Raw genomic sequence first — 57671 nt, forward strand, 5'->3', positions numbered from 1 at the left:
AGCTTGGCCTCTTTTTCCACGATGGTGACATCGGCGCCGGTTTTGGCTGCGTCGATGGCCGCGTTGATACCGGTGATGCCGCCGCCGATAACCAGGATTTTGTTGCTCTGGTTCTCAAGCTTGAAGGGCTCGGGCTGCTCGATTTTTTCGAGACGTGCCAGGCTCATGCGCATGTAGTCGTTGGCGGCCAGCTGGATGTTGTCCACAAAGTAATCGTCGTCTTCGGGGCCTTTGGCCGGGTACTTCTCGCGGCTCATGCTCCAGACCACCTGCTCGCGGATGCTGGCGCGGTCCACCAGGCAGTCGTCCCACTTGAAGATGTCGTAGTTGACCCGGCGAGAGCAGGCGTTGATGGACAGTGCGTTGACGCCGTCTTTGACGTCGGCGTTGAGCATCTCAAGGCCCTCTTTGCCGCAGAGGCATTCGTGACGCTTGACGGTGTAGCCCTCGTCCTCAGCCACACCCGCCAGCTCGTCAATATTGAGGACATCGCCGATTCCACAACCTGTGCAGATATATACACCATATTTTTTTGCCATGGTTATTTACCTCCCTACTACGGTTTGAATCGCTTTCAGGGCCATACCTGTAGCATTCTGGTTGGAAGAGACAACGTCAGCGGGCTTGTTGGCACAGCCGCACCCGAACATGCCGCCCTTGTCATAATCGTTGATGATGAAGCCGTTGTCGTTGAAGGTGAGATCCGCCTGGGGCTTGTCTGTTGCAAGGCTGGGCTCCATGCCCGTGGCCAGGACAACCATGTCGGCCGTCTGGCGCACTTTTTTGCCGGTGACGGCGTTTTCAGCCACCACGGTGACGCAGCCGTTGTCGGCCTCAGCCACTTCGGCCACCTTGCCCTTGACGAAGAAGACCTTCTCGTCTTCCTTGAGCTTGTTGTAGAATTTTTCGTAGCGCTGGCCCGGTGCGCGGAGGTCGATGTAGTAGATGGTGACCTCGCAGTCGGGGTACTGCTCGCGCAGGTACGTGGCGTGCTTGAGGGAGGCCATGCAGCAGATGTAGGAGCAGTAGGGCAGGTGGTTCTCATCCCTGGAGCCTGCGCACTGCACGAAAACCACGGATTTCGGGGCTGCATCGTCCGAGGGACGAACGATCTTCCCTTCGGTGGGGCCGGTGGAGGAGGCCATGCGCTCCAGCATCATGTTGGTGATAATGTTCTGGTGGCGACCGAAGCCCAGGTTGTCGATGCGGGTGGCGTCGTAGGGCTTCCATCCGGTGGCCCAGACCACGGAGGCCACCTTCACGGTGGTGGTGGTCTCGGTCATGGAAAAATCAATGGCTCCGTACTTGCAGGCCTCTTCGCACTTCTTCTTGTCGTCGGCGCTGATGTACTCGCTGATGACGTACTTGGCGGGGAAGGCCATGGGGTGGGGCAGGTAGGCTGCCTTGGTGCGATCCATCCCAAAGTTGAGCTCGTTTTCGATTTCACCTTCACACGCTTCGGCGCAGGCGCCGCAGCCGGTGCAGTTGTCGTTGACGTAGCGGGGGCGGGTTTTCAGGGTCACCTCGTAGTTGCCGGGGGTCCCTTCGACCTTCACCACTTCGGTCATGGTCTGCACGTGAATGGCAGGGTTGTCCTTGATCCGGCGGAAGTTGATTTCAAGCCCGCAGGTGGGAGGACAGAGTTTGGGGAAGTACTGGTTCAACTGGAGAACACGCCCGCCGAGGTAGGCGTTTTTTTCAACCAGGATGACCTCGTGGCCGGTTTCAGCGGCTTCGAGGGTGGTGGTCAGTCCGCTGATCCCACCGCCAACGACCAAAATGCTTGCACTAGCAGGGGCTGCTTTGTCGATTGTCATGCTATCCCTCCATGCATAAATGTTTATAAACTGTCGAAACCATCGTATTCGCTACTCTTTTTTGTGAACTCCGGGGACAAGATGGTGCTGTTCACCTTCTCCTTGGTCACCTTGGTGTGCGTGTCCACATTCCGTCGGGCTCCGGCGTAAGGGCTGAAGCCCGCAAAAATCTGGACACAACATTTCGGCGAAGGAAAAAGTGTTTACAACAAAAAAATAAATTCAGTCCCATGAAAGAGCGCGGGGCATTAAAAAAAGCCTCCAGACATCGCAAGGGACATCTGGAGGCTTATTTAAGCTACTTCATCACAGCTTCCCTTAGAATTACTTCATGGGGATGATTCTGTGGTAAGGCTCTTTCTTCATGGTCCACTCGTCGGACTTCCTGTCGTAGGCAGAGTTAACGAAGCAGAACCACTCTTCATCATCCTGGCCGGGGAAGTCTGCCTGGTAGTAGAAACCGGGGTAACGGGTCTCTTTACGGAACTGGATGTGCCGTACGTGAGCTTCTACGGTGTAGAGACGGTGGAAGATTTCCCAGCAGCGCATCAGCTCGTGCAGGTCGCCGGCTGCGAGTTTTTCGCAGTCTTCGTGCATCATCTTGAGCAGGTCGTCGATGAGGATTTCGAGGGCCTTGGAGCTGGTCTGGTAGTAAGTGGCCGTACCACCGCCGTACTCGTTGGTGGCCTTCATGAGACGAAGGGCCATGCCGTCGGGCTTGCAGTAGTTGGGGTTCACGTTCTGCGCAGTGGTGAACTCGCTGTTGTCGAGGTAAGTACGGACGGGCTTCCATACGAGGTCGACGAGCTCTTCTTTGGTCTCGGCCAGTTCAGGCTTGAAGGGGTTGTCAGTGATGTACTGAACCATGCCCTTGGCAGCCACACGACCTTCGTAGTGAGAACCGGAAGAGAACTTGTGACCGGAGCAGCCAACGCCGTCGCCAGCGGTGAAGAGGCCGGGAACGGTGGTCATACGGTTGTAGACCTTGTCGCCGACGCCCCACTTGTATGAATCGGGTACCCAGTCCTCATCGGGACCGGAGCACCAGAGACCGCAGCAACCGGAGTGAGAACCGAGGAGGTACGGTTCGGTCGGCATGATCTCGGAGTCTTTCTTCTCGGGCTCGGTGTTGGTGGCGCACCAGAGGTTGGCCTGGCCGCAGGTCATGTCAAGGAAGTCTTCCCAAGCTTCGGACTCGAGGTGCTTGAGCTCTTTCTTGTCCATGGTCTCGCCGAGTTTCTGCAGGGCGTTGGTGGTCTTCATGATGATGGGACCACGACCGGCCTTCATCTCGAAGAGCATCAGGTGGTTACGCAGACAGGTCGGAGTGATGGCTGCGGTGCCGTAAGGGGCGTAGTTTGCCAGCTCTTCCTTGGAGCGGTCGGTGGCGGCGTAGTTTTCGCCGATACCGTTTTCAAGGTGAGCCTTGAAGAGGAGGAACCAAGCACCCACGGGGCCGTAACCGTCTTTGAAACGGGCGGGGGTGAAACGGTTTTCCATCATGGAGAGCTCAGCACCTGCACGGAGACACATGGTGTAGGTAGAACCTGCGTTCCATACGGGGTACCATGCACGACCTTTACCTTCACCAACGGAACGGGGCTGGTAGATGTTAACCGCGCCGCCGCAGGCACACATCATGGTCTGGCACTTGATGATGTAGACTTTGTTTTCTCGGGTGGAGAAACCAACGGCGCCGGCGATCTTCTTGGGATCGTTTTTGTCGTTGAGAAGCTCGACGATGAAAACACGCTCAAGGATGTTCTCTTCACCGAGGGCCTTTTTGGCTGCTTCGGCAACGATACGCTTGTAGGATTCACCGTTGATCATGATCTGCCACTTACCGGTACGAACAGGAGTGGCGCCATCTTTAAGGAGGCCCATCTTGAGGCCCTTTTTGCCGTCCATGCTCTTGCCGTCGGCAGACTTCTTCCACATGGGGAGGCCCCACTCTTCGAAGAGGTGAACGGAGTCGTCCACGTGGCGGCCTACGTCAAAGGAGAGGTCTTCACGGATGATACCCATGAGGTCGTTACGGACCATGCGGGTGTAATCGTCGGGGGTGTTCTCGCCGATGTAGGTGTTGATGGCGGAGAGGCCCTGAGCAACCGCACCGGAACGCTCCATGGCGGCCTTGTCAACGAGAAGGATCTTGGTGTCGTCGCTGGCCCACTTTTTGACCTCAAAGGCCGTACCGCAGGCAGCCATGCCGCCGCCAACAATCAGAATATCCACTTCCATTTCGACGACTTCAGGGTCGCGAACAGCTTTCAGTTCTCCCAAAGGCTTGTTAGGTAATGCCATTGTCATTTCCTCCTAAAAAGAAATTTTTTGAATCGTAATCAGAAACACCTTCGTGGTGACCAAAAAGACTTATGCAAGCTCAAGGGGCTGTGCAAGGGTCTTGCCGTCCGCTTCCTCAGTGGAGAGGAGGGCAGAGCTGAGGTCTTTGCCTTTGAGGCCTTCGTAGGCATTGGCGGAACCTTCGGCGGTGGTTCGGATGGGGAACTTGAAGCGTTTGACGACACCGTTACGGAACTTACAGGTCCACATGATGTCCTCGGTGCCCATCATGGGCATGATGCTGGAGCCCATGGGCACGAAGTCGGAGTAGCCGCGTACTTCAATGGCCTGTGAGGGGCAGATTTTAACGCAGGAAAAGCACTCCCAGCACTGATCGGGCTCCTGGTTGTAGGCCTTCATGGCAGTGGGGTCCAGAACCATCAAGTCGTTGGGGCAGATGTACATACATGCTGTCTTCTCCCCGCCTTTGCAACCGTCACATTTTTCAGCGATTACATAGCTTGGCATTTGCTATACCTCCCTGATAGGGCATTGATCACCTGTTCAATGCCTCGTTAACTTTTGGCGAAACTCCCAAAATGGAGGTATCGCCACTGACACTGTTGCCTGAGGTGTTACACCTCTTGGCTACGATAATAAAAAAAATTATGTATCCGCAGAGTTCGTCCTCTCCGCCGATATATAATGTTCTTCTCAAATTGCTTTATTCTAATAGGTGATAGTGTCTATCAATCCTACTTCCCATGATAATAATTAAGCTGCAAAGTATCACCGGGTCTGACCCTTGTCAACCATTTTTAGAGGCTGAAATTCCCAGAAAAAAGAGCTATCTACTGTGTTTTTCGTGGTATTTCCACATCTTCTATAATGAGTGGTAGTTCATACCAGATATAGGTATCTGTCGGATTTTAAATGGAAAGCGTTGCACGGGGATGAGGGGGGCGGAGCGTGAGGTAACATCTCTAAGATGCGGGGGTTTATGGTGCTTTTCAAGGAATAAATTTTGGGTTGTTAAAAGGAATTTATCATAAGTCGGCGTGAACGATGTTCTAGTAAATCAATAATTTTGAAGGTTTCCATCAGTGAATTGACGTTCAGTCCCGGGGCCACCCCTCAGGCGGTCTTGACATTGGTACCGGGCTGGGGGACCATGGTGCCTCCGGAGCGATGCCGCACCGGGGCCGGGAGGGGTTCTTTCCGGCACAAGGCTCAAGAAATACAGTCGGGATGCGGTGCCGCCATACCCAATGGGGCGGGGTCGGTCCCGGCACAATATGTTTTGGGGGGCATGGCCCCGGACGGAGGTGTTATGAGCGGTGAACCACAGTTTATTGGAATCGACGAATCCTTTACCTTTGCATGCGGCGCCCAAAAAGGGTGTTTCAACCAGTGCTGCTGCGATCTCAACCAGTTTCTCTACCCATACGACATCCTCCGGTTGAGCCGGGCCCTCAAGATGTCCACCCGCGAGTTCCTCGATACCTATACCTTTATATACACAGGGGATAGCACCGGCCTCCCCGTGGTCTCTTTTAAAACATCCACCAGGGAACACAACGCCTGTCCCTTTGTGACCGACAAAGGCTGCGCCGTGTATGACGACCGCCCGGCCTCCTGTCGCTTCTTTCCCCTGGCCCGTGCCCTGGCCCGCTCCCGGGAAGACGGCTCGATCACCGAATACTTTGCCGTCATCGAAGACCCCATCTGCGAGGGCTTCATCGGCGGGGAGGTGTGGACCCCGAGACGCTGGATGGAAAGCCAGGGCCTTGTGGCCTACAACGAGCACAACGACCGAATGATGGAGCTTATCAGCCTCAAGCAGCAGCACATGCCCGGCCGACTGGAAGGAGATGACCGCAAGGCCTTCGAACTCGCCTGCTACGATCTCGACGGTTTCCGAGGCCAGGTGGCCGACGGGACCATCTCCCTGGATGCGGACCGCAAACAAGCTGTTCTTGATGACGACGAAGCCCTCCTCGGTGAGGCCATGGGCTGGATCCGGGAGCGCCTCTTCGGCACCCGACGGGCGTCGTGATGTAAAGCTCGGAAATGGTCAATGTGTTAACGTGGGTGATACAAAGCATGCCTCCGGCGGCCAGGGGATGATCCCCTGGACCCCAGGTTGGGATGCTTTTCCCCTCGTTCCTCGGGGAAAAACATCCGCAGAGATGTTCATAAAGTCACCCCAAACCTGTTTGTCAAACTTTTCAAAAGTTTGGCCCCCGGCAGGGCCGCCGGAGGCGTTTTTCGTGTTTTGCCTATGTCTGGCTGTGGGCTGACTGAAAGGGGATTTGAAAGATGACTGACGAACGTGTGGCGTTGGTGTTGGGGGCGGTGAAGGGGATTGGCCGGGAGATCGGGCTCTCTTTGGCCCGCCGCGGGATTCGGACGGTGTTGACCTGGCACGACTGGGAGGAGAGCCTTCCGGCCATGGAGGCTGCCTTTGCCGAGGTGGGGTGCGACCATGAAATCGTTCGCGTGGACTTAACCGACACCGAGGCGGTGCCGGGGCTTATCAAGCGCGTAATTGACCGCTTCGGGCGACTGGACATCCTCATCAACAACATCGAGCGGGGCGGCATGCCCGTGGTCCACGGCACCTACACAAAGAATCAGTGGGAGCTGGAGGTGGCCACCACCCTCACGGCCAAGCGCTGGGTGTTTGAATCGGCCTTGCCGTATTTGAATCAGGCTCCGGACGGATGCGTGGTGAACCTTACGTCCATTGCGGGGATGGTGGGGCGAAGCGGTCCTGCCAGCTACCTGTTTAACGAGGGGTATTCCGCCCTGAATCGTGGCATCTCCCTGCTCACCGAAACCTGGGCCCGTCTTGGCGCACCCAATGTCCGGGTCAACGAGCTGATGCTGGGGGTTATGGACACCCGTCACGGCAAAGAGACTAGAGGCTGGGGCATGCACCCGGACAAGGTCAAAAAGGGTCTGGTGGACCATACCCTTCTGGGCCGCACCGGCACACCGGACGATGTGGTAAAGGCCGTGAACTTCCTCGCGTTTGATGCCCCTTTTATGACGGGTTCCGTCATTCGCCTCGACGGCGGGTATGTCCTGGGTGGAGATCGGGTGTGGGAGATGCCGGAAGGAGTGGAAAAGCTGTAATGCAAGCCTCCGGCGGCAAGGTGTGCCACCTTGAAAGCAGATGGCGGATGTGATTTGCCCCTCGTTCCTCGGGTCAAATCACATCCGCATTTATAACGGTATTCATGTAACTGTTGTTTGTGACCTATTTGTTGAACTTTTTAAAAGTTTAGCCCCCGGCAGGGCCGCCGGAGGCACCCGCTTTTATTTTATGTGGATCGTTTTTGACGGCATGCCCAGGAGGACGGCCCGGATCCATTCGAAACCGAACTTCATGACGGTCACGTCATCCCTTCTCAGTTTCATCTTAAGATCGTTTTTGATTTTGCAGCGCTTTAAAAACGAGCTTCCAAAGATAAATTCCCTGAAATCATCCGCGTTGTAGGCGGCCATGAAGGCCATTTTGGCGCGCTGGCCCTTGGGGCCTTCTGCGCCCCAGGGGTTGCCGGAGAGCAGGGTTTCCACCTCGCCCCAGAGTTCGTTCATGGCGTTGTGTTTTTCGGCGTTCTGGTCTTTTTGCCACGCCTCCGGAGTCAGCTCCTGCTCTTCGTCGATGCCACGACAAAAAGAGGGGGGGCGAAGGAAGAGGACACGCTCTCTTGTGCCCTCTGCGTTGTAGTAGACTCCGTGTTCGCAGGGGAAGGTGCGGCAGGTGTCCGGGCGGAATTCATAGGCTGTGCAGCCGGCCTCGGAGAGAAAGACGCAGGTGGCTTCGTCGTTGTCGTTCATGCGGAGCAGGAGCTCGGGGAGGGCCTTTCCTTCTCTGAGTACGGCATCGGTGTATTGGTCGATGAATTCTCCGGCCGTGATGTTCAGGCCCTGCTTGAGGCGCAGCACATCGTAGGGACTCAGGAAAAGATTGAGGTTGCGGCAGCAGCGGTTGAAGCATTCAAGGCCTGCGTGGCAGCGGAACCGGAAGGTTTCGCCCTCTTTGATGCGGCCTTCAAGGCCGTCCAGGGTGGGTGTATCAAGGTGTTTCATGGGCTTATGGTCTCCGGCGGATCGCCTTTTTTAATTAAAGCAGGATCATCTCGGCGATGGTGAGTCTCAGTCGGTCGGCAAAGCCTGTCTCTTCCCTCAGCTCCTTTTCAAGGATGGCCATCTCCCGGTAAAGGGGCGTGCGGTTCAGGGGCAGGCTTTGGGTGTCGGCCTGTTCGTATCGGGCGCATCCAGGGCCGTCGATGACGGTGCCGTCGGGCCGTTCAAGGATGTGGGCGACGCCGTGGAGCCGGCAGACCATGGGGCGATGCTCATAGAGGATGCACTGTCCCTCTTCCATGAGGGGGCAGGGGACCTTTTCATCCCGTTCGCCGTTGGCTCGCTGGTGGAGCAGGGGTGCGGCTTCCTGGGCCCGGAAAGTGACGGTGGCAAGGGTCTCTTCCGGCAGGGTGGCAAGGCCCTCTTTCAGGTAGAAGAGTTCCATGAGGGTGTGGTGATAAAACAGGGAGAGGCAGCAGTTGTCCTCGCAGCCTGCGCAGGTGAACCCGCTTGTCGATGCGGCCGCAGCATAGCTGCGATCCATTTTATCGAAAAGGTGCTTGATCCGGTGGGCCCATTCGGGGTTGTCGATTTTGATCAGGGGGCGGGTTCTGTTCATGGGTGTTTTTGCCTTGTGTCTCGTGTATGGGGCCTCGGTTGGTTGTGCGGGCCCATTGTGGTTTATACCAGCGACGACGGAAAAAAGTGGCGCTCGTAAAGTTCCAGGGCGTATCGGTCGGTAATGCTGGCGATGAAGTCGCAGACGGAGCGTTCTTTGGAGCGGATCGTGTTGTGGTTCGGCATTTCCAGGGCGGCCAGCTCGTGTGAGAAGATGGTCTCGTTGGTGTCCTGGAGAAAAAAGGTGTAGAGCTCCCTCAGGATCTTTTTGGATTTGACGAACTCGTTGTGGACCTGCGGAGACCGGTAGACGTTGTGGTAGAGGAAGTTGCGCAGCTCGTCCATGGCCCGGTGCACCTCGTCGGTGATCTGGAGCTTCAGCTCTCCGTTTTCCGGGTGGGAGGCGTAGATGAGGTCCCGGACCATGGTGGTGGCCCGCTCCGGGTGGTTGCTGCCGAGGACCCGGACACATCGTTCGGGGATCTGCTCTTTGCAGATGACCCCGCTTCGGATGGCGTCGTCCAGGTCGTGGTTCAGGTAGGCCATGATGTCGGCCACCCTTACCACCTGACCTTCTGCGGTGCAGGCCTTTTCCCGTTTGGACTCCGGGATGATGGTGCCGTATCCCTTGGAGTGCTTAAGGATGCCGTCGCGCACTTCCAAGGTGAGGTTGAGCCCCGCCCCGTTTTTTTCCAGGATGTCGATGACCCGAAGGCTCTGGATGGGATGGGAGAAGTTGCCGGAGTAGATCTCCTTCAGGACCGTCTCGCCGCTGTGGCCGAAGGGGGTGTGGCCGAGGTCGTGGCCCAGGGCGATGGCCTCGGTGAGGTCTTCGTTGAGACGCATGGCGCGGGCCACGGCCCGTGCAATCTGGGCCACTTCAAGGGTGTGGGTGAGGCGCGTGCGGTAGTGCTCCCCCAGCGGGGAGAGAAAGACCTGGGTTTTGTGTTTCAGGCGTCTGAAGGCGTTGCAGTAGACGATGCGCTCCCGGTCGCGTTGAAAGTCGCTCCGGATGGGGCAGGCCTCTTCCTCGCGTACCCGGCCCCTGGACTGCGAGCTGGGCAGCCCGTAGGGGGAGAGAAAGCTCTCCTCCCTTTTTTCGAACTCTTCACGTGATGTCATGATGGCCTTGTCCCTCTTTTCAGAACCATCTCGGGTGGCGTGCAATGCGCCGGAAACGAGCGGCTGGTCGGGGCTTGCATGTGGTGCCCCCTTTGCACTGGATGCGAGCGGCCATGGCGCACCATGGCAAAATAAAATAACCTTTATATAACAGGTTGAGGGGTAAATACAAGGTGAAGCCCTGAAAGCCGCAGTGTGGGCGCCTTTGGCAGGGCTTTTGTCCGAGGGGTGCCTCCGGCGGGTCGCTTTTTGAAAAAAGCTCCGCAAAAACGTTCCGGTAATTAAATAAAGAAGAGGGGCTATGTCTTGTAGGGACGCATCCTCAAAAAACAAAACCTGTTTGTCAAACGTTTCAGAAGTTTGGCCCCCGGCAGGGCCGCCGGAGGCAATGCCTGAATGTCTTTGCCCCGGGGGGAGGCGCGGCAATTCTTGTTTCGTCCTGCTGAATCGGTTAAGCTGAAAGATGGTCAAAGGGATTTGATGGTCGAGGAGGCGCATATGAGCGAAGGTCATCACCTGATTCTGGGGACGCTGACGGACTGCCTGACGGGCAAAACATTGACGGATACCCATGACGAGCGGTATCGCCAGAAAATTGCCCGGCATCTTATGGATGTGTGCGGGTTTGCCCCGGATGAGATCGATGCGTCCCGGGTTGTGGAGGTGGGGGCCGGGGAGAAGAAGGCCCGGTTTCCTGTGGATTTTATCGTTTCGTCGGGTGGGGTCGCGGCCATGGTGGTCCGCTACCGGCCAGGCTCCATTGTCACCCGCCACCGCTCGGGCCAGGCCCTGTGCCTGGTGCTGGCTCCCCATGAGATTCCTGTGGTGGTGGTGACCAACGGAGAGGACGCCGATGTGCTGGACGCCGTCACCGGGAAGGTGAAGGGGAGCGGATTCGATGCGATCCCCGGCAGGGGCGAGCTTGAGGCCCTGGTTTCGGAGGCGCCCATGGCGCCGGTGCCGGAGCGGCGCAGGGAGATGGCCCTTCGGCTTCTCCATGCCTGCGAGGTGGATGACAGCTGTCCCTGCGATACCACCATCTGCAGGCTGGAATGATGGTTTTTTGTGGTAACTATTCAGCTTATGCCTCCGGCGGGTCGCTTTTTTGAAAAAAGCTCCGCAAAAAACGTTGCGGTAAATGCCTTGATAAATGAAAAAATATGAGGGACTGTGACCAGTTAGGGCTCTCGCTTCAAAAAAACAAAACCTGTTTGACAAACGTTTTAAATGTTTGGCCCCTGGCAGGATCGCCGGAGGCAAAAAAATTAAATTGGGAGTGTGAGTGTGTCTGAAGACGATGTCCGTTGGATGGAGGTCGCCCTTGGTGAGGCCCGAAAGGCCCTTGAGGGAGGGGATTTTCCTGTAGGGTGCGTGGTTGTGTCAGGGGGGCGTGTGGTGGCCACGGGGCGACGAAGCGGCACGGCCGCAGGGCCCGGGAACGAGCTGGACCACGCCGAGGTGACGGCCCTGAGGAGCCTTCTGGAGTCCGGGGGGCTTGCCCAGGGGGCCAAGGCCACGCTGTATTGTACCATGGAGCCTTGCCTGATGTGCTTTGGGGCGATTCTGCTCAGCGGGGTCTCCCGTGTGGTGTGGGCCTATGAAGACGCCATGGGGGGCGGGGCGTCCTGTGACCTTTCCAGTGTTGGGCCCCTGTATGCCCAGTCCGGGGTCGAGGTCCGGGGGCGCGTCCTTCGGGAGGAGAGCCTGGCGCTGTTCAAGGCGTTTTTTGCCAACCCGGACAACGGGTACTGGAAGGACAGCTTCCTGGAGCGGTACACCTTAGAGGCCGTGTGATGTTCCGGGCCCTGTTGTTCCCTGTGGTTTCAGGGATTAACAACCCGGAAAAAGTAACTTTTTTCTTGCATTTGTGCCAAATCTTCTATAAATAGAACGTTTGTTGATGATACATTATCCGCAAAATAGACTGTGATTGCGGAATGATAGCTTGAAACAGTAGACCACGAGGAGGAGAACATAGCTAACCGCAGCAAAATCAACGTCAACAACAAGATCAGAGCAAGAGAAGTGCGCGTTATCGGTTCCGACGGAACCCAGCTTGGCGTGCTTCCCATTCAGAAGGCATTGAACACAGCCGCTGAAGGCGGACTCGATCTTGTTGAGGTGGCACCGAACTCGAATCCTCCTGTTTGCAAGATTATGGATTTTGGTCGTTTCAAGTACGAAGAGACCAAGAAGCGGCAGGAGGCCAAGAAGAAGCAGAGCTCCTTCCAGATGAAGGAGATCAAGGTCCGGCCCAAGACAGGTGACCATGACCTGCAGACCAAGGTCGGTCACATCAAAAAGTTTATCGGCAAGAAGAACAAGGTCAAGGTAACCTGCATGTTCCGCGGGCGTGAAATTACCCTCTCCGCCCTGGGACGCGAGTTGCTTGCCCGTGTCGCCGAAGAGACTGCAGACGTCGCGACGGTAGAGCAGATGCCCAAGTTTGAAGGGCGTACCATGTTCATCATCCTCGCTCCCAAGTAAGATGCCTTCGCAAAGCACAAAGGTCACCCTCCGTGGTCTTCCGGTATGCCGGAGACCTGGCCGGTGACTTGCGGCTTTTTGCGGGGTCATCATAATGCCTTCGACTCCGGGGTCCCCGTTTCCCGGTTCGGGGCGTCAACGTGATGACATTCGGCGCAGGCGGTACCGTACACGTTCGGTTCGCCTGTGGTTTTTCGGCCTTCGGGCGGCAGATGTCTGCGCCACCTTAAATGTGAAAGAGGTTTTACACCATGCCCAAGATCAAGACCAACAGAGCAGCTGCAAAGCGCTTCAAGAAGACCGGTTCCGGCAAATACAAGTTCAACAAGTCCAACTCAAGCCACATCCTTACCAAGAAGACCACCAAGCGCAAGCGGTCTCTGAGGCTTGCACAGGTTCTTGATGCAACCAACGTTAAAGCTGTCAGGAGAATGCTCCCCAACGGGTAGCTTTTCTTGAAGCAGAGGCGATTGTCCCCGCCTGGAACCCCAGCCCCTTAACGGCCGTGCCGTACGGGATCCGGAGGTCATCAGGTTCGAGCGGGCCGATCAACGGAATCGAAAATGAGATTTTGAACCGTTGCTGGACGTTTAAGGTTCAGTGCGGTCACCATCACCAGAAAAAAACGGCGGACATCACGGGCCACTGTAGGTAAACGGTCAGGCCGTGATGTAACGAAGGAGATAGAAAGACAATGAGAATTAAAAGAGGAACTAAAGCGAGGCAGCGTCGAAATAAGGTTCTTAAGCTGGCCAAAGGCTTTCGTGGCGGTCGCAGCAAACTGTTTCGCACCGCGGCCGACTCCGTAGACAAGGCGTTGATGTACGCCTACCGTGACCGCAAGCAGAAAAAACGCGAGTTCCGTAGACTCTGGATCGCCCGTATCAACGCCGGCGCGCGTATGAACGGTCTCTCCTACAGCAAGTTTATCCATGGCCTGAAGCTGGCCAACATCGATCTGGACCGTAAAGTCCTGGCTGAACTGGCCGTTTCCGACCCTGCAGCGTTTTCCGTGATTGCAGAGCGAGCGTCCCAGCAGCTTTAAGGAGATCGATTCCCTGCCACAGTCGGGTCGTGCATTGACGGCCTTGGTGCCACGCATGTCGACCCGCTCTTTCGGATGGGCCTTTTTCGGGGTAAGGCGGCCTCGCTTTCATCAAAGCACGCTGCCTTGCCTCGTTTTTTTAACAGGTCCCGACCCTCTTGAAGGTTGAGGCCATCCAAACTGGATACGTAGCGCGACCGTGGAAACTAATATCGAACAGATCTACAGTGAGGCCCTTTCCGACATTGAGGCGGCCTCCGATGAGAAAAGCGTGAAAACCCTTTCCACCCAGTATTTGGGTCGAAAGGGTTTTGTGACTCAGTACCTTAAAAATATCTCCGCCCTCCCTGCGGAGGAGCGTCCCCTGGCGGGCAAGCGGGCCAACGAGATGAAGCGCGGGCTCGAAAATGCCGTTGCAGAGCGCCTGAGCGTCCTTGTGGCCGAGGCCGAGGCGTCTGACCCGGGGATTGATGTCACCCTTCCCGGGCGCCGTGCCGAGGTCGGCTCCTTTCATCCCATCACCCGCATTGCCACGGAAATTTGTGAGATTTTTACCCGTCTCGGGTTTTCCGTGGTGGAGGGGCCCGAGGTCGAGAGCGACTACTACAACTTTGAAGCCCTCAACATTCCCAAGCACCATCCCGCCCGGGATATGCAGGATACCTTTTATATTTCGCCCGAAACCGTGCTCAGGACCCATACCTCTCCGACTCAGCCCCGCGTCATGGAAAAGAGCGAGCCTCCCGTCAGGATCATCGCTCCGGGCAAGGTGTACCGGTGTGACTCCGATTTGACCCATACGGCCATGTTCCACCAGGTGGAAGGCCTCTATGTGGACAAAGACGTCTCCTTCGGGGATTTGAAGGGCGTTCTTACCTCCTTTATCCATCAGATGTTCGATCCCGGCATCTCCCTTCGGTTCCGTCCCAGCTTTTTCCCCTTCACCGAGCCCAGCGCCGAGGTGGACATCAAGTGCGTGATCTGCCGGGGCAAGGGCTGCCGAGTCTGTTCCCATACCGGCTGGCTTGAGATTCTGGGCTCCGGCATGGTGCACCCCGCTGTTCTGGAGAACGTGGGCTACGACACCGACAAGGTGAGCGGCTTCGCCTTCGGTATGGGCATCGAGCGTATCACCATGCTCAAATACGGCGTGGATGATATTCGGAAGTATTTTGAAAACGACATCAGGTTCCTGAGGCAATTCTAAGATGAAATTCAGTCTAAGCTGGTTAAAAGAATACATACCCCTGGAGATGGGTCTCGAAGGCCTCACAGACGGGCTCACCATGGCCGGCCTGGAGGTGGACTCCGTAACCCCTCTGTATGACTCCCTTGACGGCGTGGTCGTGGCCCGGATTGTCGAGGCAAAACCCCATCCCAACGCCGATAAGCTCCGGCTCTGCCAGGTGGACGTGGGTGCCGACGAGCCCGTGGGCATCGTCTGCGGCGCGCCCAATGCAGCCGAAGGCCTTGTGGTGCCCTGCGCCCTTCCCGGCGCGGTTCTGCCCGGGGGGGTGAAGATCAAGAAGGGGAAAATCCGCGGTGAGAAGTCCGGCGGCATGCTCTGCAGCGCGCGGGAGCTTCAGCTGGACACCGATGCCTCCGGTCTCATGGAGCTCGGTACCGACCTTGTGCCCGGTACGCCCCTTAAAGAAGCCCTGGACCTGTTCGACTCCATGGTGGAGATCGACCTGACCCCCAACCGTCCCGATTGCCTCAGCGTGCTCGGTGTGGCCCGTGAAGCCGGTTCGCTTCAGGAGCCACCCGTGGCGCTTAATCGTCCGGCAGTGGCCCTTCCCGAGGCCGATGCGTCCCTGGGTACCATCGGTGATCACACCTCGGTGACCATCGAAGACGCGGATCTGTGCTGGCGGTATGCCGCCCGTCTGGTCTTTGATGTCAAGGTGGGGCCGTCTCCGGCCTGGCTCCAGCGGCGACTTCTCTCCGTGGGCCTGACACCCATCAACAACATCGTGGATATCACCAACTTCGTGATGATGGAGACCGGTCAACCCCTGCACGCCTTTGATTTTGACCGCCTTGCCGAGAACCGCATCGTGGTGAAGCGCGCAGCAGAAGGGGAGGCCTTTACCACCCTGGATGAAAAAGAGCACAAGCTCAACGCCGAGATGCTGATGATCTGCGACGGCGAGAAATCCGTTGCCATCGGCGGGGTCATGGGGGGCATGAACTCCGAGATCGAGGAGGGGACCACCCGCGTACTCCTGGAGAGCGCCTGCTTCAATCCCACCTCCGTCCGAAAGACCTCCAAGCTTACGGGGATCCATTCCGATGCGTCCCATCGTTTCGAGCGCGGCACCGACCCCGAGGGGGTTGTGTATGCCCTGGATCGGGCCACGGCCCTTATGGCAGAGCTCGGCAACGGGCGCCTGGTGGAAGGCCTCATTGACGAAAACCCCGTGCCCTATGCGCCCCGCACCATCACCGTGGACGTGGACGCCCTGAACAGGCGCCTGGGAACGTCCTTGTCGGCCGATGAGATGGCAGGATACCTTGCCCGCGTCGAATTTACCGTCACCGTTTCAGACGCCAACACCCTGGAGGTGGTTCCGCCCTCCTTCCGCGTGGACGTGGAACGGCCCGAGGATATCTCCGAGGAGATCGCCCGGCTTTGGGGGTACAACAACATCGAGACCTCCTACGCCAAGGTCGTGGCTGCCAAGGAGAGTTACCCTCCCGCTTTTGAGGCGCGTCAGGCTGTACGCGGCGCCTTTGTGGGGCTTGGCTTCAACGAAGCCGTCAACTACAGTTTTATCCGGGAAGACGCCGTGGACAGGCTGCGCCTTGCCGAGGCAGATCCCCGCAGGCGCCTGGTGACCATCCTCAACCCCATTTCCGAAGAGCAGAAGGTGATGCGAACCTCCCTTGTGCCCGGGCTTCTCTCCTCTGCCGCTCGAAACATCAGCGTCCAGGAGCGCAGCTTGCGGCTTTTCGAGGTGGGGGCTACCTTCATCGCAGGAGAAGGGGAAACCCTTCCCCAGGAGCCGGAAATGCTTGCCGGTCTTGTCACCGGTGACCGCCGGGCCGCCTCCTGGTTCGGCAAGGAAGAATCGTGCGACTTCTTCGATCTCAAGGGCGCCCTCGAAGGTTTCTTTGAGGCCCTGCATGTTTCCGGGGTTGCTTTCCGGCCCATGGCAGCGGATGATTGCAGCTATACCCGTCAGGGGTACACGGCTGAGATTCTGCTGGACGATGAGGTGATCGGTCTTGCCGGCAAGGTCCACGGCGATGTGCTGAAGAGCTTTGAGCTCAAACAGGATGTCTTTGTTTTTGAACTGGCCATGGCGCCTCTTGCGGAGCGTATCTCCGGAGATCGTCAGGCCACGGCCATTCCGAAGTTTCCCTCCGTGACGCGGGACGTGACCATCATCTGCGAGGCGTCCGTCCGCTCTGGTGATGCGGTGGCTTCCATCCTGGACGAGAAGCAGCCCCTCATTGAGCGTGCGTGGCTTCTGGATCGGTACGCCGGGGAGAACATTCCCGAAGGCAAGCAGAGCCTTACCTTCAGGGTGGTTTACCGATCTGCGGACAAGACCCTCAACGACAAGGCGGTCAATAAGATTCACACCCGGATCATGGAGATGCTGTTAAAGCGTTTCGATGCTGTCCTTCCCTGATTCCATTTAAGGCACCGACAACACAGGAACGCTGTGATCGGGCAGGAAAGGGGCGTCTTTGGCGCCCCTTTTTTTTGAGGCGCCCCGGCCTTGGGCTGGGGCGCGACGCAAACGTGGTTGCAGTGCCGAAAAGGAGGTTGGCGCGGGCTGGACGCGGTGACGGTCCGGTTACCAGGACACGCAAGGCGGGGAGGATAAAATGGGTATTGTTCCTCAGAAAAAGTATTTCAAAATCAGCGAAGTGAGCAGCCTGACGGGGCTGGAGTCCCATGTCCTGCGTTTTTGGGAGGGCGAGTTTTCCGCCATTCGTCCCAAGCGCACGGAGTCGGGGCAGCGTATGTACCGCAGGAAAGACATCGACACAATCCTTGAGATCAAGCGCCTGCTCCACGATGAGCGCTATACCATCGAAGGCGCCAAAAAAATGCTCGGGGGCAAGGGGAAGGAAAAAGACGCCGCCCCGACATCCACCCAGGATTTTCTCAAGGGGATTGTGGACGAATTGCGGCTGATTCGGGCCATGGTTTAGGCGGCACAAGGCCTCGGGCGCGGCCTCCCTGATTAATATATTGACAATACACTTTTTTTATCTTATTAGAATAGGCTGGAAATTTGAGGGAGCTGCGCGCAACGCTTGCTCCGGGGGGGTAAAACCCGCCGGTACCTGGCGTCGAAGGGTTTGGCCCTGTCGTATTTACCACCCGTGCGCCCCTTGAAATAGTCCCATTTTCGGGGCTTTTTGCTGGGTGAGCCCCGTTCCTTGAGGCCATTCGGCAGTGGTGTCTGCTCACTCGGGCGATGCCGTGACATGAAGGTCTGTTGCATTCGGGAACGGGCAAAACGCCCGTTTTTTGTTTTTTACTGCGCTGTGTTACAGTGGGTTGAACGGATAAACGGTATGGGTACCAGCTCCAAGAAACAGAAAAATCGAAAAAAAGAGGGCCGATCGCAATCGGCTATCACCGGACGGCACCTCGCCGAGGCGCGGCGCCTTGCCGATGACCTGTGCGAGGGCGAAGGGCTGGAGCTTGTTCACATGGAGACCGTGACCGAGTTCGGCCAGACGATTCTACGCCTTTATATAGATAAAGAGGGCGGGGTGAGCCTGGGCGACTGCACCAATGTGAGCCGCCAGCTGGGCGACCTCATGGACGTCTCCCTGGACATCCGCGGTGAATACCGTCTGGAGGTTTCCTCACCGGGCCTTGACCGACCCATTTCCAAACCAGCGGATTTCGATCGCTTCAAAGGGAGCATGGCTGTCATCACGACCCATTCCCCCATTGAAGGGAGAAGCCGTTTCAAAGGCACACTCCTCGGGCAGGCCCCGGGTGAGATGGTGTGCATGGACGTGGATGGAACAACGCACGAGATTGCCCTTGAGAACATCAAACGTGCCAGACTTGTCGGAAATATTGGAGAGAGCTGATGCAAATTTCAGAGATCAAACGAGTTGTTGAGCAGGTCAGCAAAGACAAGGGTATCGATTTTCATGTGCTGATCAAGACAATGGAAGAAGCCCTTGCGTCTGCAGCCCGGAAAAAACTGGGCAAAAATGCCGACATTGAGGTTCAATATAACGAAGAATCCGGTGAGATCGAGGTCTTCCAGTTCAAGGAAGTCGTCGATGAGGTGGTGGATCCCGACGTGGAGATCACCATCGAAGAGGGGCGAAAGCTGGATCGGGATTGCGAGATGGGGGACAGCCTCGGCCTGAAGGTCGACACCTCTACTTTCGGTCGCATTGCCGCCCAGTCTGCCAAGCAGGTCATCATCCAGAAGATGAAGGATGCCGAGCGCGAAGCCATCTATGAAAGCTTCATCGACCGCAAGGGAGAGATCATCAACGGCATTGTCCAGCGTGTGGACCGGGGAGACCTCATCGTCAACCTCGGCAACACCGAGGCCGTGCTTCCCGTGCGGGAGCAGATCCCCCGGGAGACCTTCCGCCGAGGCGATCGGGTCCGTGCCCTCATCAAAGATATTCTCCTGGAATCCCGTGGTCCCCAGGTCATCCTGACCCGCGCCAGCTCGGAGTTTCTCATTGCCCTGTTCAAGACCGAGGTCCCCGAAATCATGGAAGGGGTGGTCAAGATCAACGGCGCTGCCCGGGAGTCCGGCGTACGTGCCAAGATTGCCGTCAGCTCCATCGATTCGGACATCGATCCCGTGGGCGCCTGTGTGGGCATGCGGGGAAGCCGCGTCCAGAACGTGGTCCAGGAACTCAAAGGGGAGAAGATCGATATCATCCCCTGGCACCCAGATGCCGCCCGTTATGTTTGCAACGCCCTGGCACCTGCGGAGATCGCCAAGGTGATCATCGATGAAGACACCATGACCATGGAGGTCATCGTCCCTGTGGACTACCTCTCCGTGGCCATTGGAAAGAAAGGGCAGAACGTCCGGCTCGCATCCATCCTGACTGGATGGCAGCTGGATGTGGTCAGCGAAGAAGAGCACAGCCGGTCGCTCAAGGATGAGTTCAACAACCTGATGAGCATCCCCGGTGTCGGTGCAGCCCAGGCCGAGGCCCTTCATTCCAGCGGGTACTACACCGTCGATGATGTGGCGGAAGCCTCCATGAGCGATCTTCTCGACATCGACGGCTTTGACGAGGAGCGGGCAACCCTGGTCCTTGAATCAGCCCGAAACCCGGAGCCTGCGGCGACGGGAAGCGAAGAAGATGATGAGTCAGCGGCAGACGACGCCGCTGCGAGCGACATCCCCGAAGACGAGATGTCGGAGGAATCCGAGCTTGATACGCCGGTGGCCGAAGAGGCCGACGGTGCAGACGAGAGCGCGGAGCAGGAAGCAGAACCCGAGCCGGAACCCCTGGACGCCGATGAGGCCGACAAGGAGGGCGATAGCCCGGAGCAGGAATCAGACCCCGAGCCGAATCTCGACGCGTAAGCCTTAAAACCCGGGCGGGCGTCACACAAGGATTGGTTTTTCGGTAAGCCGTGTGAACAGGGAGTTGTTGCAGAATATATTGCAGAATATATTAGGGGGAGTGAATGGCAAAAATCAGAGTTTATGAACTTGCCAAAAGCCTGAATATGACCAACCGTGCGTTGCTCAACAAGATTGAGGCCATGGGCATTGAGGTTGGAAGTCATATGAGTTCTCTTGAGGATGATACCGTTGAGTTGATCCGAAAGAACCTCTTTGGCGATAAAGATCCGGAGACTCGGGACAAGCGCGTTCGAAAGACCGTCATCAGGCGACGCAAGCGCAGTAACGATGCAGAACACGCCGAGGCAGAAAGCGCCTCCGACGTGGAGCCCGCCGCCGTGGCGGAAAAAGAGGTGGTGCGCCCCGAGGTGAAGCCTCCTCAGCCGGAAACCGCTGACGAAGCCGCCTCCGAGACCACTCCCCCTGTTGAAGAGGTGGTAAAGGCGGAGACGCCTGTGGTCGAGGCAGAGGACGAAGCAGCCGAGGCCGAGGCCAAGGCGGCCACCGAGCCCGTGAAACCCAAGAAAGCCAAGAAAAGTGAGCCGGCCCGCATCATCAAGCGCCCCGAGGTTGAGACGCCTTCCCAGGAAGAGCCCGCAGCCCCCGAGGTCGCCCCTGAGCCCGCAAGCGTGACGCCAGCTCCCGTTGCCGAGACGCCGGAAGCACCCGTTGTCGAGGCCAAGAACGAAGAGGAGAGTGTCACAGAAATGAAAGCCGAACCCGCCCAAGAGGCGGCACCGGTGGCTGAAAAGGCCGCTGAAAAAGATGTGGCTCCGGCAGCTGAAGCCGGAGAAGGCGGTAAGACGGGACAACCTGATGAGGCGGATGCTTCTGCGGCTGATAAAGATGAGCCCAAGAAGAAACGCAAGAAAGTGAAGAAGTTCACGGCTGCCAAGATTATCAAACTCCCCGAGCCCGGGACCAAGCCCGCGTTCCTCCGGGACAAAGAGGCGTCAACCCATCGTGGTAACGGTTACTCCCGACCTTCGACGCCCCATAACAACACCCACGATCGCAACGAGCGAACCCATGAGCCCCAGATGCCCCCCACGGGTGGCGAGATGGCCGGTGATTCACGCGGCAAGAAGGGCCGTCGCGGGCGTGGTAACGAGACCGGCGGAGACGCCTTCGGCTCTCGCAAGAAGGGTCGTAAGAAGACCGTGGTAGAGGGCAACGCCCTGTACTCCGAAGGCCGGGGCCGCAAAGGCCGTAAGGGCGGCAGGCACAAGCAGCAGCCCGTGGGCCAGAAGACCCAGATTACCGTACCCAAGGCCATCAAGCGACGCATCAAGGTGGATGACACCATCGTGCTGGCCGAACTGGCCAAGCGCATGGGCATCAAGGCCAACGACATGATCATCAAGCTCATGGGCATGGGCGTCATGGCCACGGTGAACCAGACCATCGATTACGATACCGCAGAGCTCGTTGCCGTGGAATTCGGTTTTGAAGTGGAGCGCGCGGCCTTTGAAGAAGAGACCATCCTGAGCACCTCCTCCGTGGACGAGGATCCCTCGAAGCGTGTGACCCGATCCCCCGTGGTCACCATCATGGGCCACGTCGACCACGGCAAGACCTCTCTGCTTGACGTGATCCGTAAAAGCTCCGTCACCTCAGGGGAAGCCGGGGGCATCACCCAGCACATCGGTGCCTACCACGTGCAGACCGAAAACGGGGCCATCGCCTTTCTCGACACCCCCGGTCACGAGGCGTTTACCGCCATGCGTGCCCGCGGTGCCAAGGTCACCGACCTGGTTATCCTGGTGGTTGCCGCCGACGACGGCGTCATGCCCCAGACCGTTGAGGCCCTGAACCACGCCAAGGCGGCCGAGGTGCCCATCATCGTTGCGGTGAACAAGATCGACAAGCCCGATGCCGATCCGGATCGTGTGAAGCGAGAGCTCTCCGATCACGGAGTTCTGGCGGAAGACTGGGGCGGAGACACCATCTTCGTCAACGTCTCGGCCAAGAGCCACGAAGGTATCGGCGATCTGCTGGATATGGTCCTTCTCCAGGCAGAAGTTCTGGAGCTGGATGCCAACCCCGATCGTTTGGCCATCGGCCACGTGGTGGAGTCCAAGCTCGACATCGGTCGCGGCCCCCTGGCCACGGTCCTGATCCAGGAAGGTACCCTGAAGTCCGGGCAGTCCGTTGTCTGCGGCATGTACCACGGCAAGATCCGAGCCATGTTCAACGACAAGGGCGAGCAGGTCACCACGGCCGGTCCCTCCATGCCTGTTGAGATCATCGGCCTCACCGGTGTTCCCGAAGCCGGCGACGAGATGGTTGCGGTCAAAGACGACAAAGACGCCAAGCAGGTGAGTGCGCACCGCCTCCAGAAGGCCCGTGCCCGCGAGCTGGCCAAGAACAGCCGCGTGACCCTGGATCGTCTCTTCGAGCAGATGGAAGAGGGCGAGGTCAAGGATCTCAACCTGATCATCAAGGCCGACGTTCACGGCTCCATCGAGGCCCTGCGCGAGTCCCTCGGCAAGCTCTCCACCAGCGAGGTGAAGGTCAATGTGATCCACGCCGCCACCGGTACCGTCACCGAATCCGACGTCTCCCTGGCTGCGGTCTCCAACGCCATTATCCTCGGCTTTGCCGTCCGCCCCGCCACCAAGGTCCAGAACATGGCCAAGGAAGAGGGCGTGGATATGCGGTTCTACGACATCATCTACGATGCCATCAAGGACCTCAAAGACGCCATGGTCGGACTCATGGAGTCCACCTTCGAGGAGAAGATCCTCGGTCGTGCCGAAGTTCGCGACACCTTTGTGATTCCCAAGAAAGGGACCATTGCCGGGTGTTACGTTCTCGAAGGCAAGATTGTCCGTGGCAACAAGGTCCGCCTCCTGCGCGAGGGGGTTATCGTCTACGACGGCAACCTGGCCTCCCTCAGGCGGTTCAAGGACGATGCCAAAGAAGTGGCCCAGGGCTACGAATGCGGTATCGGCATCGAGAACTACAACGATGTCAAGCTCGGTGACACCATCGACTGCTACTACCTGGAAGAGATCAAACCTTCCCTCGATTAGCGCATCCTGCCGGCCTTCGGGCCGGCATTCTATTCTGGTATTTCTGAAAAGACTTCCACGCTGCAATGCCTCGCCATACGCCTTACCGGTTTTTCATGACGGGGCATTTCAGCGTTTGACACCATAAGGATACATACCCAGTATGAAGCCGTTTTCTCGTGCTGAACGGGTCAGCGTTAAAATTCAGTCCACCCTTTCGGAACTGCTGCACAAAAAGGTGAGCGATCCCCGCCTTGATATGGCCACCGTGACAGGCGTCAAGCTCACCGACGACCTGCGCCATGCCCAGGTTTTTTTCTGCGTGTCCGGTGGAAAAAAAGCCAAGTACGACGCCCTGGCCGGGTTCAAAAGTGCCTCGGGGTTTCTGCGCAAATCCCTGGCCGGCAAGCTCGGGCTGAAGTTCATGCCGTCGCTGACCTTTGTGTATGACGAATCCTTTGACTACGGTTCGCATATCAACGAGGTCCTCAAAACTCTCTCGGTCAATGGTGACTCCGAATCAGAAGGCGAGTCGGAGTCGTAACCCGGTAACTTCAGCGACGACGTCACGCGTTGGTGCGCAGGGTGCCGTGGTTTTTCCTGTGACCTTATACAGACGGATCGTTCAGAGCTATGCGAGGCCATCAGGATGATGATTCTGGAATCCCTGAAACAGAGCAGGAGCCTGCTCCTAGTGACCCATATCCGACCCGACGGTGATGCCATCGGGTCGCTGTTGGCCCTGGGACGTGCCCTGTCGTTGATGGGGAAAAACGTGCGGCTTTATAATGAGAGCCCCATTCCCGCCATTTTTCGTTTTCTTCCCGGCATCGAGCGAATCATGTCTGATCCCGGCAACCTCTCGTCCTACGACACCGCCGTGGCCCTGGACTGCAGCGATCTGTCCCGGGTGGGGTCCCATGCCGACGAAGTGGGCCGGATACCCACCGTTCTTAACATCGACCACCACGTGACCAACACCGGCTTCGGCCTCCACCAGATGGTGGATCCGGCCGCCTCGTCCACCGGAGAACTCGTCTACCGCCTGGTGACGGATCTGAATGTGCCCATCGACGTCTCCATGGCGTACGCCATCTACACGGCCATTTTCACAGACACCGGCTCTTTTCTCTTCCAGAACACCACCCCGGAGGCCTATTTTATCTGCGGGCGCATGGTGGAGACGGGGGTGGACTCCTACAAGGTGGCCCAGACCCTGTTTGCCACCTACTCCCTGGGGCGCCTCAAGCTCCTGAACATGGTGCTGGACACCATCGAGATCTCGGACAACGGCAAGCTCTCCGTCATGTACCTGACCCAGGAGATGCTGCGGGAGACTGAGACCAGCGTGGACGACATCAACGGCCTGGTAAACTACGCCAAGCACATCGAAGATGTGCAGGTGGCCGTTCTCATCCAGGAGTCCCGGCCCCTGCCCGGGGACAGGCCCAAGCCCCACTACCACGTCAGCCTGCGCTCCAACGGTCCCGTGGATGTTGGGATCATTGCCGCGGCCTACGGTGGCGGCGGCCATCCCGGCGCAGCCGCCTTTACCTCCTTTACCAGCCTCAAGGACATCAAAAAGGAAGTGCTTCGGATCTCCGACGCATTCTAGATAAGACAGATGAACGACGGTATCTTATTGATCGACAAGCCGGCGGGAATCTCGTCGGCATCGGTTGTCTATCGCATCAAAAAGCGGTTCAAGTTCTCCAAGGTGGGCCATGCGGGCACCCTGGACCCCTTTGCCACGGGCCTCATGGTGATCACCGTGGGAAAGGCCACACGGCTCTCCCGGTTTTTTCTTGATGCGGACAAGCGCTACGCAGCCCGCCTTGGCCTGGGGACCCTCACCGATACCCTTGACCCCGACGGCGAGGTGCTCACCACCGAGTCTGCCGAGGCCATGGCCGCCCTTGAGGCGCGCCTGGGACTTCCCGAAGCAGAGGCCCTGTGTGCCGCTTTTACAGGGGACTTCATGCAGGTTCCGCCAATCTACTCGGCCCTCAAACACAACGGGGTGCCCCTCTACAAGCTGGCCCGAAAAGGGCAGGCCGTGGAAAAGCCCCCCCGTCCCGTGACTCTCCATGAAAACCGGCTCGTGGCCCTCTCCTTTCCCCACATCGATTTCGAGGTCAGCTGTTCCAAGGGGACCTACATCCGCAGCCTGGCCCGGGACATGGCAGAGTCCGCAGGGACCGTGGGGCACCTCACCGCCCTTCGCCGTATCGAGAGCTCCGGGTTTCATGTGGACGAGGCCCTGCCCCTTTCCGAGGCAGAGACCATGGAACGGGAAGACCTGTCCATGATTCCCATGGCAGAGGCCCTCTCCCACCTGCCTTCCATGGTGGTGGACGAGGCCACCCGGGCCCTGGTCATGAACGGGAACCCTTTGGCCTGGACGCCTTGCGGCCAGGAGGCCAGGGCTGATTTCTGCCGGGTCCTGGACGGCCACGGCGCCCTGATTGCCGTGGTGGAGTCGGCAAAATACGGGGCACATCATAAATATTGTTGTGTTTTTAACGCATAAAGGTATAATTATTCGTTATTTGTGCGTCGGGGTTCCCTGTGGGGGACTTACGGTCGCACTTATGCGAGCAGAAGCAACCGCCCGAATGATGCAGCCGGTCTGAATGGAATATCGGATCGGAGAAGGCCGGGCGGGGCTGGCAGATACGTTTGCCGAACGGTTTGCCGGTTTTCATTATTCCAATTTTATTCATTAAGGGCGACCATGCACGACGGAGCGGAAAAACGTCCCTCCGAAGGGTGCGCGCCCAGATTTGGAGGCAAGACCCATGGTATTTACCACTGAGCAGAAACTGGGAACCATCGAGCAGTACAAAACCCACGAGTCCGATACCGGCTCCCCCGAAGTGCAGATTGCGCTTCTGACCGACCGAATCAAGTACCTCACCGAGCACGTGAAGGTACACAAGAAAGACCACCACTCACGTCGTGGCCTTCTGATTCTCGTCGGCCGTCGCCGTCGTCTTCTGAACTACCTGAAGAAGAAGAACATCACTCGTTACCGTGAGCTGATCGCACGACTCGGCCTCAAACGATAGATGGTTTTTGCGGAAGGCACCGGAAATGGTTCCGGTGCCCTCCGCACTCCCATACCCCTTGACCGCCGCACACGAGGCAACCCGAAACCGAACTCCTTTTAAATAAGCACACCTGAGGTATCGACCCCCGTCATATGGGTGGATGGCTCACGCGTGCCGTTATTTATGAGGACGTTCGATGAGGGGCCTCACAAATGAACGCAGCGGTTTCACCTAACCAAGGAGCAATAGATGCAAGAATACAGCTTTGAAACCGAGCTGAACGGAAAGACACTGACCCTTAAAACCGGCAAAATCGCCAAGCAGGCCTCCGGGGCCGTCATCGCACAGATGGGCGAAACCAGCGTGCTGGTTACCGTCGTAGGGGCCGATAAGAACAAGGAGGGAATCGACTTCCTTCCCCTCTCCGTGGAGTACCAGGAGAAGATTTACGCGGCCGGACGTATCCCCGGCAACTACTTCAGGCGTGAGCAGGGGCGTCCCAGCGAGAAAGAGATTCTCACCTGCCGCCTCATCGACCGCCCCATCCGACCCCTCTTTGCCGACGGGTACGGCTGCGAGACCCAGGTCATCGCCACCGTCATGAGCATGGACAAAGAGAACGAGCCCGATGTGCTGGCCATGATCGCCACCTTCGCGGCCCTGCATATCTCCGAGCTGCCCTTTGAAGGGCCCATCGGCGCCGTACGTGTGGCCCGTGTGGATGGTGAGTTCGTCATCAACCCCACCCTGAGCCAGATGGAAGAGTGCGACATCAACATCGTGCTGGCCGGTTCCAAGACCGGTGTCACCATGGTGGAAGCCGGGGCCAAAGTGGTTTCCGAAGCCGAGATGATCGAGGCCCTGGAAGCAGGCCACAACGCCATCCAGCCCCTCATTGATATCCAGGAGCAGATGCGTGCGGCCGTGGGCCGTGAAAAGCGCGTGGTGGAAGCCCCTGCCGTGGACGAGTCCCTGGTTTCCTTTGTGGACGGCCAGGCGGCCGCCAAGGTCCGCGAAGCCCTTCAGGTGAAAGACAAGATGGCCCGTAAAGCCGCAGTCTCAGCCGTTAAAGCCGAGCTCATCGAAGGCCTCTCCGAAGAGATGGCCGAGCGCAAGGACGAGATCTCCGATATCTTCAGCTCCCTGAGCAAGAAGGTGGCCCGCGCCATCATCCTCGAAGACGGGCACCGCATCGACGGCCGCGCCTTTGACGAGATCCGCGACATCACCTGCGACGTGGACGTTCTGGCCCGCCCCCACGGCAGCGCCCTGTTCACCCGCGGCGAGACCCAGGTCATGGGCATCCTGACCCTGGGCTCCGGCATGGACGAGCAGCGTGTGGAGACCCTCTCCGGGGACACCACCAAGCCCTTCATGCTGCACTACAACTTCCCTCCCTACTCCGTGGGAGAGTGCAAGCGCGTGGGCGCACCCAGCCGACGTGAAATCGGTCACGGTGCCCTGGCCTTCCGTGCCATCGAGCCGATCCTTCCCTCCAAGGAAGATTTCGAATACACCGTGCGCCTCGTCTCCGAGGTCACCGAGTCCAACGGCAGCTCCTCCATGGGTACGGTGTGTTCCTGCACCCTGGCCCTCATGGACGGCGGCGTGCCCATCTCCAAGCCGGTTTCCGGCATCGCCATGGGCCTCGTGAAAGAGGGCGACAAAGTGGCCATCCTCTCCGATATCCTCGGGGATGAAGACCACACCGGCGACATGGACTTCAAAGTGGCCGGTACCTCCGAGGGCATCACTGCCCTTCAGATGGACATCAAGATCAACGAACTCCCCAAGGAGATCATGGTCAAGGCCCTGGAGCAGGCCCGTAAAGGTCGTCTCCACATCCTCGACAGGATGCTCGACGCCATCGACGCACCCCGTGAGGAGATCTCTGTCCACGCACCCAAGGTGCACGTGGTCAAGATCAACCCGGACAAGATCCGAGACATCATCGGCCCCGGCGGCAAGAACATCCGCCAGATCCAGACCGACACCAACACCCGCCTGGAAGTCTCCGATGACGGCACCGTGAAGATCACTGCCGTCAACGCCGAAGACGCAGCCAAAGCGGTTCAGATCGTCAACGACATCGGCACCGATCCCGAGCCCGGTGAAGAGTACGAAGGCACCGTGGCCAAGATCGCCGATTTCGGCGCTTTTGTCACCATCCGCCCGGGCGTGGACGGCCTCGTCCACATCTCCGAGCTGGCCCACTACCGCGTGAACAGTGTCTCCGACATTGTCAGCGAAGGGGACAAGCTCAAGGTCCGTGTCCTTGAGGTGACCCGCGACGGAAAAATCCGCCTGAGCCACAAGGCAGTCCTGCCCGCCCCCGAAGGGGAAGAGGCACGTCCCCACCGCGATGATCGCGGCGGACGCCGGGACGACAGGGGCGGCCGAAGGGATGACCGCGGACGCGGCGGACGAGGTGGTCGAGGGGGCAATGACAGGGGCCGTCGATAAGACCACACTGACAAACGGCGTACGGATCGTCTCGAGACGGATCGACCATGTGCGATCCGTCTCCATGGGCGTCTGGGTAGACGCAGGCGCCCGTGACGAGGCCGTGCCCGAAGGCGGGCTCTCCCACTTCATCGAGCACATGCTCTTCAAGGGAACCCAAAAGCGGTCGTCCTACGACATCGCCAAGGCCTTCGACGCCATTGGCGGGCAGACCAACGCCTTTACCTCCATGGAGAACACCTGCTATCACGCCCGCGTGATGGATGAGCACCTCGTCACCATGGCGGACCTGCTCAGCGATATCTTTTTGAACTCCACCTTTTCCCAGGAAGAGGTGGAGAGCGAAAGGCCCGTGATTCTCTCTGAGATCGGCATGGTGGAGGACAACCCCGAGGATCATATCCATACCCTCCTGGAAGAGTGTTTCTGGGGGGATCACGCCCTGGGGCGGTCCATTCTGGGCACCCGGGAGCAGATCCTGGGGTACGGGCGGGAGGACCTGGTTCGGTTCTTTTCCCATCTCTACCAGCCCGACCGGGTGCTGATTTCCTGCGCAGGTCATGTGGACCACGAGGAGATTGTCTCCCTTCTGGCCCCGGCCTTTGAAGGCATCAAGGCCCGGGACGGATTTCCCGTGCGGAAGGTGCCTGCCCCCCTGTCCGGGGTGAAGGCCCTGTCCCGGGACATCGAGCAGACCCACGTGAGCCTGGCGTGGCCCGGCCTCTCCGTCACCGACGAGATGCGCTTTGCCTCCTCCCTGATGAACACCATCCTGGGCGGGAACATGAGTTCCCGGCTTTTTCAGGAGATCCGGGAAAAGCGTGGCCTTGCCTACAACGTCTACTCCTTTAACGCGTCCTACGTGGACAGCGGCATGGTCGGTGTCTATGCGGGCGTCAGCCCGGACCGGCTCACCGAATGCCTGGAGGTGACGAACCAGGAGCTCATGAGGCTCTGTGAGCACGGCGTGGACCAGGAGACCCTGGACGAGGCCAAGGCCTTTACCAAGGGAAATATTCTCCTGGCCTCCGAGAGCGTGGACAGCCAGATGGCACGACTTGCCTCCAGCGAGTTCCACTTCGGACGCCAGCTCTCCCTGGATGAGGTGGTGGCCCAGATTGAGGCAGTCACCGTGGAAGAGGTCCGAAAGGTCGCGGACATGGCCTTCAGCCAGAAACCCGCCGTGGCCGTCCTCGGTCCCGACCCTTCCGAAGCTGAGATCCGAAAGGTCTTCGGGTTGTGATGGCGTCCGGTTGATCCCATGGCCGGCTCCCCATGACACCAAAAAAAATTAAAGGTACCTCCCGTGTGGGGGTACCTTTTTTTGTCTCTGCCTGTTACGGTATTTTTTGCCGTTTCGTAAAACGAGTCTCCATGGTCAAAGGCGCAGAAAAAAAGCAGGCCTCCGGCGGGTCGCTTTTTTGAAAAAAAGCTCCGCAAAAAACTTTCCAAAAGAAGTGACGAATTTCTTTCGGCGAAGCCTGGAATGACTTTACTTAAGACCTGTTTGTCAAACTTTTCAAAAGTTTGGCCCCCGGCAGGGCCGCCGGAGGCGCTTTTGAACTGATTAGTTACGCATTTTTTTATTATATGGAGCCGATATGACCGACAGACCCCGGGTGGCCTTCAAGCGCCTTGACCCGCAGAAAAACAGCGACGTTCCCTTGCCCCGTTACATGACCGAGGAGGCCGCGGGCATGGATATCCATGCGGCCAACGAAGCCCCCGTTACCCTGGCACCCGGTGCCGTGGCCCTGATCCCCACCGGGTTTTCCATGGCCCTGCCCAAGGGATTTGAGGCCCAGATCCGGCCCCGGAGCGGCTTGGCTGTCAAGCACGGCATCGGCATCGTCAACGCACCGGGCACCATCGACAGCGATTACCGGGGCGAGGTCAAGGTGGCCCTCATTAACTTCGGTGCCGAGCCCTTTATCATCAATCGCAATGAGCGCATCGCCCAGATGATCGTGACCCGCGTCTGGCAGGCCGAGATCACCGTGGTGGACGACCTCGACGCCACAGAGCGCGGAGATGGCGGCTTCGGACACACCGGCGTATAAGGCCGGTGTAACATCAAAACAAAACGTAACTATTCAACTCCAAAAAGCAGCCTCCGGCGGCGAGGTGAGCCACCTCGAAAGCTTATTGGCAAGCGCATTTAAAAAATCAGTTGCCTCCGGTGGGTCGCTTTTTTGAGAAAAAGCTCCGCAAAAAACTTTCCGAAAGGTTAGAACAGTCAGAATCGCTGGAATTCATAGCAAAGCTGTTAAGACATGTTTGTCAAACTTTTCAAAAGTTTGGCCCCCGGCAGGGCCGCCGGAGGCATTTTATTCTTTGGGATGACATGAGATGACTGAGATTCAGGAACCGGAAAACTGTTTTTGCCAGCTCGCCAGCGGCAGCAAGGGCAACGCCCTGTACGTAAAGGGCGGAGAGACGGCGGTCTTGTTTGACTGCGGTCTTTCGGGCCGTGAGCTGGAGCGGCGCATGGCTGAGCGGGACCTCGATCCCACGACCCTCTCTGCCGTGGTGGTCTCCCATGAGCACACCGACCATGTGGGGGGCGTGGGGGTGGTGTGCCGCAGGTTCGGGATCCCCCTGTTCATCACCGAGGCCACCCGCACAGGGTCGGTCAAGAAGCTCGGCAAGACCAAAACCATGGACATTCAGGCCATGGAGTGCGGCAGGCGCTTTTGTGTGGGGGCCATGGAGATCCATCCCTTTTCCATCTCCCATGACGCGGCCGATACCTCCGGGTTTCGGGTCACCACCCCGTCCGGTTCGGTCCTGGGCATCGCAACGGACCTGGGCATCGCAGGCCACCTTGTGAAAGAGCACCTGTCGGGCTGCAACGCCCTGATCCTGGAGTCCAACCACGACCCGGATCTTCTCTACGACAACCCCAACTACCCCTGGCCCCTGAAACAGCGCGTGCGCAGTCGCGTGGGCCATCTTTCCAACGAAGAGGCCGCCACCCTTTTGGATGCCGTGGACCGATCCCGGCTCTCCCACCTTGTCCTTGCCCACCTGAGCGAGGAGAACAACACCCCCGATCTTGCCCTTGCCGCCGCCTACAGCGTTCTCAGCGGCAGCAACACCTCCATCTCCGTGGCCAAGCAACATCTGCCCACCCCCGTGATCTCATTTTAGACGCATAAAAAGCCTGCCTCCGGCGGCAAGGTGGGGGCACCTTGAAACCCTGAGGCGAATGCATGGATGCAGCCATTCTACCCGCGTTATCGGGGCATTCGCGTGATGTGTGACATCTGGCAACCGTCTTTGCAGGAGAAGCCCATTTCATTCTTCTAAAAACACGCTGAAGAAGTTTAACCGGAATAACTCCGGCGGCAAGGGGCTGAGCCCCTTGACCCCAGTATCGCACATGCTCCAAGCCCTCGTTCCTCGGGCTCGTCATATGTGCTGACGGGCTGTGCCCGTATGTTCTGGTCTGTATAGCCATTCAGGGTCACATTGCCCCTGCGAATCGCCGAAGCCAACGGTAATAGAAGTCAAACATGAATAAAAGCGCCGTGTTCTTGATGCGTTTATAATAAACGAATAATCGTTTGTTCACAGGTGTCCATAAGAGGGGCATGGGTATTGTGGGGGGCCTATGTTAGACGAGGACGTTTGTGGCATCGGGTGTAGTGGTCTTGGACTTTGTTATCATCATACTGCTTCGAAAAAGATATAATAAAAGAACGATCGTTTAGCACTTTCCGATGAAAAGTGTGGGCCCGTTGCCATGGGCTTCTAAGATGGGGACTGAGCAGGATGACGTTTTTGGGATAGGCCTATACCCAAGGAATAACGGGATTCCTTTTCTAAGGGTACAAGGTGTGTGGCATAAGCTATGTGAGATAGAGTGTATTTGGGAGAAAAGGATTCGGTCTTACGCCATCACAATACACAGAAAGATTTGAAAACTTTATCATGAATGAACGATTGTTTATTTGTAACCTACTAATAACCTACCTTTTTCATCTCTTTGTTACCGGTCTGGAACGAGAGGGCGTATTTGGGGAGCTTTCGAATAGTGTAGTCAGGTTATCATCAAAAAATGTCTCGTGTTGCTGATACAGGGGACAGCTATGGCGTGGGGTGGGGGCAAAAAAGAAGAGAGGCAAAGGCGGTGCCTTGGATGATGAACGTGGGGACAGAGCCTTCGTGCATCATTCCCTAAGGAGAGCAACATCCTGATACGGACTATTGCCCCTTAATCTCAGCAACACCTTACGGGCGTAGCCCGTCAGCAAATGCGCAGGGCGAGGAACGAGTCCCGGAGCATTTGCGATATTGGGGTGCAGGGGCTGTAGCCCCTGCCCGCCGGAGGCAACTGAATAGGTTTTTTTTCTTTTTTCAGGCACGTGGCTTATGCCTCGGGGGCGGCCACGGCGTCCCAGGCGCAGGAAAAGGCGGCTTCGAGGCCGTCGTCGTCCATGGCGATTCCCTCTTTGACGTGCTGTTTGGCCAGCTGGGTGAGGGGGTGGAAGGCAAAGGCCACGAGGAGTTCCATGGGAACCTGCTTAAGGATGCCCTCTTTCTGGCCGCGTTCGATGAGGTGGGTGAAGGGTGCGAAGAAGCCTTTGGCCTCCTCTTCCTCCACGGCATCGGCGATGGGGGCGTTGCAGAACTGTTCGGCAAAGACGAAGTGGTCCGGGTAGGCCAGGTAGTAGGCGTAGAGGTTTTCCCACATGAAGCGGAAGGCGTCCCGGATGTCCAGGTCGTCGTCCAGGCTGTCCAGGATGGCCCGGCTCATCTCCCGTTTGACCTCCACGTAGAGGGTAAGGAGGAGGTGGTCCTTGTTTTCAAAATAGATGTAGATGGTGGCGGGGGAGACCCCTGCCTCCCGTGCGATTTTGGACATGGAGGTGTGAGCCAGACCCAGGGTGTTGATCAGCACCATGGCGGCGTTTAGGATGGCCTCTCGTTTGGTTTCGTCTTTGGGTCTCATGGGAGTTTAATAAACGATCATTCATTTAATGTCAAGGGGTGGATATCCCCGGAAGCACTCCATTGTTTCAGGCAGAACGGTTGCGCTATCAGCTGGAATACTGGTTGGTTGTGGCCGGTCAGTCATGATCGGTTAGTTTGTCTGCCAACCACGGAAACCATGCAAAATCGGGTTATCCACAGGAAAAGGCTTCAGTTGGCTGCCGCACGATGCACGGCGTCCGGGTGGTCGGCGAGGCGCTCTTTTATCTCAATTACCTGGTGAAGGATGCCCATGAACCGGCTGATCAGATTTGGCTCAAAGAGGTGGCCCGACTCTTTTCGGAGGTAGTCCACTGCCCGACTGACGTCCCAGGCTTCTTTGTAGGGGCGCCTGGAGGTCAAGGCATCAAAGACATCGGCCACGGCCACGATGCGGCCTTCGATGGGGATGGCTTCGCCCTTGAGTCGGCGGGGGTACCCACTGCCGTCCCAGCGCTCATGGTGGGTGAGGGCAATGGTGCGGGCCATCTGAAGGAGAAGGGAAGGGTTTGGGCCGATGATCTCCGCTCCGATTTTGGGGTGGCGCCTCATGATGCGCCATTCGTCTTCGGTGAGGGCGGTCTGCTTCTGGAGGATGCGGTCCGGGATGCCGATTTTCCCGATGTCGTGCATGGGGGCAGCATTGTACAGGCGATTGACCTCCACTTCGGGCAGGCCGATGGCCTGACCGAGCAACCGGGCATAGTGGCTCATGCGCAGGATGTGGAGCCCGGTTTCGTCGTCTTTGTACTCCGAGGCCCTTCCCAGCCGCTGGATGATTTCAAGGCGGGTGTTGTTGAGCTCCTTGGTGCGCTCCTTGACCTTGGCGTCCAGGGTGCGGTTCTGGTTGTAGAGGGCCAGGTGGGTGGCGATGCGCGCTTTGAGGATGGCGGGGCTGATGGGCTTGGTGATGTAATCGGCGGCACCCATTTCCAGGCCCGTGGTTTCGTCTTCGATGTCGGTCATGGCGGTGACGAAGATAACGGGGATATTCCGGGTCCTGGGGTCCTTTTTCAGGGCGGCACATGTCTGGTAGCCGCTCATCTCCGGCATCATCACATCAAGAAGGATGAGGTCCGGCAGGCTGCCTGTGGCCAGGGCCATGGCTTTAAACCCGTTTTCGGCAAACATCAGCCGGTAGTGATCTTTGAGGATATGTTTGATGACCTCTCGGTTGATGGGCTCATCATCCACGGTCAAAATGGTCCATTTTTCCACGGAAGGTCTCCTGGTAAGGATGGGTTGTCCGGGCAGCGGGTGCAATGGGTCACGCCTTGTCGCCCCATTTGTTGAGAACCCAGAGCAGGTGTTTTTTGATGCCCATGAAGGCCTTGACCAGGGCCGGGTCAAAGTGGCCGCCGGATTCGTCGGCAATATGGGCCATGGCTTTTTCCACGGGCCATGCCTCCTTGTACGGGCGCTTGCTGGTGAGGGCATCAAAGACATCGGCCAGGGCCACGATGCGTCCCTCAAAGGGAATCGCCTCGCCGGCAAGGCCTCCGGGGTACCCTGAGCCGTTCCATTTTTCATGGTGGGTCAGGGCAATGGTGCGGGCGTACTTCAGGAGTTCGGAGTCGTCCTCGCCGATGATTTCCGCTCCGATGGCGGGGTGTCGCTTCATGATGACCCATTCTTCGGCTGTGAGGGGCCCTGGTTTCTGGAGGATGTTGTCGGGGATGCCGATTTTTCCCACATCGTGCATGGGCGCGGCCGTGAAGAGGCGCTGTGCCTCCTCCTGGGAGAGGCCTGCGGCCAGGGCGATCATCCGGGAGTAGTGGCTCATGCGGATAATGTGGGCCCCGGTTTCGTCGTCCTTGTATTCCGAGGCCCGTCCAAGGCGCTGGATAACCTTCAACCGGCTGGAGTGGAGGTCCCGGGTACGTCGGGCCACGGCATGTTCGAGCTCCCGGTTCTGGTCATAGAGTGCCAGGTGAGTGTTGACCCGGGCCTTGAGGATGGGGGGGCTGATGGGTTTGGTGATGTAGTCCACGGCCCCGAGCTGCAGCCCTTTTTTCTCGTCCTCCACATCCCCCATGGCCGTGACGAAGATGATGGGGATACGCCGGGTCCTGGGGTCTGCCTTGAGGTTTTGGCACAGGTCGTACCCGTTGAGGTCCGGCATCATCACGTCCAGGAGCAGAAGGTCCGGTCGATGCTTGTATGCAGCATGGAGCCCCTCCCGCCCGCTGGTGGAAAAGGCCAGGTCGTAGTGGTCTTTGAGGATGAGCCGGATGATCTGAAGATTGCCGGGCTCGTCGTCCACCGCGAGTATTTTATGTTTTTGCGCCATGGGCTTCCCCGTTTAGGTAAATGTTCATGTCTCGGGCTGTTTTCCTGGCCTCTTCCTCTGCTCCTCGGAAGTCAAACAGGTCCACCCTGTCCTGGATGGTTTGGGTGTGTGCCTCGGAGATACAGGCGACAGTCGGCTCCAGAAGGGGGGCGACCCGGTCCGGGTTGTCGGTTTCCAGAGCGTTGAACAGCTCGGCAAACCAGGTTGCCGCTTCCTCCGGGGAGCGCTTGGGGTGGGTCGCGGTCGGAGCCTTCCGGTCCGGAAGTGTCAGGGCCTGGGCCAACCGTTGGAACGCGCCGTGGAGGGTGAGGAGAAGAGGACGCGTTTTATGGCTTTCGTCGGGGCCCGGCAAGGGGGTGAGGGCCTGGCAGGCCCTGTGAACCTCGGTCATGCAGAGGTTGGCCGACGCCCCCTTGATGGCATGGAGTTTCTGGTGGATGCCATCTGTGCCCCCTTTCTCTATGGCTTGGAGCATGGCCTGAGGGGTTGCTTTGAATTTTTGCACGAACGACGAGAGGGCTTTGAGGTATACGGCCCGGTCTCCCCAGGTGGTCATGGCCTTTTGCATGTCGACCCCTGCAATTCTCGGCCATGTGCCGCCGGAGCCGTCAGTGGGCTCGGGGGTGGTCAGTGGGGAGAGGCCTTCACGGGGGAGGGTGGCTTCCATGGCGGCAAAGAGGTGCGAGAAGTCGATGGGCTTGGTGACCACTTCATCCATGCCCGCGTCCAGGCACTCCTTGACATCCTGTTTCCCGGCGCTGGCCGTGAGCCCGATGATGGGGATGGTTCGGGGAGCCTTGCCGGAATCGCCGTAGCGGATTCTGCGGGTGGCCTCCAGGCCGTCCATTTCCGGCATGTGAACGTCCATGAGGATCAGGTCAAAGGGCGTCTCGGCAAGGGCCCTGAGAACCTCCTGTCCGTTGGCAACCGACACGGCCCCGTGCCCCTGCTGCTCCAGGCGGATCATGATGAGCTTGGCGTTTTCATCGATGTCTTCTGCCACGAGGACGGAAAGGGCCGCCGGCACAGAGGCGTGGGGTTGCGGCGGGGCCTGGTGGGGTGCTGCGGCCTCCGGCAGGGCGATGGTCAGGTGAAAGGTGCTTCCCTTGCCCACCTCGCTTTTGACCCAGATGGTGCCGCCCATGAGTTCGGTGAGCTGTTTGGCAATGGCGGTCCCCAGGCCGGTGCCGCCGTATCGTCGGGTGGTGGAGTCATCGGCCTGGGCAAAGGGCTCAAAGATACGTTTCAGCTGGTCTTCGGGAATGCCGATGCCCGTGTCGTTGATGGCAAAATGGATGTCCGTGCCGGTGAGGGACTCCACATGGATGGTGATACCCCCCTTGTGGGTGAACTTGACGGCGTTGGAGAGGAGGTTGAAGAGGACCTGCCTGAGCCGCATGGGATCCCCTGAGCAGTATCGTGGCATGGGCGTGTCCATGTATAACCGCAGGTAGAGCCCCTTTTCCCGGGCGGCTGCCGCCATGGTCTGGGAGATGTCCCGCAACAGGGCGGTGAGATCAAAGGGGGTGAACTCCAGCTCCATGCGGTTTCCTTCGAGCTTGGAGATGTCGAGGATGTCGTCCAGAAGCCCCAAAAGGCTCCAGGAGGAACGGTGGGCGACTTCCAGGTAACTTCGAAGTTCTGTTGGCAAGTCGTCTTTTTCCAGGGCCAGGGCCAGAAAGCCCAGCAAGGCATTCATGGGGGTGCGGATTTCATGGCTCATGTTGGAGATAAAGTTGGACTTTGCCCGGTTGGCGGCTTCGGCCTTTTCCATGGCGATTTCCAGGTCCTTGGTACGCTCATGGATCATGGCACGCAGGTTGTCCCGATGCTTCATCAGTTCCGCGTCTGCGCTTTTCTGCTGGGTGATCTCCAGGATAGATCCAACAAACAGGGGCTCTTCGGTTTGCTTCATCTCCGAGACCGCGAGCCAGATGGGAAACACCTCGCCGTTTTTTCGCCTGCCCTTGACCTGCTGTTCGATGCCGATGGCTCGTTTTTCTCCGGACTGGAGGTAGCGCCGTATGAACCGGTCGTGCTCCCTTCGGTAAGGCCGGGGCATGAGGATGCGGATGTTTTGCCCAAGGACATCCTTGGATGCGTATCCGAACATCTGTTCCGCCGCCTGGTTGAGGGATCGCAGGGTCCCGGCGTGGTCGATGGTGATGAGGCCGGCCGCTGCGTTGTTAATGATGGCCGAAAGGCGCAGCTGGTCTTCGGTGCCCTTTTGTTCCCGCTGCGCAAGGCGGGTCTTCATGGTGTCAAAGGCGTGGGTCAGCAGGCCGATTTCATCGCCTGTGGCCCCCGGAAGGGCGACGTTAAAATCGGCGCGTGCGATGTGGTGTGCCGCAACACCCAAGCGGTTCAAGGGGCGGGTAATCCGCCGGGTCGTGTACAGGAGCAGTGCCATGGTAAGGATACCGGGCAGGGCAATGAGCAAAAGGCCCATGCGGGCGGCGGCCTGGGTGCGCTTTGCGGTGAGGGCTTTGACATTGGCGCCGAGGCGCAGGGTGGCAATCTCCACCATGCCGTGGGTGATGGTGGCTTCGAACCAGGTCAGGGGCGTGGTTTCAGGGGGCTCTGGCGTGGGGGGATAGACCTGTTTTCCCCGGGCGTCGGTCAGGATGATGCGGCTCCAGACCGGAGAGGTCTCAAGGGTGTGCTCCAGGGCCCCTACGAGGCCCCCCGGCGGGGCGGAGAGGATGCCGGGCCGCATGGCCTCGGCAAGAAGGGCGACCTCGGCCTCCCCCAGGGTGATCAGGTCGGACTCGACCCGCCGGGTGTACGCCGGGAGCCACCATGCGAGATATGCGCCGAGGAGGGTGGCCGTAAACAAGGCCATAAAAAGCGTCAGTTTAAGGCGAAGGCTCATGGCAGGTTTCCTTTGGGCGGCGACGCATGGGCACAAGAGCCGCAAGGGAAGGGATGGTGCCGGTCTTTTTGGGTCGGGGTGTGCGATGGCGAAGAGGGCCTGCAGGGAGACTCCGGTTCCGGGGTGACGGGGCGGGGCAGGCATCGCAGGGGGTGTTTTCAATGAATCAGTATACCACAGATAAGGAGCGGCCATAAAGGGGTGAGAAAATCTGCATTGAAACCCGGAAAGAGCCTGTGTAGAGTGCAGAAGGCTCTTATCTCGGCCCGGTAAGGGTGTGCCCGCAGGGGAGCCGCAGACACGCGACAGGATTTGTGTGCCGAATCCTCCGGGCCGAAGGGCTCAGGGCAAGGCGCTTTTTAACAAGTGACGCTGGAGAGAATCGCTTATGGACACCTATGCCATTGTTCGTCCCGAACACCTCAATCACCACGGCTATCTTTTTGGAGGGGCCCTGCTTAAATGGATCGATGAATACGCATGGCTTGTTGCGTCCCGGGATTTTCCCGGCTGCACCCTGGTGACCATCGGCATGGACGATATCGTATTCAAGCAGAGGGTGATCAGCGGGGCCATCCTGAGGTTTCAGATCGAGCCGGTGAAAAAGGGCGGCTCTTCGGTGAGGTACGGTGTGGAGGTCTTCTCCGACGAGCCCGGTGCCACGGATGAGAGGCATGTGTTTTCCACCACCATCACCTTTGTCAGGCTGGACGAGCAGGGGAAAAAGTGCGACCTCCCCGCCGAGGTGCGGTACCGGTCCCTGGCCGGAGGGACCCTGACCGCCTGATCTGCACCCCAAGGGCTGCGGATGGCCCGTGCCCTTTTATGTTACGGGAGTGTTCATGATTTTTCTTGTTGCAGCGCTTCTTATCCTGGTGATTCTCTTCGGGCCCCAGGCCTGGGCACGATATATCCTTGCCCGTTACAATCGGGAGGCCTATTTTTCGGGCACCGGGCTGGATTTTGCCCGTCTCCTGATCAAGGACCTGGGGCTGAAGGAGGTGCGGGCCGAGGTCTCCCTGCTGGGCGACCATTACGACCCCGGGCAAAAGTGCGTGGGGTTACGGCCGGCCTTTGCCCATGGCAGGACCCTTTCCGCCGTGGTGGTGGCCGCCCATGAAGTGGCCCATGCCCTCCAGCACGCCCGGGGGTACCCCCCTTTTTTTGCCCGGGGGCGTCTCATCAAGCTGTCGGAGGCCGTGGATCGATGCGGCACCCTGATCTTTATCGTTTTTCCCCTTGTGGGCGTGGTGCTCAAGGCTCCCATCATGGGTCGCCTGATCCTGGTGGGAGCAGGAATTCTGCTCATCACGCCGGTGCTCGTCCACCTAGTCACCCTGCCCGTGGAGCTGGACGCCAGCTTTCGCCGCGCCCTGCCCCTGCTTAAATCGGGTTCCTACATCCCTGAAGAGGACCTTCCCGCCGCCCGACGAATCCTTGTGGCCTGTTCCCTTACCTATGTGGCTGCGGCCCTGGCCGGTTTTTTCAATGTCTGGCGCTGGGCCCGGGTGCTGCGTCGCTGAAGGGTGACCGGCTAGGCCAACGCGTTTAGATTTTTGCCTCCGGCGGCCCTGCCGGGGGGCAAAACTTTTGAAACGTTTGACATACAGGCTTTATCTCTTTGGTGTACACACCAACCTTGCATAGCTCCTTGATTATCGGAACGTTTTTGCGGAGCTTTTTTCAAAAAGCGACCCGCCGGAGGCAACCGGATTGTTACATGCGTTTGCCCTGGGTGACCGGTTGTGCGGCATTGCCATTCCCCGCAGGTTCGATTATCGTGTCGCCGTGCCCGGTGGGTAGCGGGTGTTTTTTTATATAAGGACGGATGGGGTAAGATGGGCGAAGCAGAGATGAGGGCACCAGGCATGGTGGGGCACGGCAACGGACGTGTCGCTGGCAGTGGCTCGGAACATGTGAATAAAGGGCGTGGGGCTGCCATGCCCGGATCTGCGAGTCGGGCGGCGCTGCTGCTGGTTGCCGTTCTGGCCCTTGCTGCGGTGGTGACCTGCGGGGCGTGGGTTTCCGCCATCGGGATGTCTGCGTTTGCCCTGGGGCGCGGAGCCATGGTGCTCATGCTTGCCCTTCCCTGGGTCGTGGGGCTGGCCCTGCCCGTGGCCGTTTGGCGAAAAGGCCCAACCGGAGTTTTGTGGGAAAGGCAACCTGGGACGCTGGCGCAGTTCGGCCGGGTCGACACGGTGGTTTTCTCCAGCAGCCGAATGCTGACCCGGGGGCGGCCCCGGGTGATCCATGCGGTGCCCATGAACGGTGAGACCGAATCCCGGCTGGTGCGCCTTGCCGATGCAGCGGAAGCAGAGTCAGACCACCCCCTGGCAAAGGCCGTTGCGCTGTACGCCGAGCGGGTGGGTAACTTCCGAAGCCGGGGAACCGATTTTAAACCCCACGAAGAAGGGGTGGAGGCGGTGGTGGACGGCCGGATCGTCCGGGTGGGCAAGGCCAGCTGGCTGGTGTCCCACGGCGTCTGCTTTCACCACGAAGGGGAGGTGCTGGACGCCCTGGAAGCCGACGGGAACACCACTCTGGTGGTGGCATCCGAAAAAACGGTTCTGGGATTTCTGGCTGTTTCCGACCCCATGGCAGACAGGGCGCAGGCCGCGGTGATCTCCTTGAAACAGATGGGGCTCACCGTGCTGTTTCTGACCGGGGCACCTGCCGCCTCCGCCGGTGTCCTGGCTACGCAACTGGGCATGGACGGGGTGCTGGCCGATTTGCCTGCCGGGGAGAAGGGCGGGGCCGTGGCTGCCCTGCGTGGCCGGGGAAAATATCTCTGCGTGGTGGGAGGTGGCCCGGAAGACGCTCCGGCCATGGCGGAGGCCGACCTGGCTGTGGACCAGGACAACCCACCCCATGGCGCCCCGGAGGACGCTTTCTTGCCTCTGGTCCATGCCCTGGGCACGGGGCGCTCTTTTCTTGGAACCCTGTATCGAAACCTGTTTTTTTCCGCTTTTTTCGCTCTTCTTTCGTTTCCTTCTGCCGCAGGCCTCTGCCGGGGCCTTACCCGGCTTCCCGGGGTGTTGCGGGATCCCAGCCTTATGATCTGGGGCGTTTTTACGGCCCTGGCCTGCCTTATCGTGGTGTTGAGCAGTCTGTACACAACAAGGAAAGGCTATGGCCAACGCATTTAGGCTTTTGCCTTTTTGATGCCCCGGGCCTTGGGCTAATCGCTGGCCGGTGTTACCGGGGCCACAAGCCTGAAGCCCACGTCGGGGAAGGTGTCGCTTCCGTCGGCTTTGGGGTGCATGGCGGGGCGTGCAAGGACGGGCTCAGCGGCCACGTCCCCTTCGGCCAGGACCCACTCGGTCATCACCGGTGTACCCACGCCTCGGATGCCGAAGGTGTTGGGCTTGAAGACAAGCACGGGGAAGGGAAAGGGGAGGCGCTCCGGTGTGGTATCGTCGGCCGGAGGCACCGCTGCTGCCGTCTCCCACTGGGCCAAGGTGGGCAGGGCCTTGCCGTAGAACTCGGCATAGGCAAGGGCCGCGTATCCCGAGATATTGACCACGGGGCAGGCGGCGCTGTCTCCGCTTACCAGAACAAACTGTCCCTTTTTAAAGGTAATGGGGGCCTGGTGGTCGGACGTCCCCGGAGGCGGGGGGAGATGCTGTTTTTTCATGAGCATCCAGAGCCTGCCGTCTCCCATGACCCGGTTGCCGTCCACGGTGACCCGTGCCCTGGGCTGCTGGTTCAAAAAGGCGATGAACTGGAGATTGGTGACCTGGGTTTCCGACATGTAAAAGGGGGCCGGGGCTCCCTCTTCGGCCCGGGGCGGGCTGATGCGAAACATGGTGGTGTTGTTCTCCGCCAGGAGGGGCTGGCCCCCCGGAGGCTCGCCGGCTACTCCGCCGCCGAGGTGATTCGCCGGTTCCGGGCCGGAGAAGTGCCAGACAAGGATGGCACACAGCAGCGCAACAAGGCAGAGGATGGCCCATGTGTATAGGGCGGGCACCGTTTTTTTCGGTGAAGCCGTGGCCGGGCTGCCCGTGAGGGAGAGGGCCCCTGTGAGCCTGCTGCTCAGCTCCGCCACCGTGACGGTGCGCTCTTCCGGGGCCTCGGCCGTGGCCGAGGCGATGATCCGGTGGATCTCTTCAAAAAAGGGGGACTCCGGGGACGGGAGCCCTGCCTGTTTGAAGGTGAGGGACCTTAAGGCTTCGGGCCCGGCCATGGCCTCAAAGAGGATTTTTCCCAGGGCGTAAACATCGGACAGGTGGGTGGTCCGGCGGACATCGGCCATGTGTTCCGGAGACATGTACTGCAGGGTGCCCAGCATATCCATGGTGTGGGTGAGGCCCTGCCACTTTCCCGAGCGGGCAAGGCCGAAATCGGAGATTTTCGGGGTGGCCCCGTCCATGAGGATGTTTTCGGGCTTCAGGTCCCTGTGGACGATGCCCCCGGCATGTATGGCCTCCACCCCTTCCAGAAGGGGCAGAAAGGTGTGCCGGATCCACCGGGCCGCCGATTCGTCCTCCGGGTCGAAACCGCTTTCCGTCATGGTGTCCCGCAGGGTGGCCCCGGGCACAAACTCCATGGCGATGAATTCCAAGGCCTCCTTGCCGTCCGGCGGTGTAAAGAGGCCGTGGTCATAGACCTGGATGACGCAGGGGTGCCGGATGGAGGCCATGGCTTCCACCTCCCGCCTGAAGCGCTTAAGGGCCGTATCCAGCTCTTCATCGTCCCCCTGGAACGAGAGGAGCCATTCCCGGGAGATGACCTTGATGGCCACGTCGCGTTTGAGGTTGACCTGATGGGCCCTGTACACCTCGCCCATGCCGCCTTTGGCGACAAACTCGAGGACGATCCACTTGTCGTGGATGACCGTGCCGATGGGGAGGTTGGGGGTGTCCTGGGACGGAGTGTTTGTCATGGTCAGGGTCTCTTGGTCGGTCATTGAGGGGCTGTGAAAGGGGGGCCTTGGAAAACACATGTGTGCTTTACGATAACACGTTGTCAGAATAGGTGCTGTGGGTCAAGGGTTTTGGAACAGGGCAAACGTATTTAGATTTTGCCTCCGGCGGCCCTGCCGGGGACAAAACGTTTGAAAGGTTTGATAAACAGGTTTTATTTTTTTGGGATGCATCACAGCTGGCCATAACTCCTTTTATTTTTTGTTTATCAAGGAGCGTCTCTTCAACCCCGGGACGTTTTTGCGGCGCTTTTTTCAAAAAGCGTCCCACCGGAGACAAAAAAAGGGCGACCCGTAACGGGTCGCCCTTTTTCGTGTTTACAGATCTCGCCTCAGGGGAGAATCGCTATCCCATGCCCTTGAAGCCGAAGAAGGCCAGGGCAATGAAGCCTGCGGTGATGAGGCCGATGGAGGTGTCCCGCAAGGGGCGGGGCACTCGGGCCAGGATCACACGCTCCCGGACCCCTGCAAAGAGGACCAGGGCCAGGCCGAAGCCTGTGGCGTAGCAGAACGAAGAGATCAGGGCCTGCATGAAGGTGTACTCTTCGTTGATGTTGATGAGGCAGACCCCCATTACCGCACAGTTGGTGGTAATAAGGGGCAAAAAGATGCCGAGGCCCGCGTACAGGGAGGGCATGCTCTTTTTAAGGAACATCTCCACGAACTGCACCAGGGAGGCGATGATGAGGATGAAGGCCACGGTCCTTAAGAACTGAAGGTCCAGGGGCTTCAAAATCGCCGCTTCGACCGTCCAGGTGGTGATACCCGCCATCACGAGAACGAAGATGACGGCCATGCTCATGCCCACGGCGGTGTCCATGCTCTTGGAGGTCCCCAGGAAGGGGCAGGCCCCCAGGTTCTGGGTGAGCATGATGTTGTTGACGAAGATACAGCTGATGGCCAGCAAAATGTATTCGGTCATGGTGTCTCGCCCTCCTTTCTATTTCGACGATGCGATGTTCATGAGACAGAGGAGAATGCCCAGCCCGATGAACGCGCCGGGGGCCTCAACCATGAAGGTGAAGGGCTGGAAGGCGTCTCCGAAAACGCTGTGCCCCAGAAAGGTCCCTGCACCGAGCACTTCGCGGAAGGTACCCAACACAGCCAGGGAGAGGGTGAATCCCAGGCCGATGCCCAGGCCGTCGGCCAGGGAGTGGGCGACATCGTTCTTGCAGGCAAAGGCTTCGGCCCGGCCCAGAACGATGCAGTTAACCACGATGAGGGGGATGAAGATCCCCAGCTTCAGGTAGAGGGGGTAGGCAAAGGCCTGCATGAGAAACTCCACCACGGTCACGAAGGTGGCGATGATGGTGATGAAGCAGGCGATGCGGATCTTCGAGGGGATGATGTTTCGCAGCATGGAGATCAGCAGGTTGGAGCAGACCAGCACGAAGGTGGTGGCGATGCCCATGCCGATGCCGTTCTCCACGGACCGGGTGACGGCCAGGACCGGGCAGAGGCCCAGCACCAGGCGAAATGGGGGGATCTCTTCCCAGAGACCCTTGACGAACTCCTGGGATAATGACTTGGCCATCAGTTGCTCCCTCCTTCAGACGCGAGGTTGTCCATGCGTTTTACCAGCTCCGGCTTCAGGCGTGTGTAGAGGGCGCCTGCTTCGTTGACGGCCACGCACACGGCACGGCTGGTGATGGTGGCGCCGGAGATGGCGTCGATGTCGCCGCCGTCCTTGCTCACCGAGGCGGTCTGGTCGATGCCGGTTTCTTCGAACTGGGCCACAAAGGAGGGGTCCTCCTTGGCCTTGGAGCCGAAACCCGGGGTCTCGGTGGAGATGGTAACCCCGCTGCCGACGATGGTGTCGTTGTCGATGTCAAAGGCCACCAGCAGCCCCACGGGGCCGGAGAAACCCTTGCCGAAGGCTTCGAGGGTTACGATGTTCTGATCGCCGATCTTGGCGGGGAAGATGGTGTGGGACACTTCGCCGTCTTTGACCTTGAAACGATCGGCCATGGGGTCATTGTCCGCATCCGCCAGGATGGTTCGAATGACCGGTTCCTTTTGAAATTTGAGTTGCTGGTACTCGATGCGGTCCATCGTCAGGGTTCGGACCCCGGCCAGCACCCCGCCCGAGACGGAGGTGAGGACGGCGAGAACCAGTACCATCTTAAACATATCGTTCATGTTACACCTTTCCCAATGCTTTCGGTCGGATCATGTCGAGGATGGGGTTTGCCAGGTTCATGAGAAGCACGGCAAACAGGGCACCATCCACCCAGGCCCCTTTGTTTCTGATCAGCACGGTGAGCACCCCGCCCCCGAAGCCGTAGATGAGCATGGGGACGACGTTTACCGGAGAGGAGGCGTCTTCCGTGGCCAGGAAGAAGGCGGCCACCAGCGTGTAACCGCTGAGGAGGTGGAAGACGGGTCCTGCGTAAAGGTCCGGGTTGCTCATGCTGAACAGCCAGGCGCTGATAAAGACGCCCGCCAGAAAGGAGAGAGAGATCTCCCATCGGTTGATGCCGCGGATCATCAGGAAGATGCCGCCGGCAATGAGCCCGGCTCCGCAGACCGCTCCGATGCCACCGGCCTGGTGGCCCATGAGGAGTTCCATGGGGGGGTAGAGCTCAGCCATGCCCGCGCCGAAGAACTTCACGTTGATGAGGGGGTCCACCATGGTCCACATCATGTCGTAATCCACGAGCATGCCGTTGAAGTTCATGAGGGAGGGCCAGGACACGGTGAGGACCGCCGCGGAAAGGGCCGGCGGGCAGAAGGGGTTGCCCCCGATGCCGCCGAAGGCCACCTTGCCCATGATGATGGCCACAAAGGTGCCGGTGATGACCATCCACCACGGGGCGGTTGCGGGCAGCAGCATGGAGAGGATGAGGCCCACCATGGCTGCGTTGCCGTCACCGACGGTGGGCTGCTGCTTCATGAGGGTGTTGGCGGTCAGCTCCCAGAAGATGGCCGAGGCCACGGCCAGGGCGGAAACACCCAGGGCAGGGGCGCCGAACATGACCCAGCCGGGGATCAGGGCCACAAGGGCAGCGGCCATGATGAGGTAGCTGCGCTTCATGACGGTGCAGGCGTCCCGGTAGAAGGGCGCGTGGGATACAATCAGTTTGGTTGAATCAGTCATTGGAGCCTCCCGTTTCAGCACTCTTTTTACTCTCGGCAAGGGTGTGCCGCGCCAGCATGATCTGCTGGAACAGAGGCATCTTGGCCACGCAGATGAAGCTGCAGAGGCCGCACTCCACACAGGCGTCGAGATCGTACTTTTCCACTGCCTCTTCGTAGAGGCCGTTTTCCAGCACGCGGATAAGAAGGTTGACCGGGATGTTGGCCGGGCAGACACGCACACACTTGCCGCAGTTGATGCAGTAGGTGTCGGTGAGGCGCGGCATGTTTTCCGGGCCGTAGCAGAGGATGGCGTCGGTGTCGGGGTCCACGGGGAAGTCCGGGGTGTAGACCGACATGCCGGTGAGGGGGCCGCCCACGATGAGGTGGTCCCGCTTCACAAGGGTCTCGCCCACCGCCTCGAAGATCCGGGAGATGGGGGTGCCGATGCGGGCATTGACCAGCTTGGTCTGCTTGTTCTTAAGGGTGAGGCTGACGAGCTTTTCCTGGGGAAGGCTTCGGGTGCGAAGGGCCTTTCCGGCGGCCGCCACAGACTCGGCGCTGAAGAAGAGAAAGCCTGCCTCTTCCAGGGTTTTTCCCGCCTCCACCGGGGTGCCGGACAGGCGCTTGGCCAGCAGGAGGGGGTTGCCGTTGGGGTAGAGGTTTTTCACCCCCACGGTCTCGCAGCCGGTGTCTCCGGCTTCGGCCTCCAGGTACTGGGGAAGGACCAGGACCACGCGGGCCTTGGGGGCCAGATCCTTGATGAAGTCCGCGCCGCGCTTGAAGTCGGCCTTGCGGGCCTGGAGGGCGTATTGGTTGACGTTGGTGAAGAGGTCCTTTTCCAGGGCGCTCAGGATTACGGTGTGGATGCTGTCGCTTCCGAGCCGGGCAAAGGGCGGGCGTCCGGGAAGGTGGGACAGAAAGGCAAGGCTTGTTTCGCCTTTGGCGTCCTTGTCCAGGGCCTCGGCAAAGGCCGGAGAAGGCTCTCCCTCTTCGCTGGTGGCGATGTTCACCAGGGCGAAGTGCCGTCCGTAGTTGCCGGTGCGGGTTTCCACGCTGCCGACGGTGCCGGAGACCGGCGCGGTCAGGTCGTGCTTTTCTTCATCAAACAGTCCGTAGAGGGCTCCCCGTTGAACCTCCACCCCTTTTTTCAGGATGGTTTTCTTTTTATCCACGAGGCTTTTCTGGTCGGCACCCACCTGAATCTGGAGGGTGACTTCCCCGGGGAGACCGGTGTCCACGGGGTCGGGAAGTCCGCCCTGCACCGTCTCGTAGGGCAGTTTTGCCGCCAGGTAGCCGAAAAACGATCGTCGTATCATTGTAGTAGTCTCAGTCCCTGTGTTGTGATGGTGTTTTGGTGATGAGTCCAGCCGCCCGGAACGTTCCCATGGGTCGGGCCCATGGCCTTTCAGGCGCCGGCAAGGGGGGCGTCAAGGCATGGGCGGTGGCGTCATCTCATGACGAATAGGCCCGTTACTTTGGCGTGGCATGGCATTCCGCACATTCGGCGGGACCTGCCCCCATCTCTTCATGACAACCGATACACTGGGCGTGTATGGCGTCGGTTCGACCCATCACATCGTCGTCTTCCGACGCGCCGGGTTCATGGCATTCGCTGCAGTTGTACTCTTCATCACCGTCATCCAGGTTGTGATGGCATGAAGCGCAGTCCGTGTCGTACTCATTGACATGGATCTGGTGGGTAAAAAGCACATCCCCCGCGCTTCCCTTGAAGAGCATACGAACCGGTTCTTCCGGCGCGTCAGGCTTCAGCACCGTGTAGCACAGCGCCGCTGTCGCCAGCAGAACCAATCCCAGTATGACGGCCAGTTTCCTCTCGTTTTCTGGGCGCATCCTAAGTCAACTTCCTCTCTCATCCTTGCAGGCCTTGGGCGGAAGACGCGAGCCCTTGGTTTTCCGGCCATGGGCGAGCCGAGGCCCGGCGCCCATGTGCAAAACCCTCCGGCGTGTCGACGGGTGTTGCATCCCTTCTTCCAACTTAAGTCCTGGGTGGTTAAATAGTGAGTGTGTTTCTCACGGCAGCGTCAAGCGGTAAGGACCGTGGGCGTCCATGAAAACAGCGACCGGACAGCTGACCGGCGTCACGTATCGTGACCGGTGAGGTCGCCGCGTGCGGATGCACGTCGTTCATGGTCCCGGGTCCCCGACTATACCCCCTTCATGTGATGACACCTTTGTCCGGGGCGGCACGCCCGACAAAATTGAGGTAACCGTCCCGTGTACTCCACGTGCCTGAGAAATCCCTGTTTTTTGGCCGTTCCGGGGGAACCCCTGTGAATCTATGATGAAACCGGGCACACCCTTGGGCCAGGTGAAAAATTATCAAGCAATTAATCGCAAGAACTGTACCAGAAAACATTCTTATTGTGTAGCGATGGATTTGACAACGGGAGGGGGATTTTTTGTTTCGGAGGAGCGGAAAGCTGCGATTGACAATGGCTTGCCTCCGCAAATCAGGACAAAAAAGGTCTCATTTACAGGAGCAATTCCGGAAAAAAGAGGAGAGCCGTCTTGAAAAAAGGTTCCCCTGAAGGGACGTTGGTTGCGTGATAGGACCGTTGTCAGGCCAGGGGTGCTCCGGGAAGAATGCGAGTAATGCGTGGGGTGTAGGAGTCCCCCCGGGCAATCTTCCCCTCAAAGAAACGGATGATGACAAAGGAGACGGCCAGGGCTCCGAATCCACCGATACCGGCGGCAAGGGAGGGGTTCATTCCGTGGGCCGGGCCCAGGGTGTTTCCGGCGGCCGCCCCTGCCATGAGGGCAAAGACCGGAAAGATATAGGCCAGAAGGGACATCTTGATAAGGGTGCCGGTGCCGATGGAGACGAGGACCCGGTCTCCGATGTGGGCTCCGGCATCGTTGATGGCGCACACCTCCATGGATTTTCCCGAGGCATGGCAGGATCCCTTGGAGGCACAGCCCTCGCAGGCGGAGGTGCGGACGGTTTCCACCCAGGCGCGGCCGTGGGATGCTGTTTTGATGACGATGCCTTCTTCTTGTCTCATGGTGTGTCCTTCAAGGTGATTGGGTCCATCCCCGCATTTTTCCGCAGGGGCACATGGCACCATATAAGATGCCCGCACAAAAATCAAAGGTCCGGTAACCGTGGCTCCGGAGGGGGCTGATTGGGGCAGGGGAATCGGGGCTAAGGCATCCGAAAATGAGGAACCCGCATCGTCGACAGCGGCCAAACGGGTCAAGAGAGTGAAAAACGGGGGGATGGTTTCCAGTCTCAGAACAAGGGGCCGGGACGATGCGGGTCCGATGCCAATGCAGGCAGGAGAGAAACATTACAACATGCGTGCCATAGTGGGTGGGAAAAAATTATCCCATGATTTCAAGGGGGGACGGGGGCCTTGGGGACTGAAGCGTGTCCGAAATAACGGATGGGGACGGGCCTGTGTACGGATTTTTGGAAAACAGGTGGGTTGCACGCTCGGAAGGGGAGACATTTGGCGTTGTTGCGCGGTGTCCGGGGGAACAATGGAAAAAAGATGCATTTGAAAAAGTGGCATAATTTTTGTAAGAAGTAGTGGACAAAGACGGGGCTTTACCCGTTATGGAAAGGGGTGGCCGGAAAAGCCCGATGCAGGGCATGTCCCCGGTGGAGCCACAGGACGTATGGCAACGGGGCCATTCCATGTGTCGGCACATTTTATCCGGGTCACCATTTTGCTAAAATGGTATCGTTGTGAAAAGTCGGGTATTTACATTTTTGGAAACCGGCTGTAAAGTGACCTCGACCTCATGGCTTACCGAGGTCGGGACGACCCGTCGGCTCATCGACGTGTGACACGTTTATCAAGACTGTGTGGCGGGTGATACAAGGCGACCCCGGGGTTGCCGGAACCAACACCTAATATCCTTCTATGGGGTAGTTATGACCATTGTGATTCCTTTACTGGTACTTTGTGGGCTGGGAGCTGCCATCGGCCTTCTGCTTGCCCTTGCCGACAAAAAACTTGCCGTCGAGACCAACCCTCTTATTGATGAGGTCGCCGACATCCTCCCTGCGGGTAACTGCGCCAACTGCGGCTATGCCGGGTGCGGACAGTACGCCGAAGCCGTGGTGGAAGACCCGGAAGTGCGCCCTGACCTCTGTACGCCCGGTGGCAACGAGGTGGCCCAGAAAATTGCCGCGCTCACCGGGAAAAAAGCTGCGGAGATCAAGCCTGTAAAGGCCGTGGCCCGCTGCAAGGGGTGTCCCGAAACCAACAGCACCACCAAATATATCTACAACGGCTTAAACGACTGCGAAGCCGCGGCCAACCTCTTTGCCGGTGAAAAAGGCTGCGAATACGGCTGCCTTGGCCTGGGGAACTGCGTACGCGCCTGTCCCTTTGACGCCCTTGTCATCGGCGAGCTCAACGTGCCCAAGGTAAACGTGGACAATTGCGTGGGATGCGGCCTCTGCGTTACGGCCTGCCCCAGGGACATCATGGTCCTGGTCCCCGACAACGCCGTCAGCGTCATCGGCTGCCAGAACCGCCAGAAGGGCGGCCAGACCAAAAAGGTCTGCAACGTGGGCTGCATCGGCTGCCGTCTCTGCGTCAAGGCCTGTCCCCATGACGCCATGAAGGTGGTGGATAACCTCTGCGAGATCGATTACGACAAGTGCCAGTTCTGTGAAGACGCACCCTGTCTCCAGGTCCAGTGCAAGCCCGGGGTTATCGCCCCCGGCTACGGCGCACCCATCAAGTTCCTCACCGGAAAGATGACCGAGCTTGAAGAGAAGGCCGAGCCCAAGGCCACCGAGGCCGCACCTGAAAAAGCGGCTGAGGCGCCCAAAGCTGAGGCTCCCGAAGCAGACGCACCCAAAGAGGAGAAGAAGGAAGCGGCAGAAGCCGAGGCCTGATTCTAATCAGGGTGAGCGCACCACATTGTGCATGAAATAAAGGGGCACCGACCTTAGGGTCGGTGCCCCTTTTTTATTTTGTCGCCAAAAGCGCCAAGGCCGCCTCCATGAAGGGAAGGAGATCGGCCTCAACGATAAGGTCGCTGACGGCGTGGATGGCCGCACCCGGGTCGCGGTTCACCGAGATCACGGTGGTGCCCCGGGGAATGCCTGCAAGGTGCTGGGTGGAGCCGGAGATGCCCAGGGCGATGTAGAGATCCGCGGTGATGGCGGTGCCTGTGATCCCCACCTGGCAGGGGTAGGGCATCCAGCCCATGTCCACGAGGGGGCGTGAGCACCCTGTGGCGGCCCCGGGCAGGGCGTCGGCAAAGCGGCGGAACAGGGACAGGTTCTCCTGTGAGCCGATGCCCCGGCCCACGGAGACCACCACCCGGGCGCCGGACAGGTCTGCGTTTCCTTTTTCCCGAGCCGATGAGGATCGGAGGCGGACCGGACCCGGGGCCACAGCCAAAGGGCGGACGGTGACACGCCCCGGAACATCGGCGTCCGGAGCAGGGGAGAGCGCCCCGGCCTGCAAGGTGATCACCCCGCCAGCGGGGGCCTTGACGTGCAGAAGAGACGTGCCTGACCCGGCGCTTCGAAAAAAGGTTGCCGTTTCCGTGTCGTATCCCGTCACACAGGGAACCGTGGGGAGCCCCAAACCCACAGCCAGGACCGGGGCCACTTCCATGGACCAAGGCGTGTGGGGCAACAGGAGATGCCGGAGCACTTGTGCGGGGAGCACCGCCCTGAGGGCCGTTGCCATGTCCGCGGCAGGATGGGCTTCCGGGTCACACACCAACCCCAGGGTGTCTACTCCCGAGGCTTCGGCAAACCGGCGGGCGCCAAGGGCCGCCTCTTTTCCGTACACCACTGCCATGATGCCGGATGTTTCGGTTTTGTTCAGCCGCAGGGCCAGGGCTGCCAGCTCCATGGAGACGGCGGGCAGATGAGTGCCGGAGATGTCGATGATGAGTGTGATCATGATGTCAGGATAAAGTAGATAATAGGAAATAGGAAATAGGTTATAGGTTATAGGCCGTTGCGCTTTGGCCCGAGGAACGAGGGACAAGGCGCAACGGCAATATGCTTTCGAGGTGGCTCACCTCGCCGCCGGAGGCCTGCTTTTTTTATTCTGGCAACACCTGGCGTTCCTTGAGATAGGCGATGAAATGTGCGGCCTGCTCTTCCGGTGATCCCTTGATGCGGATGCCACGGCCCCTTTGCACCGGCGGGGAGGTGCCGGTGACCGGGGTCGTGACCGCTGGGGCTGCCGGTGGCGCACTTCGGCACTCAATGGGCTGGCTGCGCGCTTTGATCATGTGGGCAATGTTGGGGTAGCGTGGGGTGTTGAACCCCTGTTGCACGGTGACAAGGCAGGGAAAGGGCAGGCTTACCACCTGCCGCATGCCTGCCCCGGCGTCCCGGGTGACCTCCAGGGTGCGGGGGGATTCTGTGATGCGGAGCTCTTCCACGACCTGGCAGGTGTGGGGGATGCCCAGCATGGCGGCAAGGGCCGGGCCGGTCATGCCCTGCATGAGGTCTTCGCTAATGGCCCCGCAGAGGATGAGATCGGGCCTGAGGTCGTCAAGGACCGGGAACAGGGCCGCGGCCGTTTCCGTGGCACAGAGGGGCTCAATGTCTGCCTTGATCTGGATGGCTTTATCGGCCCCCATGCCGAGTCCTCGCCTCAGGGCTTCGGTGACCCGGTGGGGGCCCACGGTGATCAGGGTGAGCACGGTGCCTTCCATGGACTCTTTGATGCGAAGGGCCTCTTCCAGTGCGTGTTCGTCCAGGCGGTTGATGCGGAAATCCGCCGGTGATGCCTCGGGGTCCGGCAGGAGCTGTGTGGAACCGGTGTTGTGGACCTGCTTGATGAGCACAGCGATGTGCATGGGACCTCCCCCTTTTTTCCGTTTTCGTGGGTACATGATTACTGTAGCGTGGGGGGAAAAGGGTTTCAACAAAAAAAGCGAGCGCTCGTTCTTTTTTTCTTGACAGGTTGGCGTCGGCCTTTTTAGAGTGTGATTCAGCAGCGATACCACGGCAGCACCAGGCAGGGGCTGCCGATGATCCGTGTGGCCGGTCGCGGGCCAGCCTTTCCTCACTGGCACATCTCCGCGACCGGTCATCTCACCTGAACGAAGGGGATACGGACATGGCCCGAATCATTTTCATACGGCACGGGCAGGCCGCCTTTGGAAGCCAGCGCTATGACAGCCTCACCGACCTGGGAAAAGCCCAGGCCAAAGCGGTGGGGGACCACTTCAGCGCCTGCAGGGTCTCCTTTGACCGGGTGGTGGCAGGAGAGCCGAAGCGCCAGCAGGCATCGGCCGCCCTGGCCCTGTCCGTGATGAATACGCCCCGGGATGTGGCGGTTTGTTCCGATTTTAACGAATACGACCACATGGGCATCATTGAGGCTGCCCATCCCCTCATTGCCCGAAGCCATCCCCATCTGACAGAGGCCCTTGAAGCCCGTTTCTCCAACCATACCTTTCAGCCGTTTTTTGAAGAGGCCCTCTCTCTCTGGGTGGGCGGCATGCCCCTGCCTTCGGGGAGGGAGTCCTTTGGCGCGTTTGCCGGGCGTGTCCGTTCCGGCCTCAAGGGCCTTGCAGCAGGCCTTGCCCCCCGGGAAACCGTCGCTGTCTTTTCGTCGGGCGGTGCCATTGCCATGGCCCTGGGGGGTGCCCTCAACCTGTCGCCGTCGGAGTCCATGGCCCTTTCATGGGAGCTTGTAAACGGGGGGTATTCCACCCTGCGTGTCGGCAAACGAGGGATACATCTCATGAGCGCAAACGTGTCCGCCCATCTGGCCCTTCTGGGCCGGGAGTGGGTGACCTATAGATAAAGATTTGGCGCTGCTATTCAGGCAACTATTCAGCTTGCCTCCGGGGGGCGCTTTTTTGAAAAAAAGCTCTGCGAAAAAGTGGGAATTATTTCGGCAGAGCCTGGAAAGGCTTGCTTAAGACCTGTTTGTCAAACCCGGTTTTACAAATCAGGCTAAACTCTAAATCGAGGAGACCGTCATGGATTTTGGCGTATCGGAACGCATTGAGACCATCGTCTCGATGATCAACGAGTTTGTGGATCGGGAGCTGATTCCCATGGAACCGGAGTACCTCGTGCATGACTTTAACGACATGCTGCCGAAGATTCGGGAGAAGCAGGCCATGGTCCGGCAGATGGGGCTCTGGGCACCTAATTTTCCCGTGGAGTGCGGGGGCATGGGGCTCTCCCTGGTGGAGCACGGCCTGGTCTCCGAGGCTCTGGGGCGCTCCCCCCTGGGCCATTTTGTGTTCTGGTGCCAGGCCCCGGATGCGGGGAACGTGGAGATCCTTCACATGTTCGGCACCGACGAGCAGAAAAAACGCTACCTGAATCCCCTGGTGGCGGGCGACATCCGCAGCTGCTTTTCCATGACCGAGGTGGACATGCCGGGATCCAACCCGGTGATGCTGGAGACCACGGCGGAGAAAGACGGGGACGACTACGTCATAAACGGCCACAAGTGGTACACCACCAGCGCCGACGGAGCTGACTTTGCCATTGTCATGGCCGTCACCAACCCGGACGCTCCCCCGTACCTCCAGGCCAGCATGATCATCGTGCCCGGTGAGACCCCGGGGTTCAACATCGTGCGCAACATCCCGGTCATGGGCCATGAAGGCAACGGCTACGCAAGCCACGCCGAGATCCTCTATCAGTCCTGCCGGGTGCCTCAAACAAACCTTCTGGGACCCGAAGGCCAGGGGTTTGTCATTGCCCAGGAGCGCCTGGGCCCGGGACGCATCCATCACTGCATGCGCTGGCTGGGGATCTGCAGGCGGGCCTTTGACCTCATGTGCAAGCGGGCCAACGAGCGGGTCATCGCCCCCAACGGGAAAACCCTGGCCACCCGCCAGATCATCCAGGGCTGGATCGCCGAATCCGCAGCCGAGATGGAGGCCGCCCGCCTCATGACCCTCCACGCCGCCTGGCAGATCGACAACGTGGGGGCGGCCAAGGCCCGGGACAGTATCAGCATGATCAAGTTTGTGGTGGCCAACACCATGAACCGCATCGTGGACCGGGCCCTGCAGGTCCACGGTGGCCTGGGCATGACCGACGACACCATTTTGGCTTATTTCTACCGCCACGAACGCGCCGCCCGTATCTACGACGGTGCCGACGAAGTCCATAAAACCTCTCTGGCCAAACGGATCCTGCGGAGCTATGAAGGACGGGAGGTGAGGTAGAAAAACGAGCCTCCGGCGGCAAGGTGTGCCACCTTGAAAGCTGGTTACGAATGCGCTTTGCCCCTCGTTCCTCGGGTCAAATCACATCCGTATTTATGTCGGCGTAAACGTAAAATATGATTTTAAAATCTGTTTGTTAAACTTTTCAAAAGTTTAGCCCCCGGCAGGGCCGCCGGAGGCATAAGCTGAATGGTTACCATTCGTTTTTAGTTTGGGTAATATCAGTATGAGACAAGGGCAAGGGGCTGACGTGACGACGAAAGATTATCGTGTATTTCAAGAGAAGTTCGAGGTCTCCAGGGAGGAGATGATCCGGGAGCTGTTCCGGGAAAACGCAGGGTCCATCCGTGTGAAAAAAGAGGCCACGGCGGTGAAGAACCTCCAGCGGATCATCCAGGCGGTGTTCGCCATTTCCATGGAGAAGGGGTTCCAGGCCATGAGCATGCGGGACCTGTGCACCGAAAGCGGTCTCTCCATGGGCGGGCTGTATGGGTATATCCAGAGCAAAGAAGAGCTCCTTGCCCTGATCCAGGGGCAGGGACGGCGGATTCTGGAGCGGTTTTTACGGGAGAGCGTCACAGACCTCACCGACCCCTTTGACAAACTCGCTGCCCTGATCCGGGCGCATATCTACCTGAGCGAGGTGGCCCGGCCGTGGTTTTTTTTCAGCTTCATGGAGTCCCGCCACCTGGGCAAAGAGGATGTCAGCCGGGCCCTTGCCATGGAAGCGGCAACGGAAAAAGCCCTCACCGATCAGATTGAAGAGGGCATCGCGGAAAAGGCGTTTGCCCCCTGCGATGCCGCCCTGATCGCAGGGCTCATAAAAGCCATGCAGCAGGACTGGTACCTGAAACGCTGGAAGTTCAAAAAACGGGGCACCTCCGTGGAATCCTACGCTGACGCCGTCATCGAGATGGCCTTCTCTCGGTTAGCATAGGCTCAAGGAAAAGCTGCCTCCGTTTTGGGAAAAAAGAACCGTAAAACGTTCCCGATGGAACATGACAACCTGTCGAGGTTGTCTCGGCGGAGCCATACAAGATAGTCGTAAAACCTGTTTGTTAAACTTTTTAAAAGTTTAGCCCCCGGCAGGGCCGCCGGAGGTTGTTTTTTCTGTCTGCCTAATTCAGAGATATGGAAGAGGAGAGCGCATGAAGGACACAGCACAGGCGATTCGTGACGGAGAAGGGCTGGACGAGGGCAAGCTGTATGATTGCCTGGTGGTCAACATCCCGGGGCTTTCCGGCCCCCTGACACTGACCCAGTTTCCCAGCGGGTTTTCCAACCTTACTTATCTGGTGCGCGTGGGAGAGACCGAGATGGTCCTGCGCAGGCCTCCCTTCGGGGCCAGGATCAAGAGCGCCCACGACATGGGGCGCGAGTACCGTATCTTAAGCGCCTTAAGGCCCCATTTTCCATACTGCCCTGAGCCGTTGTACTACACCGAGGACCCGGAGGTGATGGGGTGTCCCTTTTACGTCATGGAACGCATGGAGGGGGTCATCCTGAGAAAGGACCTGCCCGCAGGGCTGGCCTACACTCCGGCCCAGGCGAAAGGCCTCTGCGAAAGGGTACTGGACGTCCAGGTGGCCCTCCACGGCATCGACGTGGAAGAGGCGGGGCTTGATTTTCTGGGCAAGCCCGAAGGGTATGTAAGGCGTCAGGTGGAGGGGTGGAGCAGGCGCTACCGCAACGCCCGGACCGACGACGCCCCGGACTTCGAAGCCGTCATGGAGTGGCTTGCGGACCACATGCCCGAAGACGCGCCGCAGCCCACCATCGTCCATAACGACTACAAACTGGAC

At 59.0% G+C, this 57671-nt stretch carries 50 protein-coding genes (2 of these 50 running past the window's edge); 29 read left to right on the top strand and 21 right to left on the bottom strand.

The genetic code is table 11. The annotated features are described in order from the left end of the window. From ACOYW0_RS12440 to aprB, 4 genes are all read right to left on the bottom strand, one after another. Window positions 1–539, bottom strand: partial view of an FAD-dependent oxidoreductase gene (locus tag ACOYW0_RS12440; protein ID WP_482418734.1) — the 5' portion only. Its footprint begins 1786 nt before the window's first position; the window shows 539 of its 2325 coding nt (coding positions 1–539); the start codon lies at window positions 537–539; its stop codon lies off the left edge, out of view. A 6-nt stretch (window positions 540–545) separates the two neighbouring features. After that, window positions 546–1817, bottom strand: coding sequence for a CoB--CoM heterodisulfide reductase iron-sulfur subunit A family protein (locus ACOYW0_RS12445; RefSeq protein ID WP_482418735.1), 1272 nt, complete (start codon window positions 1815–1817; stop codon window positions 546–548). A gap of 324 nt (window positions 1818–2141) precedes the next feature. Next, on the bottom strand, window positions 2142–4121 hold the full coding sequence (gene aprA, locus ACOYW0_RS12450) for an adenylyl-sulfate reductase subunit alpha (RefSeq protein WP_482418736.1): 1980 nt from the start codon (window positions 4119–4121) through the stop codon (window positions 2142–2144). 69 nt (window positions 4122–4190) lie between these two features. Next, window positions 4191–4628, bottom strand: a complete 438-nt coding sequence (gene aprB / locus ACOYW0_RS12455) for an adenylyl-sulfate reductase subunit beta (protein WP_180138576.1) — start codon at window positions 4626–4628, stop codon at window positions 4191–4193. Between the two features lie 802 nt (window positions 4629–5430). Between aprB and ACOYW0_RS12460 the strand changes: the two genes are divergently transcribed. Next, on the top strand, window positions 5431–6156 hold the full coding sequence (locus ACOYW0_RS12460; RefSeq protein WP_482418737.1) for a YkgJ family cysteine cluster protein: 726 nt from the start codon (window positions 5431–5433) through the stop codon (window positions 6154–6156). A 263-nt stretch (window positions 6157–6419) separates the two neighbouring features. Continuing rightward, entirely contained in the window at window positions 6420–7238 is an 819-nt protein-coding gene (locus ACOYW0_RS12465; protein ID WP_482418738.1) for an SDR family NAD(P)-dependent oxidoreductase, read from the top strand. 183 nt (window positions 7239–7421) lie between these two features. Here ACOYW0_RS12465 and ACOYW0_RS12470 read toward each other — a convergent pair whose 3' ends face one another. From ACOYW0_RS12470 to ACOYW0_RS12480, 3 genes are all read right to left on the bottom strand, one after another. Next, a complete protein-coding gene (locus ACOYW0_RS12470; protein ID WP_482418739.1) occupies window positions 7422–8198 on the bottom strand; it encodes a YkgJ family cysteine cluster protein in 777 nt (258 codons plus the stop codon). Window positions 8199–8232: 34 nt separating this feature from the next. Beyond that, window positions 8233–8814, bottom strand: coding sequence for a YkgJ family cysteine cluster protein (locus ACOYW0_RS12475; RefSeq protein WP_482418740.1), 582 nt, complete (start codon window positions 8812–8814; stop codon window positions 8233–8235). A gap of 62 nt (window positions 8815–8876) precedes the next feature. Further along, window positions 8877–9935 (bottom strand): deoxyguanosinetriphosphate triphosphohydrolase, encoded by a 1059-nt coding sequence (locus ACOYW0_RS12480; RefSeq protein WP_482418741.1) that lies wholly within the window; start codon window positions 9933–9935, stop codon window positions 8877–8879. Between the two features lie 498 nt (window positions 9936–10433). On the opposite strand from ACOYW0_RS12480, the gene ACOYW0_RS12485 reads away from it, so the two are divergent. The 19 genes from ACOYW0_RS12485 to ACOYW0_RS12575 all read left to right on the top strand — a co-directional run bounded on the left by ACOYW0_RS12485 (window position 10434) and on the right by ACOYW0_RS12575 (window position 31734). Next, entirely contained in the window at window positions 10434–10991 is a 558-nt protein-coding gene (locus tag ACOYW0_RS12485) for a type I restriction enzyme HsdR N-terminal domain-containing protein (protein WP_482418742.1), read from the top strand. A 228-nt stretch (window positions 10992–11219) separates the two neighbouring features. Beyond that, window positions 11220–11729: a nucleoside deaminase gene (locus tag ACOYW0_RS12490; RefSeq protein ID WP_482418743.1), complete on the top strand. Its 510-nt coding sequence runs from the start codon at window positions 11220–11222 to the stop codon at window positions 11727–11729. 198 nt (window positions 11730–11927) lie between these two features. Continuing rightward, on the top strand, window positions 11928–12422 hold the full coding sequence (gene infC / locus ACOYW0_RS12495; RefSeq protein WP_281374464.1) for a translation initiation factor IF-3: 495 nt from the start codon (window positions 11928–11930) through the stop codon (window positions 12420–12422). Window positions 12423–12673: 251 nt separating this feature from the next. Further along, a complete protein-coding gene (gene rpmI, locus ACOYW0_RS12500) occupies window positions 12674–12871 on the top strand; it encodes a 50S ribosomal protein L35 (RefSeq protein ID WP_180138619.1) in 198 nt (65 codons plus the stop codon). Between the two features lie 245 nt (window positions 12872–13116). After that, on the top strand, window positions 13117–13467 hold the full coding sequence (gene rplT / locus ACOYW0_RS12505; protein ID WP_180138621.1) for a 50S ribosomal protein L20: 351 nt from the start codon (window positions 13117–13119) through the stop codon (window positions 13465–13467). Window positions 13468–13666: 199 nt separating this feature from the next. After that, window positions 13667–14674: a phenylalanine--tRNA ligase subunit alpha gene (gene pheS / locus ACOYW0_RS12510; RefSeq protein ID WP_482418744.1), complete on the top strand. Its 1008-nt coding sequence runs from the start codon at window positions 13667–13669 to the stop codon at window positions 14672–14674. Window position 14675: 1 nt separating this feature from the next. After that, complete coding sequence (gene pheT, locus ACOYW0_RS12515; RefSeq protein ID WP_482418745.1) at window positions 14676–17105, top strand: phenylalanine--tRNA ligase subunit beta; 2430 nt, start codon at window positions 14676–14678, stop codon at window positions 17103–17105. 199 nt (window positions 17106–17304) lie between these two features. Continuing rightward, window positions 17305–17634 carry a MerR family transcriptional regulator gene (locus tag ACOYW0_RS12520; protein ID WP_482418746.1) on the top strand — a complete coding sequence of 110 codons (330 nt, stop codon included), beginning with the start codon at window positions 17305–17307 and terminating at the stop codon, window positions 17632–17634. Window positions 17635–18003: 369 nt separating this feature from the next. Further along, a complete protein-coding gene (locus ACOYW0_RS12525; RefSeq protein ID WP_482418747.1) occupies window positions 18004–18534 on the top strand; it encodes a ribosome maturation factor RimP in 531 nt (176 codons plus the stop codon). Beyond that, window positions 18534–20015, top strand: coding sequence for a transcription termination factor NusA (gene nusA, locus ACOYW0_RS12530; RefSeq protein WP_482418748.1), 1482 nt, complete (start codon window positions 18534–18536; stop codon window positions 20013–20015). Before ACOYW0_RS12525 ends, nusA begins: the two co-directional genes overlap by 1 nt. A gap of 104 nt (window positions 20016–20119) precedes the next feature. After that, window positions 20120–23092, top strand: a complete 2973-nt coding sequence (infB, locus tag ACOYW0_RS12535; RefSeq protein WP_482418749.1) for a translation initiation factor IF-2 — start codon at window positions 20120–20122, stop codon at window positions 23090–23092. 142 nt (window positions 23093–23234) lie between these two features. Further along, window positions 23235–23615 carry a 30S ribosome-binding factor RbfA gene (gene rbfA / locus ACOYW0_RS12540; RefSeq protein ID WP_180138635.1) on the top strand — a complete coding sequence of 127 codons (381 nt, stop codon included), beginning with the start codon at window positions 23235–23237 and terminating at the stop codon, window positions 23613–23615. A gap of 105 nt (window positions 23616–23720) precedes the next feature. Further along, a complete protein-coding gene (locus ACOYW0_RS12545) occupies window positions 23721–24686 on the top strand; it encodes a DHH family phosphoesterase (protein ID WP_482418750.1) in 966 nt (321 codons plus the stop codon). Window positions 24687–24695: 9 nt separating this feature from the next. Then, window positions 24696–25601 carry a tRNA pseudouridine(55) synthase TruB gene (truB, locus tag ACOYW0_RS12550; protein ID WP_482418751.1) on the top strand — a complete coding sequence of 302 codons (906 nt, stop codon included), beginning with the start codon at window positions 24696–24698 and terminating at the stop codon, window positions 25599–25601. Window positions 25602–25869: 268 nt separating this feature from the next. Further along, entirely contained in the window at window positions 25870–26139 is a 270-nt protein-coding gene (gene rpsO, locus ACOYW0_RS12555; protein ID WP_180138647.1) for a 30S ribosomal protein S15, read from the top strand. A 231-nt stretch (window positions 26140–26370) separates the two neighbouring features. Then, entirely contained in the window at window positions 26371–28584 is a 2214-nt protein-coding gene (locus ACOYW0_RS12560; RefSeq protein ID WP_180138649.1) for a polyribonucleotide nucleotidyltransferase, read from the top strand. Next, the gene (locus ACOYW0_RS12565; RefSeq protein ID WP_482418752.1) at window positions 28526–29827 is read left to right on the top strand and encodes a M16 family metallopeptidase; all 1302 of its coding nucleotides are present in this window, start codon (window positions 28526–28528) and stop codon (window positions 29825–29827) included. Before ACOYW0_RS12560 ends, ACOYW0_RS12565 begins: the two co-directional genes overlap by 59 nt. A 358-nt stretch (window positions 29828–30185) precedes the next feature. Beyond that, window positions 30186–30644, top strand: coding sequence for a dUTP diphosphatase (gene dut / locus ACOYW0_RS12570; protein ID WP_180138653.1), 459 nt, complete (start codon window positions 30186–30188; stop codon window positions 30642–30644). A 289-nt stretch (window positions 30645–30933) separates the two neighbouring features. Further along, window positions 30934–31734 (top strand): MBL fold metallo-hydrolase, encoded by an 801-nt coding sequence (locus tag ACOYW0_RS12575; RefSeq protein WP_482418753.1) that lies wholly within the window; start codon window positions 30934–30936, stop codon window positions 31732–31734. A gap of 1222 nt (window positions 31735–32956) precedes the next feature. Here ACOYW0_RS12575 and ACOYW0_RS12580 read toward each other — a convergent pair. From ACOYW0_RS12580 to ACOYW0_RS12595, 4 genes are all read right to left on the bottom strand, one after another. Further along, window positions 32957–33538 carry a TetR/AcrR family transcriptional regulator gene (locus tag ACOYW0_RS12580; RefSeq protein WP_180138657.1) on the bottom strand — a complete coding sequence of 194 codons (582 nt, stop codon included), beginning with the start codon at window positions 33536–33538 and terminating at the stop codon, window positions 32957–32959. A gap of 191 nt (window positions 33539–33729) precedes the next feature. Next, a complete protein-coding gene (locus tag ACOYW0_RS12585) occupies window positions 33730–34776 on the bottom strand; it encodes an HD-GYP domain-containing protein (protein WP_482418754.1) in 1047 nt (348 codons plus the stop codon). Window positions 34777–34825: 49 nt separating this feature from the next. Beyond that, window positions 34826–35848, bottom strand: a complete 1023-nt coding sequence (locus ACOYW0_RS12590) for an HD domain-containing phosphohydrolase (RefSeq protein WP_482418755.1) — start codon at window positions 35846–35848, stop codon at window positions 34826–34828. Next, window positions 35832–38720 carry an ATP-binding protein gene (locus tag ACOYW0_RS12595; protein WP_482418756.1) on the bottom strand — a complete coding sequence of 963 codons (2889 nt, stop codon included), beginning with the start codon at window positions 38718–38720 and terminating at the stop codon, window positions 35832–35834. Before ACOYW0_RS12595 ends, ACOYW0_RS12590 begins: the two co-directional genes overlap by 17 nt. Window positions 38721–39108: 388 nt before the next feature. Between ACOYW0_RS12595 and ACOYW0_RS12600 the strand changes: the two genes are divergently transcribed. The 3 genes from ACOYW0_RS12600 (at window position 39109) to ACOYW0_RS12610 (ending at window position 41866) form a co-directional block, all read left to right on the top strand. Beyond that, window positions 39109–39507, top strand: coding sequence for an acyl-CoA thioesterase (locus ACOYW0_RS12600; RefSeq protein WP_482418757.1), 399 nt, complete (start codon window positions 39109–39111; stop codon window positions 39505–39507). 55 nt (window positions 39508–39562) lie between these two features. Further along, window positions 39563–40243, top strand: coding sequence for a zinc metallopeptidase (locus ACOYW0_RS12605; RefSeq protein ID WP_482418758.1), 681 nt, complete (start codon window positions 39563–39565; stop codon window positions 40241–40243). Window positions 40244–40588: 345 nt separating this feature from the next. Further along, on the top strand, window positions 40589–41866 hold the full coding sequence (locus tag ACOYW0_RS12610) for an HAD-IC family P-type ATPase (RefSeq protein WP_482418831.1): 1278 nt from the start codon (window positions 40589–40591) through the stop codon (window positions 41864–41866). 32 nt (window positions 41867–41898) lie between these two features. Here ACOYW0_RS12610 and ACOYW0_RS12615 read toward each other — a convergent pair whose 3' ends face one another. The 8 genes from ACOYW0_RS12615 to ACOYW0_RS12650 all read right to left on the bottom strand — a co-directional run bounded on the left by ACOYW0_RS12615 (window position 41899) and on the right by ACOYW0_RS12650 (window position 49742). After that, window positions 41899–43602: a bifunctional serine/threonine-protein kinase/formylglycine-generating enzyme family protein gene (locus tag ACOYW0_RS12615; RefSeq protein WP_482418759.1), complete on the bottom strand. Its 1704-nt coding sequence runs from the start codon at window positions 43600–43602 to the stop codon at window positions 41899–41901. Between the two features lie 385 nt (window positions 43603–43987). Next, window positions 43988–44563, bottom strand: coding sequence for an electron transport complex subunit RsxA (gene rsxA / locus ACOYW0_RS12620; RefSeq protein ID WP_180138672.1), 576 nt, complete (start codon window positions 44561–44563; stop codon window positions 43988–43990). Between the two features lie 18 nt (window positions 44564–44581). Continuing rightward, entirely contained in the window at window positions 44582–45175 is a 594-nt protein-coding gene (rsxE, locus tag ACOYW0_RS12625; RefSeq protein WP_482418760.1) for an electron transport complex subunit RsxE, read from the bottom strand. Beyond that, on the bottom strand, window positions 45175–45780 hold the full coding sequence (rnfG, locus tag ACOYW0_RS12630; RefSeq protein WP_482418761.1) for an RnfABCDGE type electron transport complex subunit G: 606 nt from the start codon (window positions 45778–45780) through the stop codon (window positions 45175–45177). Before rnfG ends, rsxE begins: the two co-directional genes overlap by 1 nt. 1 nt (window position 45781) lies before the next feature. Next, the gene (locus ACOYW0_RS12635) at window positions 45782–46738 is read right to left on the bottom strand and encodes an RnfABCDGE type electron transport complex subunit D (RefSeq protein WP_482418762.1); all 957 of its coding nucleotides are present in this window, start codon (window positions 46736–46738) and stop codon (window positions 45782–45784) included. Further along, window positions 46731–48035, bottom strand: coding sequence for a 4Fe-4S dicluster domain-containing protein (locus ACOYW0_RS12640; RefSeq protein ID WP_482418763.1), 1305 nt, complete (start codon window positions 48033–48035; stop codon window positions 46731–46733). Before ACOYW0_RS12640 ends, ACOYW0_RS12635 begins: the two co-directional genes overlap by 8 nt. A 154-nt stretch (window positions 48036–48189) precedes the next feature. Continuing rightward, window positions 48190–48570: a cytochrome c3 family protein gene (locus tag ACOYW0_RS12645; RefSeq protein ID WP_180138682.1), complete on the bottom strand. Its 381-nt coding sequence runs from the start codon at window positions 48568–48570 to the stop codon at window positions 48190–48192. 728 nt (window positions 48571–49298) lie between these two features. After that, window positions 49299–49742 (bottom strand): SoxR reducing system RseC family protein, encoded by a 444-nt coding sequence (locus ACOYW0_RS12650; protein ID WP_180138684.1) that lies wholly within the window; start codon window positions 49740–49742, stop codon window positions 49299–49301. Between the two features lie 875 nt (window positions 49743–50617). On the opposite strand from ACOYW0_RS12650, the gene rnfB reads away from it, so the two are divergent. Then, window positions 50618–51592, top strand: coding sequence for an RnfABCDGE type electron transport complex subunit B (gene rnfB / locus ACOYW0_RS12655; protein WP_482418764.1), 975 nt, complete (start codon window positions 50618–50620; stop codon window positions 51590–51592). Window positions 51593–51665: 73 nt separating this feature from the next. Here the strand turns inward: rnfB and ACOYW0_RS12660 are convergent, their stop codons facing one another. Together ACOYW0_RS12660 and ACOYW0_RS12665 are read right to left on the bottom strand one after the other, a co-directional pair. Beyond that, entirely contained in the window at window positions 51666–52616 is a 951-nt protein-coding gene (locus ACOYW0_RS12660; RefSeq protein ID WP_482418765.1) for an electron transfer flavoprotein subunit alpha/FixB family protein, read from the bottom strand. A 145-nt stretch (window positions 52617–52761) separates the two neighbouring features. Beyond that, the gene (locus ACOYW0_RS12665; RefSeq protein WP_482418766.1) at window positions 52762–53526 is read right to left on the bottom strand and encodes an electron transfer flavoprotein subunit beta/FixA family protein; all 765 of its coding nucleotides are present in this window, start codon (window positions 53524–53526) and stop codon (window positions 52762–52764) included. Window positions 53527–53789: 263 nt separating this feature from the next. Here ACOYW0_RS12665 and ACOYW0_RS12670 point away from each other — a divergent pair, with 263 nt between their 5' ends. From ACOYW0_RS12670 to ACOYW0_RS12685, 4 genes are all read left to right on the top strand, one after another. After that, window positions 53790–54482, top strand: coding sequence for a histidine phosphatase family protein (locus ACOYW0_RS12670; protein WP_482418767.1), 693 nt, complete (start codon window positions 53790–53792; stop codon window positions 54480–54482). 178 nt (window positions 54483–54660) lie between these two features. Continuing rightward, the gene (locus ACOYW0_RS12675) at window positions 54661–55869 is read left to right on the top strand and encodes an acyl-CoA dehydrogenase family protein (protein ID WP_482418768.1); all 1209 of its coding nucleotides are present in this window, start codon (window positions 54661–54663) and stop codon (window positions 55867–55869) included. A gap of 250 nt (window positions 55870–56119) precedes the next feature. Continuing rightward, complete coding sequence (locus ACOYW0_RS12680; RefSeq protein ID WP_180138696.1) at window positions 56120–56806, top strand: TetR/AcrR family transcriptional regulator; 687 nt, start codon at window positions 56120–56122, stop codon at window positions 56804–56806. A gap of 211 nt (window positions 56807–57017) precedes the next feature. Then, window positions 57018–57671, top strand: partial view of a phosphotransferase family protein gene (locus tag ACOYW0_RS12685; RefSeq protein ID WP_482418769.1) — the 5' portion only. Its footprint extends 423 nt past the window's final position; the window shows 654 of its 1077 coding nt (coding positions 1–654); its start codon is at window positions 57018–57020; its stop codon lies off the right edge, out of view.

Source organism: Desulfoluna sp. HI9BLuna (genome assembly GCF_056829775.1).

Coding starts and splice junctions, on each gene's coding strand:
- ACOYW0_RS12445 (WP_482418735.1), bottom strand. CDS start 1,817: ATGACAATCGACAAAGCAGCCCCTGCTAGTGCAAGCATTTTGGTCGTT.
- aprA (WP_482418736.1), bottom strand. CDS start 4,121: ATGGCATTACCTAACAAGCCTTTGGGAGAACTGAAAGCTGTTCGCGAC.
- aprB (WP_180138576.1), bottom strand. CDS start 4,628: ATGCCAAGCTATGTAATCGCTGAAAAATGTGACGGTTGCAAAGGCGGG.
- ACOYW0_RS12460 (WP_482418737.1), top strand. CDS start 5,431: ATGAGCGGTGAACCACAGTTTATTGGAATCGACGAATCCTTTACCTTT.
- ACOYW0_RS12465 (WP_482418738.1), top strand. CDS start 6,420: ATGACTGACGAACGTGTGGCGTTGGTGTTGGGGGCGGTGAAGGGGATT.
- ACOYW0_RS12470 (WP_482418739.1), bottom strand. CDS start 8,198: ATGAAACACCTTGATACACCCACCCTGGACGGCCTTGAAGGCCGCATC.
- ACOYW0_RS12475 (WP_482418740.1), bottom strand. CDS start 8,814: ATGAACAGAACCCGCCCCCTGATCAAAATCGACAACCCCGAATGGGCC.
- ACOYW0_RS12480 (WP_482418741.1), bottom strand. CDS start 9,935: ATGACATCACGTGAAGAGTTCGAAAAAAGGGAGGAGAGCTTTCTCTCC.
- ACOYW0_RS12485 (WP_482418742.1), top strand. CDS start 10,434: ATGAGCGAAGGTCATCACCTGATTCTGGGGACGCTGACGGACTGCCTG.
- rpmI (WP_180138619.1), top strand. CDS start 12,674: ATGCCCAAGATCAAGACCAACAGAGCAGCTGCAAAGCGCTTCAAGAAG.
- rplT (WP_180138621.1), top strand. CDS start 13,117: ATGAGAATTAAAAGAGGAACTAAAGCGAGGCAGCGTCGAAATAAGGTT.
- pheT (WP_482418745.1), top strand. CDS start 14,676: ATGAAATTCAGTCTAAGCTGGTTAAAAGAATACATACCCCTGGAGATG.
- ACOYW0_RS12520 (WP_482418746.1), top strand. CDS start 17,305: ATGGGTATTGTTCCTCAGAAAAAGTATTTCAAAATCAGCGAAGTGAGC.
- ACOYW0_RS12525 (WP_482418747.1), top strand. CDS start 18,004: ATGGGTACCAGCTCCAAGAAACAGAAAAATCGAAAAAAAGAGGGCCGA.
- nusA (WP_482418748.1), top strand. CDS start 18,534: ATGCAAATTTCAGAGATCAAACGAGTTGTTGAGCAGGTCAGCAAAGAC.
- infB (WP_482418749.1), top strand. CDS start 20,120: ATGGCAAAAATCAGAGTTTATGAACTTGCCAAAAGCCTGAATATGACC.
- rbfA (WP_180138635.1), top strand. CDS start 23,235: ATGAAGCCGTTTTCTCGTGCTGAACGGGTCAGCGTTAAAATTCAGTCC.
- ACOYW0_RS12545 (WP_482418750.1), top strand. CDS start 23,721: ATGATGATTCTGGAATCCCTGAAACAGAGCAGGAGCCTGCTCCTAGTG.
- truB (WP_482418751.1), top strand. CDS start 24,696: ATGAACGACGGTATCTTATTGATCGACAAGCCGGCGGGAATCTCGTCG.
- rpsO (WP_180138647.1), top strand. CDS start 25,870: ATGGTATTTACCACTGAGCAGAAACTGGGAACCATCGAGCAGTACAAA.
- ACOYW0_RS12560 (WP_180138649.1), top strand. CDS start 26,371: ATGCAAGAATACAGCTTTGAAACCGAGCTGAACGGAAAGACACTGACC.
- ACOYW0_RS12565 (WP_482418752.1), top strand. CDS start 28,526: ATGACCGCGGACGCGGCGGACGAGGTGGTCGAGGGGGCAATGACAGGG.
- dut (WP_180138653.1), top strand. CDS start 30,186: ATGACCGACAGACCCCGGGTGGCCTTCAAGCGCCTTGACCCGCAGAAA.
- ACOYW0_RS12575 (WP_482418753.1), top strand. CDS start 30,934: ATGACTGAGATTCAGGAACCGGAAAACTGTTTTTGCCAGCTCGCCAGC.
- ACOYW0_RS12580 (WP_180138657.1), bottom strand. CDS start 33,538: ATGAGACCCAAAGACGAAACCAAACGAGAGGCCATCCTAAACGCCGCC.
- ACOYW0_RS12590 (WP_482418755.1), bottom strand. CDS start 35,848: ATGGCGCAAAAACATAAAATACTCGCGGTGGACGACGAGCCCGGCAAT.
- ACOYW0_RS12595 (WP_482418756.1), bottom strand. CDS start 38,720: ATGAGCCTTCGCCTTAAACTGACGCTTTTTATGGCCTTGTTTACGGCC.
- ACOYW0_RS12600 (WP_482418757.1), top strand. CDS start 39,109: ATGGACACCTATGCCATTGTTCGTCCCGAACACCTCAATCACCACGGC.
- ACOYW0_RS12605 (WP_482418758.1), top strand. CDS start 39,563: ATGATTTTTCTTGTTGCAGCGCTTCTTATCCTGGTGATTCTCTTCGGG.
- ACOYW0_RS12610 (WP_482418831.1), top strand. CDS start 40,589: ATGGTGGGGCACGGCAACGGACGTGTCGCTGGCAGTGGCTCGGAACAT.
- ACOYW0_RS12615 (WP_482418759.1), bottom strand. CDS start 43,602: ATGACAAACACTCCGTCCCAGGACACCCCCAACCTCCCCATCGGCACG.
- rsxA (WP_180138672.1), bottom strand. CDS start 44,563: ATGACCGAATACATTTTGCTGGCCATCAGCTGTATCTTCGTCAACAAC.
- rsxE (WP_482418760.1), bottom strand. CDS start 45,175: ATGGCCAAGTCATTATCCCAGGAGTTCGTCAAGGGTCTCTGGGAAGAG.
- rnfG (WP_482418761.1), bottom strand. CDS start 45,780: ATGAACGATATGTTTAAGATGGTACTGGTTCTCGCCGTCCTCACCTCC.
- ACOYW0_RS12635 (WP_482418762.1), bottom strand. CDS start 46,738: ATGACTGATTCAACCAAACTGATTGTATCCCACGCGCCCTTCTACCGG.
- ACOYW0_RS12640 (WP_482418763.1), bottom strand. CDS start 48,035: ATGATACGACGATCGTTTTTCGGCTACCTGGCGGCAAAACTGCCCTAC.
- ACOYW0_RS12645 (WP_180138682.1), bottom strand. CDS start 48,570: ATGCGCCCAGAAAACGAGAGGAAACTGGCCGTCATACTGGGATTGGTT.
- ACOYW0_RS12650 (WP_180138684.1), bottom strand. CDS start 49,742: ATGAGACAAGAAGAAGGCATCGTCATCAAAACAGCATCCCACGGCCGC.
- rnfB (WP_482418764.1), top strand. CDS start 50,618: ATGACCATTGTGATTCCTTTACTGGTACTTTGTGGGCTGGGAGCTGCC.
- ACOYW0_RS12660 (WP_482418765.1), bottom strand. CDS start 52,616: ATGATCACACTCATCATCGACATCTCCGGCACTCATCTGCCCGCCGTC.
- ACOYW0_RS12665 (WP_482418766.1), bottom strand. CDS start 53,526: ATGCACATCGCTGTGCTCATCAAGCAGGTCCACAACACCGGTTCCACA.
- ACOYW0_RS12670 (WP_482418767.1), top strand. CDS start 53,790: ATGGCCCGAATCATTTTCATACGGCACGGGCAGGCCGCCTTTGGAAGC.
- ACOYW0_RS12675 (WP_482418768.1), top strand. CDS start 54,661: ATGGATTTTGGCGTATCGGAACGCATTGAGACCATCGTCTCGATGATC.